The 55,795-nt window shown below is 60.4% G+C and carries 60 protein-coding genes; 31 read left to right on the top strand and 29 right to left on the bottom strand.

Annotated elements, in window-relative coordinates; genetic code table 11:
- Positions 1-452 precede the first annotated feature (452 nt).
- Positions 453-4,682 carry a strawberry notch-like NTP hydrolase domain-containing protein gene (locus ACSYDV_RS22235; RefSeq protein WP_438326266.1) on the top strand — a complete coding sequence of 1,410 codons (4,230 nt, stop codon included), beginning with the start codon at positions 453-455 and terminating at the stop codon, positions 4,680-4,682.
- 61 nt (positions 4,683-4,743) lie between these two features.
- Here the strand turns inward: ACSYDV_RS22235 and ACSYDV_RS22230 are convergent, their stop codons facing one another.
- A complete protein-coding gene (locus ACSYDV_RS22230) occupies positions 4,744-5,376 on the bottom strand; it encodes a hypothetical protein (protein ID WP_438326265.1) in 633 nt (210 codons plus the stop codon).
- Positions 5,377-5,593: 217 nt separating this feature from the next.
- On the opposite strand from ACSYDV_RS22230, the gene ACSYDV_RS22225 reads away from it, so the two are divergent.
- The 10 genes from ACSYDV_RS22225 to ACSYDV_RS22180 all read left to right on the top strand — a co-directional run bounded on the left by ACSYDV_RS22225 (position 5,594) and on the right by ACSYDV_RS22180 (position 13,003).
- A complete protein-coding gene (locus ACSYDV_RS22225; RefSeq protein WP_438326264.1) occupies positions 5,594-6,055 on the top strand; it encodes a Ros/MucR family transcriptional regulator in 462 nt (153 codons plus the stop codon).
- 480 nt (positions 6,056-6,535) lie between these two features.
- Positions 6,536-8,596 carry a ParB/RepB/Spo0J family partition protein gene (locus ACSYDV_RS22220; RefSeq protein WP_438326263.1) on the top strand — a complete coding sequence of 687 codons (2,061 nt, stop codon included), beginning with the start codon at positions 6,536-6,538 and terminating at the stop codon, positions 8,594-8,596.
- A 95-nt stretch (positions 8,597-8,691) separates the two neighbouring features.
- Positions 8,692-9,243, top strand: coding sequence for a hypothetical protein (locus ACSYDV_RS22215; protein ID WP_438326262.1), 552 nt, complete (start codon positions 8,692-8,694; stop codon positions 9,241-9,243).
- The gene (locus ACSYDV_RS22210) at positions 9,240-10,133 is read left to right on the top strand and encodes an ArdC family protein (protein ID WP_438326261.1); all 894 of its coding nucleotides are present in this window, start codon (positions 9,240-9,242) and stop codon (positions 10,131-10,133) included. Before ACSYDV_RS22215 ends, ACSYDV_RS22210 begins: the two co-directional genes overlap by 4 nt.
- A gap of 3 nt (positions 10,134-10,136) precedes the next feature.
- Positions 10,137-10,691, top strand: coding sequence for a hypothetical protein (locus tag ACSYDV_RS22205; protein ID WP_438326260.1), 555 nt, complete (start codon positions 10,137-10,139; stop codon positions 10,689-10,691).
- A complete protein-coding gene (locus tag ACSYDV_RS22200) occupies positions 10,688-10,942 on the top strand; it encodes a DUF5983 family protein (RefSeq protein WP_438326259.1) in 255 nt (84 codons plus the stop codon). Before ACSYDV_RS22205 ends, ACSYDV_RS22200 begins: the two co-directional genes overlap by 4 nt.
- A 5-nt stretch (positions 10,943-10,947) precedes the next feature.
- On the top strand, positions 10,948-11,310 hold the full coding sequence (locus tag ACSYDV_RS22195) for a DUF3768 domain-containing protein (RefSeq protein ID WP_438326258.1): 363 nt from the start codon (positions 10,948-10,950) through the stop codon (positions 11,308-11,310).
- A gap of 71 nt (positions 11,311-11,381) precedes the next feature.
- Entirely contained in the window at positions 11,382-11,585 is a 204-nt protein-coding gene (locus ACSYDV_RS22190; RefSeq protein ID WP_438326257.1) for a hypothetical protein, read from the top strand.
- Between the two features lie 101 nt (positions 11,586-11,686).
- Positions 11,687-12,631, top strand: coding sequence for a hypothetical protein (locus ACSYDV_RS22185; protein WP_438326256.1), 945 nt, complete (start codon positions 11,687-11,689; stop codon positions 12,629-12,631).
- Between the two features lie 99 nt (positions 12,632-12,730).
- Complete coding sequence (locus tag ACSYDV_RS22180) at positions 12,731-13,003, top strand: Thoeris anti-defense Tad2 family protein (RefSeq protein ID WP_438326255.1); 273 nt, start codon at positions 12,731-12,733, stop codon at positions 13,001-13,003.
- Here ACSYDV_RS22180 and ACSYDV_RS22175 read toward each other — a convergent pair.
- From ACSYDV_RS22175 to ACSYDV_RS22135, 9 genes are all read right to left on the bottom strand, one after another.
- Positions 12,978-13,520, bottom strand: coding sequence for a hypothetical protein (locus tag ACSYDV_RS22175; protein ID WP_438326254.1), 543 nt, complete (start codon positions 13,518-13,520; stop codon positions 12,978-12,980). The genes ACSYDV_RS22180 and ACSYDV_RS22175 overlap by 26 nt on opposite strands.
- A gap of 17 nt (positions 13,521-13,537) precedes the next feature.
- Positions 13,538-14,875 carry a DUF1173 domain-containing protein gene (locus tag ACSYDV_RS22170; RefSeq protein ID WP_438326253.1) on the bottom strand — a complete coding sequence of 446 codons (1,338 nt, stop codon included), beginning with the start codon at positions 14,873-14,875 and terminating at the stop codon, positions 13,538-13,540.
- On the bottom strand, positions 14,770-15,270 hold the full coding sequence (locus tag ACSYDV_RS22165) for a hypothetical protein (RefSeq protein WP_438326252.1): 501 nt from the start codon (positions 15,268-15,270) through the stop codon (positions 14,770-14,772). Before ACSYDV_RS22165 ends, ACSYDV_RS22170 begins: the two co-directional genes overlap by 106 nt.
- A 121-nt stretch (positions 15,271-15,391) precedes the next feature.
- Complete coding sequence (locus ACSYDV_RS22160) at positions 15,392-15,955, bottom strand: recombinase family protein (protein WP_438326251.1); 564 nt, start codon at positions 15,953-15,955, stop codon at positions 15,392-15,394.
- Positions 15,952-16,317 carry a hypothetical protein gene (locus ACSYDV_RS22155; RefSeq protein WP_438326250.1) on the bottom strand — a complete coding sequence of 122 codons (366 nt, stop codon included), beginning with the start codon at positions 16,315-16,317 and terminating at the stop codon, positions 15,952-15,954. Before ACSYDV_RS22155 ends, ACSYDV_RS22160 begins: the two co-directional genes overlap by 4 nt.
- A gap of 282 nt (positions 16,318-16,599) precedes the next feature.
- Positions 16,600-16,899, bottom strand: a complete 300-nt coding sequence (locus ACSYDV_RS22150) for a sigma factor-like helix-turn-helix DNA-binding protein (RefSeq protein WP_438326249.1) — start codon at positions 16,897-16,899, stop codon at positions 16,600-16,602.
- Positions 16,896-17,405 carry a hypothetical protein gene (locus ACSYDV_RS22145; protein ID WP_438326248.1) on the bottom strand — a complete coding sequence of 170 codons (510 nt, stop codon included), beginning with the start codon at positions 17,403-17,405 and terminating at the stop codon, positions 16,896-16,898. Before ACSYDV_RS22145 ends, ACSYDV_RS22150 begins: the two co-directional genes overlap by 4 nt.
- Before the next feature lie 137 nt (positions 17,406-17,542).
- A complete protein-coding gene (locus tag ACSYDV_RS22140) occupies positions 17,543-17,830 on the bottom strand; it encodes a sigma factor-like helix-turn-helix DNA-binding protein (protein ID WP_438326247.1) in 288 nt (95 codons plus the stop codon).
- Positions 17,827-18,630, bottom strand: a complete 804-nt coding sequence (locus tag ACSYDV_RS22135) for a hypothetical protein (protein WP_438326246.1) — start codon at positions 18,628-18,630, stop codon at positions 17,827-17,829. The genes ACSYDV_RS22140 and ACSYDV_RS22135 overlap by 4 nt, the downstream gene beginning before the upstream one ends.
- Before the next feature lie 647 nt (positions 18,631-19,277).
- Between ACSYDV_RS22135 and ACSYDV_RS22130 the strand changes: the two genes are divergently transcribed.
- From ACSYDV_RS22130 to ACSYDV_RS22085, 10 genes are all read left to right on the top strand, one after another.
- Positions 19,278-19,772, top strand: coding sequence for a DUF736 domain-containing protein (locus tag ACSYDV_RS22130; protein WP_438326245.1), 495 nt, complete (start codon positions 19,278-19,280; stop codon positions 19,770-19,772).
- 113 nt (positions 19,773-19,885) lie between these two features.
- Positions 19,886-20,854 carry an SLOG family protein gene (locus ACSYDV_RS22125; RefSeq protein ID WP_438326244.1) on the top strand — a complete coding sequence of 323 codons (969 nt, stop codon included), beginning with the start codon at positions 19,886-19,888 and terminating at the stop codon, positions 20,852-20,854.
- A gap of 26 nt (positions 20,855-20,880) precedes the next feature.
- Positions 20,881-21,474 carry a hypothetical protein gene (locus tag ACSYDV_RS22120; protein ID WP_438326243.1) on the top strand — a complete coding sequence of 198 codons (594 nt, stop codon included), beginning with the start codon at positions 20,881-20,883 and terminating at the stop codon, positions 21,472-21,474.
- Entirely contained in the window at positions 21,471-22,085 is a 615-nt protein-coding gene (locus ACSYDV_RS22115) for a hypothetical protein (protein WP_438326242.1), read from the top strand. Before ACSYDV_RS22120 ends, ACSYDV_RS22115 begins: the two co-directional genes overlap by 4 nt.
- A 98-nt stretch (positions 22,086-22,183) precedes the next feature.
- The gene (locus ACSYDV_RS22110; RefSeq protein WP_438326241.1) at positions 22,184-22,444 is read left to right on the top strand and encodes a hypothetical protein; all 261 of its coding nucleotides are present in this window, start codon (positions 22,184-22,186) and stop codon (positions 22,442-22,444) included.
- Between the two features lie 157 nt (positions 22,445-22,601).
- Positions 22,602-22,913, top strand: a complete 312-nt coding sequence (locus ACSYDV_RS22105) for a type II toxin-antitoxin system Phd/YefM family antitoxin (protein WP_438326295.1) — start codon at positions 22,602-22,604, stop codon at positions 22,911-22,913.
- Positions 22,840-23,307, top strand: coding sequence for a type II toxin-antitoxin system PemK/MazF family toxin (locus ACSYDV_RS22100; protein WP_438326240.1), 468 nt, complete (start codon positions 22,840-22,842; stop codon positions 23,305-23,307). Before ACSYDV_RS22105 ends, ACSYDV_RS22100 begins: the two co-directional genes overlap by 74 nt.
- A 439-nt stretch (positions 23,308-23,746) precedes the next feature.
- Positions 23,747-24,106, top strand: coding sequence for a single-stranded DNA-binding protein (locus ACSYDV_RS22095; protein ID WP_438326239.1), 360 nt, complete (start codon positions 23,747-23,749; stop codon positions 24,104-24,106).
- Between the two features lie 52 nt (positions 24,107-24,158).
- Positions 24,159-24,299 (top strand): hypothetical protein, encoded by a 141-nt coding sequence (locus ACSYDV_RS22090; RefSeq protein ID WP_438326238.1) that lies wholly within the window; start codon positions 24,159-24,161, stop codon positions 24,297-24,299.
- A gap of 450 nt (positions 24,300-24,749) precedes the next feature.
- Positions 24,750-24,980: a hypothetical protein gene (locus ACSYDV_RS22085; RefSeq protein WP_438326237.1), complete on the top strand. Its 231-nt coding sequence runs from the start codon at positions 24,750-24,752 to the stop codon at positions 24,978-24,980.
- 221 nt (positions 24,981-25,201) lie between these two features.
- Here the strand turns inward: ACSYDV_RS22085 and ACSYDV_RS22080 are convergent, their stop codons facing one another.
- Both ACSYDV_RS22080 and ACSYDV_RS22075 read right to left on the bottom strand, forming a co-directional pair.
- Positions 25,202-25,462, bottom strand: coding sequence for a hypothetical protein (locus ACSYDV_RS22080; protein WP_438326236.1), 261 nt, complete (start codon positions 25,460-25,462; stop codon positions 25,202-25,204).
- Positions 25,440-25,874 (bottom strand): hypothetical protein, encoded by a 435-nt coding sequence (locus ACSYDV_RS22075; RefSeq protein ID WP_438326235.1) that lies wholly within the window; start codon positions 25,872-25,874, stop codon positions 25,440-25,442. Before ACSYDV_RS22075 ends, ACSYDV_RS22080 begins: the two co-directional genes overlap by 23 nt.
- Before the next feature lie 422 nt (positions 25,875-26,296).
- Between ACSYDV_RS22075 and ACSYDV_RS22070 the strand changes: the two genes are divergently transcribed.
- From ACSYDV_RS22070 to ACSYDV_RS22025, 10 genes are all read left to right on the top strand, one after another.
- Positions 26,297-26,581 carry a ribbon-helix-helix domain-containing protein gene (locus ACSYDV_RS22070; RefSeq protein ID WP_438326234.1) on the top strand — a complete coding sequence of 95 codons (285 nt, stop codon included), beginning with the start codon at positions 26,297-26,299 and terminating at the stop codon, positions 26,579-26,581.
- Positions 26,571-28,961: a type IV secretion system DNA-binding domain-containing protein gene (locus tag ACSYDV_RS22065; RefSeq protein WP_438326233.1), complete on the top strand. Its 2,391-nt coding sequence runs from the start codon at positions 26,571-26,573 to the stop codon at positions 28,959-28,961. The genes ACSYDV_RS22070 and ACSYDV_RS22065 overlap by 11 nt, the downstream gene beginning before the upstream one ends.
- 253 nt (positions 28,962-29,214) lie before the next feature.
- Entirely contained in the window at positions 29,215-29,901 is a 687-nt protein-coding gene (locus tag ACSYDV_RS22060; RefSeq protein ID WP_438326232.1) for a hypothetical protein, read from the top strand.
- Positions 29,898-33,146 (top strand): MobF family relaxase, encoded by a 3,249-nt coding sequence (gene mobF / locus ACSYDV_RS22055; protein ID WP_438326231.1) that lies wholly within the window; start codon positions 29,898-29,900, stop codon positions 33,144-33,146. Before ACSYDV_RS22060 ends, mobF begins: the two co-directional genes overlap by 4 nt.
- 32 nt (positions 33,147-33,178) lie before the next feature.
- Positions 33,179-33,535 carry a hypothetical protein gene (locus tag ACSYDV_RS22050; protein ID WP_438326230.1) on the top strand — a complete coding sequence of 119 codons (357 nt, stop codon included), beginning with the start codon at positions 33,179-33,181 and terminating at the stop codon, positions 33,533-33,535.
- Positions 33,529-33,993 carry a thermonuclease family protein gene (locus ACSYDV_RS22045; protein ID WP_438326229.1) on the top strand — a complete coding sequence of 155 codons (465 nt, stop codon included), beginning with the start codon at positions 33,529-33,531 and terminating at the stop codon, positions 33,991-33,993. The genes ACSYDV_RS22050 and ACSYDV_RS22045 overlap by 7 nt, the downstream gene beginning before the upstream one ends.
- A 25-nt stretch (positions 33,994-34,018) precedes the next feature.
- Entirely contained in the window at positions 34,019-34,741 is a 723-nt protein-coding gene (locus ACSYDV_RS22040; RefSeq protein ID WP_438326228.1) for a hypothetical protein, read from the top strand.
- Between the two features lie 247 nt (positions 34,742-34,988).
- Positions 34,989-35,423, top strand: coding sequence for a hypothetical protein (locus tag ACSYDV_RS22035; RefSeq protein WP_438326227.1), 435 nt, complete (start codon positions 34,989-34,991; stop codon positions 35,421-35,423).
- Between the two features lie 292 nt (positions 35,424-35,715).
- Positions 35,716-36,291 carry a hypothetical protein gene (locus tag ACSYDV_RS22030; protein WP_438326226.1) on the top strand — a complete coding sequence of 192 codons (576 nt, stop codon included), beginning with the start codon at positions 35,716-35,718 and terminating at the stop codon, positions 36,289-36,291.
- A gap of 161 nt (positions 36,292-36,452) precedes the next feature.
- Positions 36,453-36,716, top strand: a complete 264-nt coding sequence (locus tag ACSYDV_RS22025; protein ID WP_438326225.1) for a hypothetical protein — start codon at positions 36,453-36,455, stop codon at positions 36,714-36,716.
- Between the two features lie 35 nt (positions 36,717-36,751).
- On the opposite strand, the gene ACSYDV_RS22020 is transcribed toward ACSYDV_RS22025, so the two are convergent.
- From ACSYDV_RS22020 to ACSYDV_RS21940, 17 genes are all read right to left on the bottom strand, one after another.
- Complete coding sequence (locus tag ACSYDV_RS22020; protein ID WP_438326224.1) at positions 36,752-39,976, bottom strand: conjugal transfer protein TraG N-terminal domain-containing protein; 3,225 nt, start codon at positions 39,974-39,976, stop codon at positions 36,752-36,754.
- A 24-nt stretch (positions 39,977-40,000) separates the two neighbouring features.
- Entirely contained in the window at positions 40,001-41,449 is a 1,449-nt protein-coding gene (locus ACSYDV_RS22015; RefSeq protein WP_438326223.1) for a conjugal transfer protein TraH, read from the bottom strand.
- Entirely contained in the window at positions 41,449-42,306 is an 858-nt protein-coding gene (locus tag ACSYDV_RS22010) for a conjugal transfer protein TraF (RefSeq protein ID WP_438326222.1), read from the bottom strand. Before ACSYDV_RS22010 ends, ACSYDV_RS22015 begins: the two co-directional genes overlap by 1 nt.
- Positions 42,287-42,688, bottom strand: coding sequence for a hypothetical protein (locus ACSYDV_RS22005; protein WP_438326221.1), 402 nt, complete (start codon positions 42,686-42,688; stop codon positions 42,287-42,289). The genes ACSYDV_RS22010 and ACSYDV_RS22005 overlap by 20 nt, the downstream gene beginning before the upstream one ends.
- A gap of 33 nt (positions 42,689-42,721) precedes the next feature.
- Entirely contained in the window at positions 42,722-43,123 is a 402-nt protein-coding gene (locus ACSYDV_RS22000; RefSeq protein ID WP_438326220.1) for a hypothetical protein, read from the bottom strand.
- A gap of 4 nt (positions 43,124-43,127) precedes the next feature.
- Positions 43,128-46,277, bottom strand: a complete 3,150-nt coding sequence (gene traN / locus ACSYDV_RS21995; RefSeq protein ID WP_438326219.1) for a conjugal transfer protein TraN — start codon at positions 46,275-46,277, stop codon at positions 43,128-43,130.
- Positions 46,274-47,059 (bottom strand): type-F conjugative transfer system pilin assembly protein TrbC, encoded by a 786-nt coding sequence (gene trbC / locus ACSYDV_RS21990; RefSeq protein WP_438326218.1) that lies wholly within the window; start codon positions 47,057-47,059, stop codon positions 46,274-46,276. Before trbC ends, traN begins: the two co-directional genes overlap by 4 nt.
- Positions 47,029-48,051, bottom strand: coding sequence for a conjugal transfer pilus assembly protein TraU (gene traU / locus ACSYDV_RS21985; protein WP_438326294.1), 1,023 nt, complete (start codon positions 48,049-48,051; stop codon positions 47,029-47,031). Before traU ends, trbC begins: the two co-directional genes overlap by 31 nt.
- A 32-nt stretch (positions 48,052-48,083) precedes the next feature.
- Positions 48,084-48,731 carry a type-F conjugative transfer system protein TraW gene (traW, locus tag ACSYDV_RS21980; protein ID WP_438326217.1) on the bottom strand — a complete coding sequence of 216 codons (648 nt, stop codon included), beginning with the start codon at positions 48,729-48,731 and terminating at the stop codon, positions 48,084-48,086.
- Positions 48,716-49,303: a S26 family signal peptidase gene (locus ACSYDV_RS21975; RefSeq protein ID WP_438326293.1), complete on the bottom strand. Its 588-nt coding sequence runs from the start codon at positions 49,301-49,303 to the stop codon at positions 48,716-48,718. The genes traW and ACSYDV_RS21975 overlap by 16 nt, the downstream gene beginning before the upstream one ends.
- Positions 49,269-49,856 (bottom strand): TrbI F-type domain-containing protein, encoded by a 588-nt coding sequence (locus ACSYDV_RS21970; RefSeq protein ID WP_438326216.1) that lies wholly within the window; start codon positions 49,854-49,856, stop codon positions 49,269-49,271. The genes ACSYDV_RS21975 and ACSYDV_RS21970 overlap by 35 nt, the downstream gene beginning before the upstream one ends.
- Complete coding sequence (locus ACSYDV_RS21965) at positions 49,849-50,217, bottom strand: hypothetical protein (protein ID WP_438326215.1); 369 nt, start codon at positions 50,215-50,217, stop codon at positions 49,849-49,851. Before ACSYDV_RS21965 ends, ACSYDV_RS21970 begins: the two co-directional genes overlap by 8 nt.
- Entirely contained in the window at positions 50,214-52,790 is a 2,577-nt protein-coding gene (gene traC / locus ACSYDV_RS21960; protein WP_438326214.1) for a type IV secretion system protein TraC, read from the bottom strand. The genes ACSYDV_RS21965 and traC overlap by 4 nt, the downstream gene beginning before the upstream one ends.
- Complete coding sequence (locus tag ACSYDV_RS21955) at positions 52,790-53,428, bottom strand: hypothetical protein (protein ID WP_438326213.1); 639 nt, start codon at positions 53,426-53,428, stop codon at positions 52,790-52,792. Before ACSYDV_RS21955 ends, traC begins: the two co-directional genes overlap by 1 nt.
- A 4-nt stretch (positions 53,429-53,432) precedes the next feature.
- On the bottom strand, positions 53,433-53,687 hold the full coding sequence (locus tag ACSYDV_RS21950) for a hypothetical protein (protein WP_438326212.1): 255 nt from the start codon (positions 53,685-53,687) through the stop codon (positions 53,433-53,435).
- Positions 53,687-54,511 carry a DsbC family protein gene (locus ACSYDV_RS21945; protein WP_438326211.1) on the bottom strand — a complete coding sequence of 275 codons (825 nt, stop codon included), beginning with the start codon at positions 54,509-54,511 and terminating at the stop codon, positions 53,687-53,689. The genes ACSYDV_RS21950 and ACSYDV_RS21945 overlap by 1 nt, the downstream gene beginning before the upstream one ends.
- Before the next feature lie 14 nt (positions 54,512-54,525).
- A partial coding sequence (locus ACSYDV_RS21940) for a TrbI/VirB10 family protein (RefSeq protein ID WP_438326210.1) occupies positions 54,526-55,795 on the bottom strand: 1,270 nt, incomplete at its 5' end.

Genomic DNA, 55,795 nt, shown 5'->3' with positions numbered 1-55,795 from the left:
ATACTAAACGACCGATGCGTGTCCCAACCCAACCCCCGAACGCTCACATAATTGACGTCGGGAACAGTTCAAAGCCCCCGAGCTCTCGCCCAAGATTGTGTTTCTAGCCTCGACAGGCGCTCACCATCCTAAAATCGAGCAGAGTCAAAGCGATCGGGATGCAAATTCCGACGCATTCACAGTGTCCCCCGATTCCTCACATAATCCCCCGAATGCTCAGCCGAAAGCCCCCGGCTCCTCATATGGAAGCCCCCATCGCCTCGCAGAGACGCCCCCATGTCCTCATATGAAGGACATGCAAAGCACTGAGTCTAAACCACTTTTCTCACCTGAATCTTAGAAACTTGAATCTTAGAAGCCTCCCGCGCTGCGCTTGGGCGTTTTTATGAGAGGAGATAAAGGGGGGGGAGGGACTTTCCGGACCGAACTGGTCCGAAAGAAAGGATCCTCCCATGCTCACCGATACGGACCAGGCGCCCGATACCGCGGCGCGCCTGATCAATGCCGCACGCTCGATCGCCACGCAGCTCAATGATGACAGGGCAGTTCGAAGGGGGCTTATCAATGAGGTAATGACCGCGGCGTTCGGCGCCAAATCAGCCGATGGCGCTTGGACCCAACGTGACAGTTTCGTAATGACCGAAATCGCGGCGATCATCGCTGGGCGAAATGCAAGGCTTCCCGATCAGCCGACGGCGATCATCGACCAGCTCGCGAAACTCGAAAAAGCCTTCCCGACACAAACCGTCCGCAGCGAAGAACAAATCGCTCATCAGCATTTCTCGACCCCGCTGGATCTCGCCTGGCTGGTGAACCACCTCGCCATTATCGGATCCGAAGACATGGTTCTCGAACCAAGCGCTGGCATCGGGATGCTCGCGCAATGGGCGGGGCGGGGGAAAATGCTTCAGCTCAACGAGCTCGACCCGGTCCGCGCCGCAGTTCTTCGACATCTCTTCCCCGAAAACAGCGTTACCTCCTTCAACGCCGCTCAGATCAACCAGCACATCTCTGCGCGGCCCAGTGTCGTAATCATGAACCCTCCCTTCGCCCGCAATGCAGCCGGCGCTGAAGATCCTTTCGCGGCACATCGGCATTTCGTCTCTGCTCTCGCTGCCCTGCAGCACAGTGGCCGCATCGTCGCGATCATGCCCGACAGCTTCAACCCGGGCGGCAAACATGGGTCCCTATTTGACCGTGCGATTTCAGGCGCCACCGTTCGTCTGATGCTCCGACTGGACAAGGGCTTTGCAGGGAAGGGGACTTCCGTCGCGGTACGGATCATCGTTGCAGACAAGGGACCCGCTGGCCAACGGCCGCCGTCGACCATAAACCGGGCATCGGTGAGCGAGCTACTCGAAGCCATCCGCGAAGTGCCGCAGCGAGCAATCGTTCGTCCCGACCCCCTGCCGCCCACGCGCCCCCGGACGATGAAACCCGGTTCGCTATTTGGCGCATTCCGAACGGCCCCGGCCAAATCGTTTCCCCGAGCAGAACGGCCGCTGCCGAGCTTCGAAATTGCCACCGTCGATTATCGGATCCACGATCCCGTCGCCGCGGCCCATGACGAAGCAGCGCTCTACGTACCATGGCGCAGTCAGCGGCTCGAATTCGACAAGCCCTCCGACCACCCAAGTCCGCTTGTCGAGTCAGCAGCAATGGCGGCCGTCGCGCTGCCGGCGCCGAGCTATCGGCCACAGCTTCCCAAGCGCGTTCTCGACGACAAGATATTGAGCGCGGCCCAGCTCGAGACGATCGTCCATGCACTCGCCGCAACGGAAATCGACCTCCCGGGCCGCTATCGATTGCCGGAAAAGGGCCTTGCCCTGATCCCACACCCTGAGGGTCAATCCTATCGGCAGGGCTTTTTCCTTGGCGACGGAACCGGGGCAGGGAAGGGCCGTCAGCTCGCCGGGATCGCAATGGATCAATGGCTGCGCGGAAAACGACGTCACCTCTGGCTAAGCGATAGCAGTGCGTTGATCGAAGACGCGCGGCGGGACTGGCAGGCTCTCGGTGGCACACCACTCGACATCCAACCGCTCGGCCGAGTCCGCGCCGGAATCGAGATCGGCGATTCCATATTATTCGCGTCTTACGCCACCCTACGAAGCGAAGCCCGCGGCGATCGGCGTGTCGATCAGATCCTCGCCTGGCTCACCGACGAATTCGACGGGCTGATCCTGTTCGACGAAGCGCACGCCATGGGCGGAGTTGCAGGCGGGGAAGGGCGGTTCGGCGCGACATTGGGATCGCAGCAGGGCATCGCGGGGGTTGAGCTCCAGAACAGGTTGCCGCGCGCCCGTGTCATCTATGCGTCCGCCACTGGCGCATCCGACATCAACAATCTGGCCTATGCAACCAGGCTTGGTCTTTGGGGCGAAGGCACGGCCTTCGTCGACCGGGAAGCCTTCACGGCGCGAATCCGCGACGGGGGCGTCGCGGCCATGGAGCTGGTCGCGCGCGAAATGAAGGCCATGGGTGTCTATACCGCGCGTGCGCTCTCCTACGCCGGCGTCGAGTATGACATTCTCGAGCATCAGCTGACGACTTCGCAGATCGCAGATTTCGACACCTATGCAGACGCCTGGGCTATCATCCACCGGAATATGGAGGAGGCGCTTGCAGCCGCCGGCGTCGTCGATCGCCTGACCGGGGCTACGCTCAACGGACAGGCTCTATCTGCAGCGCGATCGCGCTTCGAAAGTGCCAAACAGCGATTCTTTTCGGCGCTTCTGCTCGCCATGAAACTCCCAAGTCTTCTGCCCGCGATCGACGATGCGCTCCGAGCGGAACAGAGCGCCGTCATCCAGCTCGTGACGACCAGCGAAGCATTGCTGTCGCGCCGCCTCGCCGACCTCGATCCTGCCGATCGCGCGGAGCTGGCGCTCGACCTCTCGCCTCGCGAGCTCGTCATGGATTATCTCGAGGCGGCGTTTCCAACCCGGGCCATGGAAATTGTCAGCGACGACGAGGGCAATGAACGCTCGCGTCCGCAATCCGATGCCGACGGAAATCCGGTCCACAGCGAGGAAGCATTGCAGATCCGCGCCGACACGCTCGAGCTGCTCGGGGCCATGCCGCCGATCGCACCTGCCCTCGATGCCGTCATTGAACGATTTGGTACCGACGCCGTAGCTGAGGTGACCGGGCGGACCAAACGTCTCGTCCGTTTGCCCGATGGCGGCCAGAAACTGCAATCGCGCTCGCCTTCCGCCTGCATGGCCGATGCGGAAGCCTTCATGAACGGCGCCAAACGCATTCTCGTATTTTCCGATGCCGGCGGAACGGGCCGATCCTATCATGCCAGCCTGGACCACCAAAATCAGCAGCGCCGGGTCCATTTCCTCCTCGAACCGGGCTGGCGCGCCGATCGCGCTGTGCAAGGGCTCGGCCGCACCAACCGGACCAACCAGGCGCAGCCGCCGATCTTCCGTCCGGTGACGACCGATTGCCGCGGCGAACGCCGGTTCATCTCGACGATCGCGCGCCGCCTCGATGCGCTTGGGGCGCTGACCCGGGGGCAACGTCAGACCGGCGGTCAAAACCTCTTCGACCCGATGGACAATCTGGAAAGCCACTATGCCAAGGATGCGTTGCTGACTTGGTACAGGTTGCTCCATCACGGCAAACTGACCAGCGTCCGCTTTGAGGATTTTTGCCACCGGACCGGTCTTCGCCTCGAATATGAGGGCGAGCTGGTGGAAAAGCTGCCGCCGATCCAGCGGTGGCTGAACCGCATCCTGGCATTGCCAATCGCGATCCAGAACGCGATCTTCGACGAATATCTCGGCCTTGTCGAAACCCGCATCGATGCCGCGAAAAAGGCTGGCACCTTCGATTCCGGTGTCGAGACGATCCGCGCCGACAAATTGACGATCGTCGATGAGATCATCCTTCGACCTGGTGCCGATACGTCGACGTCGACCAGACTCCTCACCGTCGAGGCCGGATGGCAGCGCGAGATCAAGTCACTGGCCGATGTTTCAGAACTGGCTGATCGCTTCGGTCACCGGGCAACACGCCTTCGGAATGCACGCTCCGGCAAAGTTGCGCTGCAGACGCCGGCGCGGACCCGCCTGACCGACACTGGCGAAGCGGTTGCGACATGGCAGCTCCACCGTCCTGGCCATCATCAGTATATCACCGCTGGCGACCTCGAGGAGAGCATGTGGGAGCCCGTCGATGCCGCGACCTTCAGGCATTGCTGGACGGATGAGTGTGAAGACCTGAGCCAGAATCCGAACCGCGAGCGCTTTTTTCTCGCGACGGGCCGTCTACTCCCAATCTGGAATCTGCTCGGCGATGATCCCGCGGTCCGCCGCCTCGTGACGGCCGACGGCCGCGCATTGCTGGGCCGTATTGTTCCGCACGGCGACGTAAACGCGTTGCTCGGCAAACTCGGCATTTCCGGTGCAATCAATCTCGCGCCCGCCGAAATTGTCGCTGCGGTATGGGAAGGCAAGCTGGTCGCGATCGGCGGAAACACTGGTCTCACGCTTCAGCGCCGGCGCGTCAACGGCGAGGCGCGTCTCGAGCTGACAGGATTCGATCCACGATCCTTGCCGGGATTGAAGGCCAAGGGCTGCTTTACAGAGATAATTCAATTTCGGACGAGGGTCTTTATTCCTGTGTCCCGTGCGGAAGAGGTTCTAGCGGAAATCGCGCGGGACGTCCCGTAGATTTGCCAACATATAGCGATGTCGCAGTTCCTACGACCGAACACTCACAACCCCTGTCAGGCTAGTTAGGATCGTCCTTCGAGCCACGCGCATAACAAATGCGCAGTTGCTCCGCGTCCAACCCGCTGCCTGCAATGCCAAAGCCGGGGCGACAAAATGACGGCTTAGAAATTGCATCAACGCCAGCTTGTATTCTCACACACGCGTCTGCTGAGAACCCTACGCAGTAGTCTTCTGGGCGCGGCTGGCTGGCGCGCGCACTTGCGGTGGAATCCAATCGCCGTCGTTCCTGTATCAGAGCTTGACGTTTAGGCTCACCAATTGCGCAAGCGGTTGCAGCAACGACCCCAAGCACTGATCGTGGAGGTGCGTCACGCAGATAACCAATGCTATTCAGGTCTTCATATTGCCCCCGGCATGTAAAATGTATTCTCCTTAATCTATTCAGATCAAGGTTGCTTCCGGGCGAAAATGTATAAATTGATGCAATAACTCCAACCGGCACCGCCGGTTCGATTGATGCGGTATCGAGTTTGGTGATTTCGCCTGTGTCGGACTCGAAACGCTTCCAAACGGGTTTATCGAGATTTCCGCAGCCACCGTGACTCACCGCGATGGGGTCACAACGATCGATGAGTTTCGTCAATCCCGGGTTTGCGGCACTCGTGCCAAGCATCAGCAATAAAGAAAACATGGCCCCTCCATTTATATCGAATGGAGAAAAAGCTGGCGCTACGCAACCCGCCTATCCGCCACCACCCCTTACCGGTCAACGGCAACGGATTGCCATGAAATCCGGCAGAACATGGATTGCTGTATCCGCGCGGAATGAAGATAATGCTTGCGTCGTGACCGCTCAATCAGGATTGAGTGCGCGCGGGGCACAATTCTAACGTCAGGATCAATATTCGATGAACGATATTCCCCAGGACAATGCAGAACTGCTTACCCTGACTGCCGATATTGTCGCGGCGCATGTGAGCAACAACAGCGTTGCGATTTCAGACCTGTCGATCCTTATCAACAATGTTCATGGGGCGCTTTCGGGCCTCTCGACACCTGTTGAGGCGCCTGAAGAAAAGCCGGTGCCAGCCGTGTCGATCCGTTCTTCGGTGAAACCCGACTACATTGTGTGTCTGGAAGACGGCAAGAAGCTCAAAATGCTTCGGCGTCATCTGATGACCCACTATGGACAGACCCCGGACGACTATCGCGCGAAATGGGGCCTGCCTGCCGATTACCCCATGGTGGCGCCTGACTATGCCGAACGGCGCCGGGTATTGGCGAAAGAAATCGGGCTCGGAACGAAGGGGCGTGGCGGCGGCCGAAAGCCCGCCCGCGGCGCTACCAAAGCGGCGGCCAAACGGGCCTGATCACCAATCTGGCTGGCGAGGCGGCCGATGACGCTGCCTCGCTACCACGTCTTGCCATTCGGCTTCATCACGTGGCCCAAATTCGATGGTCGGCAAATCTGTCGTCTCAGTCACCTCCACAGGTCGACGTCGACACACGCTGCAGCGCATATGCTCAACAACATCGCCGGGGCGATTGTCCCAACGGTGCAGCGCGAACCAACGCCACAATACGCCGCCGTCGACGACGCCGCGATGATCGCAAAATCCGCAACGCACTGCCACGTTTGAGCGGTTTCGCCTTATCTCTTCGAGAGTTTGAAAGCTTCCAGCCACAGATCCGCCATAGGATCATAGCGCTCCCGCGCAATGTCTCGCGTCCCGCGTGGGCCTGTCGCGCCGTCGGCGCGCCAAGGTAGAGGGGAAGGGGGGAGCGAGGGGGCGAGGCCCCCTGGGAGTTAAGCCCATGAAACGGGTCTCGGTTGATACCGGAGATTCATCATGCAGAACATGCAGAACCAGACAGTTCCCTACAACAAACTCCGCCTCTCGCCGGCCAATGCGCGAAAGTCGTTTACGCAAGCTGGTATCGACGCGCTCGCCGGTTCGATCGACACATACGGCCTCCTGCAGCCCCTCATCGTCAGCCCGGCCACCGACAAAAAAACGATCTTGGATGTCCACGCTGGCGGCCGACGCTGGAGGGCGATCGGCAAGCTCATTGAAAACGGCAAACTACCAAAGAATTTTCCAGTCGACGTGCGTGTGTGTAATGACGAAAAGGCCGCTCTCGCTGAAGAAATCAGTTTGGCGGAAAACCTCATCCGCGAGGATATGTCGCCCGCCGATGAATCCCGGGGCTACCGCGCCGCCCTGGCCAAGGGCGAAACCGAGGAAGACGTCGCGCGCCGTATGGGTGTCACCGTTCGTCACGTTAAGGGACGGCTTCGTCTGGCTGACCTCGCCGGACCGATTTTTGAAGCTCTTGCTGAAGGAAAAATCACGCTCGACGTCGCCATGGCATATGGCAGCACGTCCGATCGCGACGCGCAGCTCGCCGCCTGGAACAATTTCAATGGCAACTGGCAGGGGGACCAACCGCACACGATCCGGCGTTATCTCACTGACAGCGCGGTCGGGGCTACCAGCGCAATTGCGTTACTCGTTGGTGAAACGGATTATCTCGCCGCGGGTGGGCGTGTTGAACGCGACCTGTTCGCCGCTGATGGTGAAGGCCAATGGCTTGATCGGCCGATTGCCGAAGGGCTCGCCCGGGCGAAACTCGAAGAAGCCGCTGGTGCCATCATGGAACTCGGAACACTCGGATGGGTTCGTGTCGTTCTCGCTCAGCATGTTCCCCATAGTGAGACCGAAGGCCTCCACGAATATCAGATTCGGCGTGGTGAACTCAGCGATGACGATCAGGCGCGCATGGCGGCGATCGAAGAGCGCCTGCAGGTGATCGAGGAAGAAATCGAAAATGCAACCGATCAGGATGTGGTGTTGCGTCTCGAGGCCGAGAATGAAGCTCTCGATTCCGAACACACCGAGATCGACAAACGCAGCTATGCGATTCCCGAAGACGAACGGCCCAATGTTGGCACTTTTCTTGTGCTCGGCGGCGACGGGACGCCGAAACCATCGCACCGCTACTATTCGACGACCGCCCAAAAGCGCGAAAAGAAATCGACGGCTGTGGCCGAGGATGGTGCCGAACCTCGCTCAATCGAAGATGTCTTTCCCCGATCGCTCGAGGAGCAGCTCGCCAAGGATCGACGCGACATTTTGGCACTGCACATCGCACAAGATCCCGGCCTCGCGCTCGACCTCACCATCTTTCGCCTGGCGCGGAAATTCACCGGACACGCCGCCTACAACGACACCGGCGTGATGGTGACCATCGGTGAGCTGTTCGACCCCGCCGGTTTCAACGCTGCGCCGCCAACACCAGCGCAAGTCAGCCTTGAGGCGCTCCGCTCGGGCCTTCCGTGTGACTGGGCCGGGCTCGACAACAGCTTCGACGCCTTCTTGGCATTCCGCGAACTGGACGAAGCCGATAAGGCCGCCTGGCTCGCCTTTGCCGTCAGCCGAAGCCTTCAGGCGAGCCTGTCCACCGGCGATCGGGCCAACAGCTTTCAGACCGAGCTAGGCGCGCTGCTCGAGATCGAGACCGCCGAATATTGGCGGCCGAGCGCGGAATCCTTCTTCGACAAAATTCGCAAACCGCAGATCCTGTCGATCCTTGGCAAGCTCGATCCGGAACTTCCGGGGCGCTACGCGAGCGAGAAGAAGACGGCGCTGTCGTCCGCCGCGGCCAAACTCTGCGCCGGCGAGACGATCACCACGCCCGAGGTAAAAGCGCGGGCGCTGAGCTGGATCCCGGACACAATGGCGTTTCGTGCGGCAGATACGCCTGTGGGGCCCGATGCGCCGCCGATCGACGACGATAACGGCGAGGACATGCCTCCGATCGACGATGAAGGTCATCAGGATGACCAAGAAGTGGATCCCGGCGTGAACGACGCGAGCGAGGATTCCGATGTCATGGCGGCCGCCGCCTGACAAATGTGGCGCGGAAGCAAGGGTCTCGGCTTCCAGTCGGAAACCTGCCTCCGCGCTATTCCCTTCATCTCAGAAAATCCAATGGAGTCAATCCGATGGCTGATCGCGTATCCGCGTCCATCATCATTGGCGGTCGCGTGTCCCCCGATGATTTCGTTACTCTGTGTCGGCTGATTGCCAATGAGGATCTCCGTATCGAAGTGGACGGCGAACCGTTCACACCGGAGTTTCGCGTGGAAGGCGAGCCCCTGCAGCTCTTTGACCACCAGGCGATCGGCGGTCATTTCCCCGTCCTCGAGCTTTGGTGCATCCGGCACGGACTTCCCTATTCGCGGTGGTGTGCCGGTTACACCGGATCGTGGCTGCCCGAACGCGAGGTATTCACGGGGGAAGACGACGTTGCGACCTATCCCGCAAACGAAAATGGCGCGACCGTCGCAACCCGGGAGATCCTCGACCAACACGATAGCGTCGAGTCCCTTCGCGCATGGTTCGCCGCGGCGGACTTCCAGATCCCTCCGTTGGAAATAGCGATCGACGACGTGCTCGCCGCCGAAAATGCACCGCGCCTTCGCGCGGACGAGGAGGGGAGCGGGAATGGGGAGGGCGAGCCGAGCTCGCAGCTTCAGAAGGGATATTCCGCATGAAACCTCGCCACGACATCTATCAGACCATAACCGCTGAGTTGGCCGCCGCCATCAATGCCGGCGCCGGCGAGTGGCGTATGCCTTGGCACCATAATGGTGGCTCGATCATGCGGCCCGCCAGTGCCGTCGGCCGCGCATACTCCGGCATCAATCGTCTCATGCTTTGGGCCTCCGCTGAGGCACACGGTTTCCAATCCGGCACGTGGGCCACCTACCGGCAATGGGCTGAGACCGGCGCGCAGGTCCGCCGCGGTGAAACCGGAACGCATGTCATTCTCTGGAAACGACAAGAGCGTGACGAGCCCGGTTCCGCCGACGGGGAAAGCGACGATCGCGGCACACGCTTCTTTGCCCGAAGCTTTGTCGTTTTCAACCAATCGCAGGTCGACGGTTCGCCCGAGCGCGCTACGTACAGCCCGAGGCCCATCGCCGAAACCGTGGCTGAAGCGAAAGCCTATCTCGAAGGCGTAGGTGTCGCGGTCGAATATGGGCCATGGGACGCATGTTATCGCCCCGACCGGGACAGGGTATACATGCCCGACCGCGAAGCCTTCGACACGGATGAAGACTTTGTGTCCACCCTGGGTCACGAAATTGTCCATGCTACCGGGAGCGCGCACCGCCTCGCGCGCGAGACGCTGCGCGATTATTCCAAGGATCGTGCCATTCGCGCTCGCGAGGAACTCGTCGCCGAGATCGGCGCCAGCTTTCTCATGGCCGATCTTGGCTTGGCATATTCTCCGCGACCCGATCATGCCGCCTATGTGGCGAGCTGGCTGATGGCGCTCGGCAACGATACACGCGCGATCTTTAGAGCGGCCGCCGCCGCGCAGGCTGCCACCGACTGGATCCATGCTCACGCCGCATCCGCACTGCCGATGGCGGCCTGACCGATGGACCCGCTTGCGCCCCGGACCCACCGGCTGCTCATCCTCGCCTGCTCTGCGACGAAACGTCAGGATCACGGCTATATCCCCGCCATCGATCGATACAACGGACCGCTTTGGCAGACGGCCCGTTGCTGTCCGATCGACAGATCCATCCTCAAGGTTGCCGTGTTGTCCGCCCGTTATGGTTTCATCGACGCCCGCTCGCCGATCGAAAACTACGATACTCGTCTGACGAACACGCTCGCGGACCGAATGATTGACGGCGGAATTTCGATGCGGTGGCCAAGGCCGCCCTCACCGCGGAAACCCGACATCTATGGCAATTACGCCACCTGCGAGATGGTGTCGCTGACCAGTCATGGCGAACATCCCTTCACAGAGATCGCCGTCGCCGGGGGCCACATCTATCTGAGGGTCATGCGCAGCTTCGTGGCCGAGTTTCGAGGCCGCGGATTTGTATCCTCGGATGCCCCCATTTCGGAAATCAACGGGCCGATTGGAATCATGCGCCGAGATCTACGCGCGTGGATCGAGCATCCGGAAGGAGACCTTCCATGATCGAATCGATGTTGGTGCTATCCACCGGAAATCTCACCTTCGAGACCTGCAATCGCTGGATGAAGCAGGCCGACCATGCCGTCTTCGAAAAGGGCGAATATGGCTGGTTTGTCTATGTTGGCGAGCCCGGCGATGAACTCCCAGCGGACCTTCTCGCCTGCATGAGCCTCGCACGCCAGCGGCATTGTTGCTGGATCATGTTCGACCGCGATGCTCCGGCTTCCGCCGAGCTCCCAGTCTACGATTGGTGACGGCTATGCACACCGACGAAAACACGACCTCGCGCACAGCGACGATCGCGCGAATGAACGATGATGCACGGCTTGGCCTCGATCGCCGCGCACGCATCACGTTCACCCGCAATTGCCTCGAGACCTGCAGCCCGACGCCGGAAACGCACCCCGCGATAGTCCAGGCTCAATTGCTGAAGGCTTTTCGCCACTGCGAATTCGCAGCCGACAGCCCCGAGCATGACTTCGCCTCAATCCTCTATCAGGGCCGCAAAGTCTGGCTGAAGATCGATTATTACGACCTCGCCTGCGAATATGGTTCGGAGGATCCGGCAAACGCCGCAATCACGACGCGCGTAATCACGATCATGTTGCCGGAAGACTATTGATCGTCGCCCCCCAACTGCTTCGCGCGTCCTCCACAGACCCACCACATCCGTCCAGCTTGAAGGGCAATGCCATGCGGACCCTCGCTACATTTGAAAATGCGTACCGCCTCGCAGTGACGCTTTCCGACATAAACGGCGCGCCGTTCGTGATCGTTGCCACCAGCAACATTCGGCAACCTCACCGGGTGGAGCGCGCTGCCGGGCAGCCCAACGCGATCGCCTTCATCACGACGGCTGACGCGCAGCTCGGGATCAGCCCGGCGCTGGCTTCCTAACGAACTCAGCACAGGTCAAAACGATGTTTTGTGCCCAGCGTCGCCCGATCGAGGGCGCCCCTGTCGTCGTCGCATTCGGTGCCGGCGTCGATTCAACCGCGATGTTGCTCGAGATGGTCGCGCAGGGACGCCGGATCGATCTCGTCCTGTTCGCCGACACAGGAGCAGAAAAGCCCGAAACCTATGCGTATCGCGACCTCATATTCCGCTGGCTTCGCGCCCACGGAATTCGGTGCGAGACAGTCAGATACGAGCCGCGGCGATTCAAGCACTGGCCTCCGTACCGAACGCTCGATGAAAACTGCTTCACCAACGGCACGCTGCCGTCGATCAGTTTCGGCCGTCACAGTTGTTCGCAAAAATGGAAGATCGAGCCTCAGGATCGCTTCGTGCAAAGCTGGGAACCTGCCCTCGAATGGTGGGCCCGCGGTGGAAAGGTGACGAAGTGCATCGGCTACGACGCCGGCGATCGCGACAGCAAACGATACGCCCATGCTGAAGGGCATTTGGATCCGCGATACCACTACGAATATCCCTTGCGCGAATGGGGATGGGATCGTGCAGCGTGCGAAGCACGGATCCTCGCCGAAGGGCTTCCCCTTCCGGTCAAAAGCGCGTGCTACATGTGCGGCGCAGCCAAGCCATGGGAAATTCGTGGCCTGCCGATTTTCCAGCTGCGCCGGATCGTCTTGATGGAAGCTCGCGCGAAACCGCGCCTTCGCAACGTCGAGGGCCTCTGGCGCAAATCCGTGAAGGGGCGAAATGGCGCCGAACGCCGTCCAGGAGCGATGACTGACTTCATCCGCGATGAACGGCTACTGCCGCCGGATGAGATTGATGCGATCATTGCCATGTCGCCGGCGGCCTTGCTCCGCTTCCAAGATGCCGAAGGCCAATTCTCCCTCGACAAGCGCGCCGAGCTTTCCGCCTGGCTCAAATGGTTCGACGCGAACGACATGCGAATGTTCGACACGCCAATAGGACCTAGATTCTATGCTGGCATACTGGAGCCGCCGGTCGGCCGCCCAATATGCGACGCGGCATAATGTCATCATTGGGGCAACAAGCCTGCTCACGGGGACTCTTGGCCGAAGTCCTTGTTTCGCATATGATTCCGCTGCGGGGGCGCAATTGGGGAGCAGAACATGGACTTCCGTGAAGCACTCGACGAAATCGAGAATGGCGCCCGAGTTCGACGCGAAGGCTGGCATAAAGGCCGCCGGTGGATTGCACGCCAAGAGAAGGACGGGTTTGCCGAATATGTGATGGCACACGTCCAGGACGATCAGACGATCGAATGGCCGCTCGCGATGGGACGAGCGGATTGGTGCGCCACCGACTGGATCATTGTAAATGATAGCAGCGCTGACAGCCTTGCGCCGCCGGCAGTCGCTACACCAGAATCCCCTGCTTCTTAAGAAACACCGTAAAAGGCTCCGGGAGCTTGCCGTCGCTACGCGCCATCAAATAGGCAGTCATGGCATGAGCTAACGCGCCCTCCGGATCAAAATCGCCTTCGTCCATGGTTGCCAGTGGATCTTGGTCTGCGTGCTTCAGGAAATTATACGGCTTGAAGATATAGTCGAGATAAGCCCGGACCTCCTTTTTCGGCGTAACGATTACGATATCCGCCGTGGACTTTACCACTCCCGCTTCGATCCCCCGCACGACGGAATCAACGATCTCGTCAACAGACTCGGCCTCTGGCATCCCAGTCGGCAGTCCCTGAAGCTTCGCTTGAGCCGCTCGAAGCACACTGTCCTTCAACAACTGGGCGACATAGTCGTCTCCGCCCGTTCCCACCAATTCACGCAGCAGGCTCAGCGCCGACGATGCGACGACATGAATTGCGAGCGGATCGTCTTTCCGATCGATCATCTCGATCGCATTTTGAATCAACCGCTCCGCGGCCGTCATCTTGTCAACGATTGCCATTGTGTCCCCTCGATCGCTCAATGAGCCGTCGACGTGCCCCCGACGACAATGGATTGTGCGGCACCCTGCGCGGCCTGAAGGCGATCGCCGGGCCGCCATGTCATATGCTGGACGCCTTGCGTCTTCATCAGCTGCGCCAAGGCTTCATCATAGCGCGGCTCGGGAAGATTATGCGCGAGATACACCGCGGTCGCCTCAGTGCCGGTGTCGGTCAGCGTCAAGCTCGCGATCGGCATCTCGAGGCCGAGATTGACGCGCATCCCCTTCACGAAATGTCGCAGGTCTTCCACCGCGTGCGTGACCAGCGAACGCTCTTCCAGTCCTTCATATGGAAGCCACTCGCGCGTCACCGGCATCACCGACATCTCGAAGATTTGTGCGAGCCCCGAGGCTCCCATGGCAAAACTCGCCGCGATCATAAGATGACCATCCCGGTCATCCGAGCGCCACAACTCCTCTTCGGCCGCAAACCGCTTGTGAAAACGGCGCGCCATGTCCGCATCCATCAGGAACGGGAAATTCGGCAGATGTTTGATCAGGATTTTTTCGCCGAAGCGCGCAGTCTCGATTGAACGGACCTCGCCAATCAGCAGCATGATGTGGTCCGGCGTCGACCTAGCCAAAGCAAGCTCGGCATGTTGACGGCCGACTATCCCATCCTTGTCATCGAGCCGGAATGTCTCCGGGATGAAAAGCCGCGGCGCCAACGAATCTCCGCGCACCTTGCAGCCGAGCGCCGCGTTGAGCAGCTGTCGGCGCACTATGTACCAGTTCCGCTTTCCCGCCATGCGCGGATGCCAATGGGTGAGCTGCGCCCGATCCCATAGGAAATGCAGCAGACCGCGCATGGTGAGGCGCTGCCCCGTCGCTTTCACGTCGGGCTTGTCGTTCGTAAACGACGCCGGCGCCGCGCGCGCGGGCCCCTTCGACAGCGGAAACCCGAATTTCAGCGTGGTCACGCCATTGTCGATATCGTCGACGATCGCGCTGCCGAGGACCTGGCCAAGCCCGGTCAAATGATCCGGTGCCTCATAATGATCGCAATTCGGCGCATGTCGCGGGCCCGTCCCGGGCCACCGTGACAAGACATGGCCGCCGTGGCGATGCGCGATATACAGATCGAGCTCGATATCGCGCCGGCACAGACAGCGGACAGCCTGCTTCAACGTATAGGCCCGCGCCACCATCTCATCGAAACCATGCTCGCCTGCGGCAATCTCCCGGTCGATCACATAGTAGCGCTGCATCGTCAGTCCTCCTGAAGCAACTTCGCCGGCAGAAACGGCGCCCAATGCTCCCCGAGCTCGAAGCGTGCGTCGAACTTCGCGCGCGGGCCTTCCGGGCTCGACGTCCAATAGGGATTGTCCGACTTCGACGGCACCAGCCCGCGGCGGCTCGCTTCGACCCACAAACTGGCGCGCGCCGCCATCAGCTTCTCCAGCTCGCTGAAGCAGGTCGCCACAGCCAGCGGATCGCGACCTGCGACCGAGTACCAAAGGCAACGCTGATAGTCGTCCCCGTCACGTTCGAGGATCTCGGCAAGCCTGCGCTTGCCATCGTCCTCGCCGCGAACGATCCGGTTAACGGCCTCGCAAAGCTCCAGGACAGCGCGGAAACCGGCGATCGCATCGATGCCGATGCTCGCGCCGGCAAGCGCGCGCGCCTCCCATGTCTGGCTATCATCGTCGCGAACGTCGTAAAGCGCCCCGTCGATGTCGATACCTTCAAGCCACTGATCAGTGAAACCCATGAAACACTCCTCTAATAAGAGTCGAACATAAATCGAACATCGGCAATTTTTCAAGAGTCTGCATGAAGATTTACATGAAATATTTGGACGCAAATTTCATAGCGATTGTCAATCTGGGCCATCACGATGCTTCCGCCTTCAGCCGCTTGTGAACAGCCTGTCGGCTAACACCCAACAACTTTGCGGCACCGGCAATGGAAAGCGGCGGTTCCGCGGTCATCAGCCTTCGAGCCGTCGACCATTGTTCATCGCTGATTGTCGGCGGGCGACCTCGCTGCCTTGTCGCGCCAGCGGGCGCAGCAAGTGCAGCGATGTTCCGTTCGGCCATCACATCCCGTTCGAACCGAACGAATGCGTCCACCATATTGAAAAACATCTGCCCCGTCGGCCTGACTGTCTCGATCTCCTCGCTCAACGAACGGAATGCGAGCTGGCGACGACCAAACAGCTGCAGCTCGATCATGAGCGTGCTCAACGACCGCGAAAGGCGATCGAGCCGCCAGACGATGATTTCATCGCCGGCGTTCGCCGACCGGACCATCTCATCATAGGCAGGCTTGATGACCGCGGCCCCTGACACACCGTCGTCCTGATAAATGCGATCGACGCCAGCAGTGCGCAGCGCATCGATTTGCAATGCAAGCGTTGACTCTTCTGTGCTGATGCGGGCGTATCCCAGCTTCACACGACTTCTTCGCGTTGCATTGCTTCGATGCGCCCGGTCAGGATATCGCGAGCGCGTGTCAAATCCTCTTGTGAGAATGCCTTCGCTGCGACGGCATTCGTGGCAAAGCCTTTCTGAAAATCGACGCAATCCAGTCCGACACTCATCCACAACCGGATTTCGGACTCCTCACCGTGCGAGCGGCGAAACTCGATCGTAGACTGGGCGAACAAGTCGCCAACGGATGCCCAAAGGCTGTTGTGGATATTCTCCCGAAGATCGCGGCATTCGCGAGGGGTCATCTTTGCGGGAATAAGATCCATAACCGTATCGATCATTGCATCCCATTCGAACTCGCTGCCTGCGTCGTTTTCATCAGACATTTCAGCCAACTCCTGTCATGCTCGCCTGCGACGACAATATCAAAACCGGAGTGGGCGTCAACTTAATAGAGTTTCAATTGAATAAGTTGACGCGCCTCCCGCGGCGTCAATGGTCATAGGCGACAGCAAGCGGCCCAGTCCGGCTATCCGATCCCAGTCGCAACCGAGCCCGATATGATTGAGACACCACCCATCCTCCAACCACTGGTCAAACAAATGGGCCGTGACGCAGAGCGGGCTGACGATTCCGGCATGACAGAGGAACGGCCAGATCGTGCGAATTTAGCCGGGAGTTTCTCGAAACTCGTCGCATATGAGGGTCATCGAATAGATTGCGTCACCGATGCACAGCTCAACAGTTCGGGTATCTACGCCCGCACGCGTCGCGATCTCGGCATAGGATAGGTCGTCGACACAATGCAGAAGGAAGGCCGAACGCGCGAGCGGCCAAACGAGTTGATTGGCGAGTCTTAATTGGTCCCCGATCTCCGCGTCGGGGCCGAGTTTTCTCGCATATTGGGGATAGCGCTTCAAACGCACGTGCAGCCAATAGGCGCGCGCGATGCGGTGGTGCCACCTCATTGCAGCGCCGCCTTTGCCTCGGCGCCAGCCAGATGCGATAGCACCGCCGCCAACAAACGCGACACCGTAAATCGGACCTCGTCGGCGTCGATCGTCCCGAGCTCGCGCGAGTCGACGGCCACCGGCGGTCGCCAACGTCCGTATGGAGACAGCAACGGCATCAGCCGAGCAAAAATCTCGGAGTGAAACTGCAAGCCGCCGGCATTTGCCAAGAAGAATGCTTTGCTCACGTTTTGCCCGACATTGCGGCGACAGTCATCGTCAGACCATCCGGTCGACACAAGGCACGCCGTCAAGGCCAGCTGCGACACAATGCCCACTTGATACAGGAAATCAGCGGGACGCGCGAAATTTGCTGTCGGGAAGAACTCTCGCGCGTTTTGCAGACGCCACATTGCCTCCTCTCTCGCTTCGCTGTCGCGACTTCCTCCCAGGGTGAACGGGGCGCGCGCACTGACGATCCCCGAGCCAAGCAACAATCCGCTTACGAGCGTTCGACGTTCCATTCCGCATCCTCCATGATTTGCGCTGCACGCGCGCATGGAGAAGTTCAGGTCAGTCCAGGCGAAATCACCCCCTGAAAATCTCATACTCGAATAAATGGGGGGTAACATCTCCGCAGTTACCCTTCGGATCGAGCCGTTCACTCAAACTCCTGCCGAACCATTCTGACCGACCAAAGCGCGTCGGCCACACATCGTTCGACGGTCGCAACGTCGACGTCGACCGCGATCGCGATCACTCCATAGGGAAGCTCATCGACGCGGTGCATCAGAAACACACGCCGAGCGAAGGGCCATAATAGATCCATCGCCAGATCGAGTTGATCGAGGATCGGCGGGTCCGAACCGAGCTGGCGAGCATAATGGGGATAGCGCTTCGCGCGGATCCAGCGCCAATAGGCTCGCGACAAACGATGATGCCATTTCATCGCGCGCGCGCCTCGATGCGTCCGCCGGCGAGCCGGCGCCGCACGACATTAAGCAATTCTTCCAACGTCGCCGACACGCGAAGCGGGTCGATCGTTCCGATTGTCGGCAGATCGGCAGCAAACGGACCTCGCCATTGCCCATATGGAGAGAGCAATTGCGCCAGTTGAACCATGTCGAACTGACGATGATTCAATCCGGCAAGGTTCGCGATCGCCAGTCCCTTGTCGACAAACAGACCGATCCGCTGCCTGCACCAGTCATCCGATGCGCCGCGCTCGAGCAGATAGGCTCCAATCCCGAGCTGCGCCACGATCCCCGCCTGGTAGAGGAGATCGCGTGGATCTCGATAGAGCCCCGCGGCTAAACCACGGTAGAACTCCTCAGCTCGCTCGAAGCGATCGGCGCCGCGGCCCTGCAGGGCGTGCCCCCAATCGCTCACGTTATCGTCGATCGGCAATATGCCGGTCAGCAAAAGTCCACCGCCGGCGCGCACAAGGCCCCGGCGTGACAAGCTCGTTGTCACGATCATAGTCTTTATCCTGCTGTTGTTTGGCCGCCGCTGGCATGGGCCTCGAACGACCGAGGCGGATAAAATCAGATTTTGCGCGGGCGCGATATACCAAGAAAGGGGGGTGGTGTGCCACACAGGCAACACGGCTTCGCCGACGCCTCGCTGACGCGGAAATGTCGGAAATCCGGCGAAAACGGTCTGATTCGATGCGGCGGAGCTGATTGGTCGTGATTTTTGGAATGGTGCCAGATTGAGGGGGCCACCGCCCAGCACCTTGCTGGTCGGCAACCTGCTCTATTCGCTAAGGCCCCGATCTTCGATCGCGGCCCAAGCTCACCGAGCCCCTTTGGGTCTCGGCCCTGCGGGTGACGATCAGGGGCAAAGCGATATGGTCGATCGCCGACCGGCGACCGCCGTCATTCTCTTCGGCCGCGCCACGCTGTTCGCGTGTCGCGGCGCCGGTGTGCGCGCATACCTTTCCCTCTCCCTTCTACGCCGCCTTTCAGGCTCCCGGCGTCGCATCCGGCGGCACGCGGGGACGCGCCCTACGGGCGCTCAAGCAGAAAACCGGCCCTTCGGGCCTACGGTTTCCACCGCTACGCGGCGGAGCCTCCGTTTTTCAGCTTGCCCCGCGCTATCCCCCGTCTGCTTCTTGGGGCCTGCGACGGCGGCTCCGAAGGGGATGGAAAGGTGGGGCAGGGCATCGCTTCCCCCGACCATGATGGATCCGGTCCTGGTCGGACCGGGCTTCTTTGTCGGCCGCGCTACCGCACGGCATTTTGATGCTCCGGCTCACCAAAGAGGATCGGAATTTCGTCAAGAAAACAATGCGATAGACCAGATTTGACACGACCGCTATTAAGTAAGGGTCAAGACGGAAACGCCGGTTTGACAATAACTAAGCGGGCATTGCCCTAATATCTGGAGTGAAAGTCATGGCGAATATTGGTTACATCAACAAAACCGACGAAGGTGGCTTGGTCGGCAAGATCGATACGTTGGCCTTTTCGGCTACCATCGGTTTGCGCCGCTTCATGAGCGACAATCCCAAAGCACCGAAGTACGACGTTATGGCGCTGACCCCCACCCGCACTTGGGTGAAAATCGGCGCGCTGTTCGAGCAGTCGATCCGGTCGAGCGGTGAAAGCTTCTATCAGGGCCGCATCGACGATCCGAGCATGAGCCGCCCGATGGATATTGCGCTCTTCGCCAAGGAAGAAGGCGGATACGACATTGCTTGGACCCGCCGCCGCGCGCGGCAGGACGCCCCCGACAGCGGCGAACCGGCAGTGCCCCCGATGGACGACGCCGCACCCGAAGCACCGAGCGGCGGCCTTGGTGACAGCACCGCACCCGACGCGCCCCAGGGCGGCAAGGGCAAGGGCGCAGCAGGGAAGGGGGGTGAAACCGCCGACAAGCAGACTGCCTGAACGAAGGAGGCCGGGAGAGGGTCTAGCTCTTCCGGCCTCTCACGGCTGAACATTGGTCAATGTCCGCTTCGATGCTTATCCATTTTCCGAAGCGGCGAACAGGAATTTTCAACATGGCCCGCTTTGATAGCTTCACCGATCTTGCCGAACATTACGCCAGCCTCACCAGCGCCGATGCCTTCGCGGGCGCATTCACCAGCGAAATTACCGCCAGCCAGCTTTCCATCCACGACGAACCGACCGCCGACGATTTACCCGACGCCGACGCGGCGCGGATCGTTGCCGCGCACGTCACCGGCGAGATTTTCAACCTCTTTGCCGACACCCGCCTTGCTGCCATTGCGCCGCGCATCGCATGGGGGATCGTCAACAGCTTCCACAAGGTCGCACAGCAACTTTCCCGGCAGGAGGACGACGCCGCGCGCGAGCTGGGCGAGCTGGCCCGCATTATGGACCCTTCAGAAATTCACGCGGTGAAGGTCGAAGAAGCGCAGCGCCTTTGCCAGTCGTTACACGAAGCCATCGCGGCGATCGAGGCGATGCGCGACCATGCCGCCGAAGTCTATCGCGTCGAAAACGGCCACCCATGGTCGGCCACCACGGGAAGCCGGACAAGCCGCGCCTTGACCGCCTCGCAGATCGATGCCCGCGACTTCCTTGCAGCCCGCGCCGCCGAGAAGCGCGAGGCCCATGCCCCGAGCGGCCCCGTGGTCGTCTTGTCGGGCGGACAGGATTGGACCGAGCATCAAGCAATCTGGGATCGTCTCGACGTGATCAAGAGCCGCATTCCTGCCATGACGCTTGTCACCACGGCGCAGCACAAGGGCGCGGATGCAATCGGCGCAGCATGGGCCGCAGCGCGCGGAGTGCCGCTTGTCGCCTTCCGGCTCAATCGCCAGCTTGGCAACCGCGCTGGTTTTGAGCGCAACCGCTCACTGGTCCGGTTGCTTCCCGTTGAAGCCGTCATTTGCGAAGGCAGCGGGCTTCAGATCAATCTCGCGCAGGGCCTTCGCGCCGCTGGCGTTCCGCTCACCATCTTCAAACATGAGGATTTTGCGATCCGCGATCAGGCTTACGCCTGATCGCATTTCGTCGGAGGGATCAGCCCATGAGGTTCACCCCACACCAAGGCATTTATGCCTATGAGCGGACCAACCGGAAATTGAAGGCGGCAGAGCGCCGCCTTCGTCTCGACAGGGAAAAATTCCCGCTCTTCGCCGAAGAAATCGGCGAGAGCCAACCGACGCCGGAGGAATTGCTGGATGCGCGGGCGCGATCATTCGTCACCAACCAGCAAGACAACAGGGATCGGGCGGCCCGGAACTGGTGGAAGGCAAGGGCAGAGCTTCGCGCGATTCCGGAACCGGATCGCAGCGCCTTCGTACGCTATTGGAATCGGTGCAAATGCCCCGGCAATGCCACCTATCTTTTGACCTACATGAACATGTTCCGGGATGGCCGCCTGATTGTTCATGAAGGAGAGGTCAAAGCGCGGGCGGATGTAGAATGGGAACGCGACCGTAAGGCGAAGATCGCGGCCATGACCGACGCGGAACTCGACGTGATGATTCAGACGCACATCAGCCCCTTATTCGCCGAATGGGGGCGCGAGGAGCGTAGGCGGCGCGCGACGGGGGAAGAATGTCCGAAACCGGGTCGCGCCCGCACCGCAAAGCGGCGCGGGCGGGGAGGGCGGCGATGACCCATGCGCCCGACCTCGACGCCATGTCGCCCGAAGAATTTGCGGCCCACCTCGACCAGCTTGACCGGGCCGAGAAGCCCCAGACGCCCGAACAGATTTGGCGCGCGGCTTACCGAGAGGAACAGCGGCGCAAACGCATCCTTGGCTATCAGCCCGATCTATTTGGCGGCGATGCCGTCACCCATTTTCGGAGAAACCGTGCCGCGCCGGATTTTGAGCGCCCCCCGATTGAAGACCTCGCCGCCAAACTTGCGCGTATCGAGGGGGACCGGCTCGCGACATTCGGACCTCCCCGAGAAGATCGGGCCGCCTTTCTGAACGACGCGGAGAGGGCGGCGGTTATCAGCGGCGCCGCCAACTGGCTTTATGTCAGCCAGCGCGTTCGCATCATCGACGGACCGGGGCCGGTTGATCCGCAATATGGCCCTTATCGATTTATTGGCCGAGAGGGTGTCGTCTGGCGCCTCTGTTCGTCCGTGTTCGCAGACCATTGCCGCGTCTTTCTCGATCCGGTCGGGGCAGAACGTGCCGAGAAGATCGTCTTTATAGAAATCCGGGACATCGAGCCGCTTGCGTCTTCCGCCAGCTCGCCACCGATGCCGCCCGGATAATCGCACCGCCGCCGGTCCTGACGGCCCGACGGCGGCAAATTTGGACGCATGATGAAATGATCGTGCTAGGATTCGAACCTTGAGCAAGAGGATACCCCATGCCGAAGCCGCAATCCCCCGTTGAAAACCCGCCGAACGATGTGGAGTGCATTGCGCTCGTCAAACCCGGCTCGACGCTCGCGCGACATTGGAACTTCGCGAAGCCGACGTTCGGCATCTACGAATATAATAAGGCTTTCGATAAGCATTCGCTCAGGTTTGGAGATGGCAGCTGGCAGGATTTGATGGTCGCGATGTTTCCCGACGTGATCCTGCTGCAAGATGACGGCACCGATCTGGTTGAACGGTTGTTCGACTGACTGGCGCCGGCAATGGGCCCCGGCGTAGAGGGCCACGCCCTCATGCCAGGGCCCAGCCCGCTAATCGCGGGCAGGGGGTTGATTTCTCACATTCCGTAGATTACGTATAGTGCAGATTCTCAGGTAATGGAATTGACAGGTAGTTGCAAACTTGGCCGTGAAGGCCGGGTGCACTGACCAGGTAACGATCGATGAGGGAATCATGGAGCTACCAATCGAGAAAGTCACTTCCAGCGAAGTGTCGAAGCGCTTCGGCTTCTACTATGATGAGGCCATGACGCACGCGATCGCGGTCGAGCGCAACGGCGCCGCGCGCGTCGTCATGCTGCCAGCGTCCGAGTATGAACGCCTCGCACGCCTCGACCACATCGCTGTCACGCCCGAGGAATTGAGTGATGAAGCCACCCGCAGCCTCCGGACCGCAGAAGCGCGGCCCGAAGCAATCCGCCTCAACGAGCTCATGGACTGAGCCCCAACCCACCGATGTCATCAGCTATGTCTACCTCTGGCGTGCCGAGAAAGAGCGCGGGCTGGAGGATGGACGAAAGACAAGGCCTTGCCTTGTCTTGAGCACCTATAAGGCCCGGGGCCAGCTCAGGGTCATCACCGCACCCATCACGACGAGGAATTACGATTCCGGCTTCACCGTTCCGATCCCGCCCCGGGTGACAGCCCATCTCGGACTGGACGATCGCTCCCGGGTTGTGTGGAACGACCTCAATGAATTTGCATGGGTCGGTCCCGATGTCCGAGGTACAGCGGACGGTAGTCCCTTCATCGGGATCATGCCGGAAGCTCTTTGGCGCCGTGTCATCGACAATGTGATCAAATTCCGGATCGACCCCAGCCACCGCTCGGAATAGCGAACCGAAATGCAGTGCCACGGCCCGGCGCCTCGCATTGGCGGGGGCCGGGAGTGGTACGGCACCGCATAGCTCGATCGCGAACCCACGCCCAACGCTCGTGCGGCAACGGATCGATTCCGGCATCGCCCATCTGTGGTTCGGTTCGTCCGGGGATCCGGCGGAGCGGCGCGTGATCATCATGGGTCGCCATGGTGCGCGAGGCGTCCAATGCGAAAGCCGAGTTGCTGCCCATCTCCTTGGGCCGTCTCGTTGCTGTCTGACGCACGTAGGCAGCTCGCCCGCCTTTTGCGGGACGGGCCTTCGGCCCTCAAGCAGAAAACCGGCGCTGCGCGCCTACGGTTTCCACTACGTGGACCCTCCGTTTTTCAGCTTGCCCGCGGCGAACGGCCGCCTCCTCGAAGTGCGTCAGCAACGACACCACCCAAGGAGATACATCATGCAGAACATCGCTGAATTTCGCATCCTCGGCCGCGTCGGCAAAGTCGACGCCAAAGAGAAAGTCACCCACATCGACATCGCCAGCAACTACCCCCGCAAGGACGGCGACAGCTGGAAGGACGACACGCACTGGAACCGCGTAACCTTCTTCGGCAAGCTGAACGAACGGGCCGCAAAGATCGGCAAGGGCGACCTGGTCCACATCACCGGACGCGTCCGCCAGAACAGCTACGAAGCTGAAGGCACTCGCCACTACACGGTCGATCTCATCGCAGACCGGATGGCCACCATCATCAAGAACGGTGGTGCACCCGCAGATCGTGACGACGACGACCAGGACGACAACGTCCCCTTCTGATCATCCCGGGGGCGGTCTCGGCCGCCCCTTCAGCCTCCACAGGAGACGCATCATGGAACCCGACATCTACGAAGCGTTTAGCTCATTCGCCCACAGCGACGACCAGTTCGAACTCAATTTCGACGACCCCGACGAGCAGCCGATGTTCGAATTCGACGGGAACATTCCAACAGGAACAACCGCCACGCATTGACCTCGACGACCATCATCGAAACTCCCAAGCGAGGGCCAGAGATTTCTGGCCCTTTCGCTTTGCACTTCGAGCGCTTCTGGCGGCCTCGCTCACGGAGGGGCTGTGCCCGCTTGTTCGCATCGCCGACGGTCTGTTCAGGAGCGCCAGTTCTGACGTTTGAGGTTAGCGGCGATCGGCCTCGCTTGTTGCATCGCGTTGCTCGCAACCTGCGCATCGCCAATCGCTTTCCTGCGACATCGCGTTCGACCGTAGGGGTATTCATCTGTTGTTGAAGACCTAGCGTGGAGCCGCGCCACCGTCCCCGTCAAGGATGAGCGGTCCCCCCAATTTTTCCTTCGGAAAAATCGGCACCCCCGCTCCCCGCTTCGCGGCGGCTTCGCCGTCCTTGACCGGAACGGCGTCGCAGCTCCCCCGGAACATCCGTCATCGACAAGATCATGGAGGACAATCATGGAACTCGCAATCACTGCACGCATCGCTCATCTCGAAAGCATGGAACGGTCAATCAGCCGTCAAATCGATCGCACTGAATATTTCGCAGATATGATCGACTGGCACGCCATGACGATCGAAGATTGTCGCCTGATCTCGATGCAGGAAGAGTATCTCGCCGAGACACTGGCGGAAACTGCAATGGAGCTCGACTTCCGTTACGAGCAGATTTGCAGGGCGCCGCACTAAGCGCCCAACGGAACCGCTGCCCGATGGGCGGCGGTTCCTTTAGTCGTCACCAATGTGAGAGCCAGAGCGATCCTGCTCGCTTGCCGCCTGGCTACGCCGGCGGCCCGCGCATCGCAGGTCATCGCTGACAGACAATCTCCAGACAGAAAGACCAATGCACGACCGCCCGATCGCCTCGCTTGTCGCTTGCTTCGCGCGCGAGCTGCGCATCGCCGACGACCTCAAAGCGACCCGAGTTTCTCCGCAACCTTCGTCGCGCCATGTTTCTCAATCGCCTTCGAAATGGCCGTCGCTTCGCTCCGGTCCATCCGGGCGATCTTCACCTTCGCAAGCGCGGCGAGCAAGACGTCACGCCCCGCATCGCGCTCTGCTTCGAGTGCACGGCGTTCCGCTTCTGCTATCTCTGAAAGCTCCGCCTCGAGGGCTACCCGCCTCGCTGTGATAGCTTCCAGATTGCCCTCAATCTTCTTCGCCCTTGGCATAATGTCGTCCCTTCTGATCTATCGTACCTGAAGCCATAGCTATCATGACGCGGGTGAAATTCCAGTACGATATAGGAACGGTCACAAACTCAACCACAATCCATTCAGCTACCCAGCGATGTACCCGATAGGGTTCCGGCTTGATCGCCCCTGGCGACAAAATGCATTGCGTTTTGGGCGCGCTACGCCAGCGTTTTGGGTTCGCGCTTCGCACTCCCAAAACGCAATGCGTTTTTTCGCGATTGCTCCCACAGGTGTCACAATCGATCAGCATCCGCAGGCACGGATGATCTTCGTGGGGTTCCTTTTCTGGAACCTGATCGGTCTCGTTCCACCGAACGATAACGATTAGATCGCCGGGACCATTTGGCCCGGCACTCTTGCCAATGTCAGTCGATGCAATTCGCATCATACTGCCGTCCTATTGGAAGCCCGGCAGGGACACAAAGTGCCCCGGCCTTGGCAAGCTGACGGGCTATGCCCGAATTCCAGCTCGAATAGCAGAATGAGAAAACCACTTCGGGTATATCTCATTCTGAGATGCACACGGTATGCGGTAAACCGCAAAGCCGTTGCCCTGCAACTGACTGAAAAAGCACGCGAAAAGCGGGGTGCAAATTGCACCATAAAGGGTGCAATTTGAACCCGCCAAAGGGTGCATTTCGCACCCCGGAAAAGGCGCGGATTTCCGCCGAAAACCTGTGCTTGCCGGGGTGCAACTTGCACCATTTCCCGCGCGGAAAGGGGCGCGCCTTGACGATTCTGCCGCGTGCTGGTAACCAGCATTCGCCTTTCGCAAGAACCCACCACCCATCCCTACCGAGGGAGAGTGGTTTGGAATTTCATCGTCGTTCCGTGGCGCTTTCGCCGGAGACCTGGTCGTCTCTGGCCAAGGTCGCGCAGCTTGAGGGCATCACGACATCAGAGTTGGTTCGGCGCGTCCTCAACCGCTTTTTGGTTGACCACGACCGCCCGCAGTTCAACCCGGAGCGCATGGCAATCATCTGCGAATTCACGCAGCTCGTTGCCGACGAATGGGTGAAGAAGCACGCACCCGATCGGCGGGATGAATTCCTTTCGGTTGTCGACCAGCGCATGGATCGCCACCATGTCCGATAAGCCCAATCGCCCGCGTCATCCCCGTGCTTGGTCGAGCCACGGCGAGGCCAATCGGAACAGCGGAAACTTCACCCGCGGCTCCCAGTTAATCGGACATCAGTTCTCAATGTGGTGGCGCGGGGCTCGTGTTCCGCTCTTGGTCTGGATCGGATTGTTGCTCGGCTTTGCGTGGCTCAAGCTGACCCTGATCCTCGACGATTATGAGTTTCAAATGCTCGGAACCAAGGCGCTTGCTGCGTTCTGGAACTTCGTTGGCTTCGACGAGATGAAGCGTGCCAATGTGACGTTGCGCGACGGGAGCATTTACCAGACGTACATGGGTTACGTTCCCTTCATTCCCGACGTTCAGATCGCATGGGCGAAGCTCATGAACGCATTTTGGGGCAGCCTGATCTTCTCCAGCATTGGGGCGGGCGCGTTCGCATGGTGGTTCATCCCATGGGCGCGCGAACGGGGTGTATCGATCCTTGCCGATCACCATGAACGCGGGGTCGAAATCGTCGACTATGACGTTCTGAAGATGATGCTCGATCGGCATAACCTAGATCGCGTTCGGGAACGCGCCAAGGAAGCGTTCCCGGATTTGACGCTCGCACAGGTCGAAGCGCTTCCCCTCGCGCAGAGGAAAGCGGCAGGCGTTATCTTGCCATACACGATTGCTACGTTGCCCTTTCCATATGGGTTCGAACAGAGCCACGTCATGCTCACCGGTACAACCGGTACGGGCAAAACGACACTCATACGACAGGTCGTAGCGCAGGCGATCGAGCGCGGCGATCGGTGCGTCCTCTTCGACCTGACCGGGCACTATATGGAAGCCTTCTATAATCCGGAACGCGACTTCGTTTTGAACCTCAACGATGCGCGCTGTGAGTCCTGGTCGTTGTTCAATGACTGTCACTCACGAAGCGAGCTCGTGACCGCCGCCACCGCCCTCATTCCCGCTGACCATGGCTCAGATGGCGGCTTCTGGGAGAAGGCTGCGCGAACCCTGTTCGTTGAGATGTGCGACAATTTGAGGAAGAGTGGACGCGGCACGAACAAGCATCTGTGCGACCAGCTTATGCAGGCGAGCCTCAAGAAGATCTACGCTGAGCTGATGGGTACGGTGGCCGAGCCGCTGGTCTCGCCAGACGCAGCGAAGATGGCGCAGTCGATCCGTGCGGTGCTCAATGCTAACGCCGAGTCCATCCGTTTCTTGCCCGATGGCGGCGAACCCTTTTCGATCAAAGACTGGATCAAGCGGGACAATGGGGAGGCATCGATCCTTTTCATAACCGCCCAATACGCGCACCTCGATATGTCGCGTTCGCTCCTCACATTGTGGATGAACATCGCGATCAACACGATCATGACGCTCAAGCACACTCGGCAGCTTCGTACCTGGTTTATCTTCGACGAACTCGCCGCGCTTCATCAGCTTCCTGCTCTTGAGAGAGGCTTGCAAACGGCGCGCAGCTTCGGCGGAGCTTTCCTTCTTGGCCTCCACAATTTTGCAGGTCTTCGCAACACATACGGCGACGACGGGGCTCAGAACATCATCAGTCTGACGAACACGAACGTCATCCTGCGAGTGAAAGAACGTGAGACGGCGGAAGAGTGTTCACGGCTGATTGGGTTCCGCAAGGTACGCACGATGGACGAGTCCTATAGCTATGGCGCGCATCAGACTCGCGACGCTTCCACCATCTCGCCGACAACCAAGGAAGAGGCGCTGGTGATCGCGGACGACATCACCAGTCTCCCCAATCTCAACGCCTATATTCGTTTCCCTGAAAAGTTTCCGTCGACGTTGGTATCGTTTCCCTATGTTGGGTTTCCGTCCATTGCAGAGGGTTTCATCGAAGCCGACCCGCCACCGGATTTCGCACCCGTCGATGAGGATGAGGACGAAGGTACGGGCGAAGAAGGGGGCGGACAGGATATCGCTGCCGACCGCCCAGAGCCCGGCGTTGAATCCGAGACGGAGCGTCAGGACCGTCGCGAGATTTCCGACCTGCAGGATGGCCGGGCGGTCCGTGCGCGCGACGTGATCGACGTCAGTCGGTCGCAGCTGGAGGCGCGGATAGCAGCACAGGGAGAAACGCAGAAGCCGGCGGGCATCGCGTCACTTGCCAAGCGTTCGATCGACGACGATCCGCCCCGGGGCGTCGCACCTCGCAACACCTCTACTGGTAGCAGCGGTCAGCAGGATGCGCTGGCGAACAAGGAGCAGCTGCGCGGACCGAAGGATCCGACCGAAGAGAAGAGTGGCGAATTGGCGCGCCGTGAATCCCGTATGGATTTCGGCGATACCGATCATCGCCGCGCCGGCGGCGCCGAGCTCGGCGCCGATGGCATGGCGCGCGGCAGCGACGATCTCGGCATGGACATGGATTGACGTGCCGTGAGCTTCAGGCGCCTTCCGTTCAGTCCCCAATGCCCCGGCATGGCCGCTTGGCGGACGAGGGTTGCCGCTGACGCTGCGAAAGGCATTTTGGTCGAACACAACAGGTTCCGGCACGCCCCGCACAAGGATAGGCGGCGCAAGATAGCACTGCTTCAGCCTTATCAATGCGATCGCTGCGGGAAGTGGCACCTTGGCGATCCCGTACCCGGGTGGAAGCAATTGTGATGGCGAAGGGCGTGGGGCGATGATCAGCTTCTTCCATATGGAAGTGCTCGAGCAGATCGAAGCGCGGATCCTTGAGCATCATTCGGCTGGGCGAACGATCCACTGGCTCGGCGGTGGCGCTGACGCGCTCGGACTTTCCGCCCTCGATCGCGACGCCGCGGTGGCTGCCGTGTTCACACCTGCCGTCGAGATCAAGCGGCAAGGTGTTAGGGCTGGCGGAACGATTGCTGGAATGTCTTTGCTGTTCTCGCCGCCGTTCGATCTCGCATATGTTCGTGATAGCAAAAATGCCCGCGCGACACGCGCCGCCCATATTGCCTCCGCGCGGGTTGCACTTCGGCACCTCGAAAGCTGGACAATGGTTCGCGATGTAGCTGGCGCCTCGCTCCGCCCGAGTGGTCTCATTTACGCCCTCTGCGTCGCAGACGATGCCTTCATCCTCGACATGATGGTGCTTGGTTGGGGAGTCGGGCCGGGAATGCGCTGGGGCTTGGTCGATGGCTGGACGCTGGCAGCAAAGCTCGGAACGGCCGAAGACATATATGCCAGCGAGCTCGAAGACAGGCTTGCGAGCCAAGGTCTAAAACTCACCTGGACGGGTCCGTCGCATGCCGATCTGAAACCCATGGCGTGGCGCGAGCGCCGAGCCCGGTGGGCGCTGGCTCAGTACGGCCGCAAGAATTTCTGGCAGGCTGAAGCGTCATGACCGTCTCGATCGGCAAGGTTCATTCGGCAGGCGGCGCAGCGGCCTATTTCGCATCCGACAACTATTACACGGCTGAGCAATCCGAAGCCGCGTCAGCATGGGCGGGAGAAGGCGCAAGCGATCTCGGGCTTTCCGGGACGGTGGACACGGCAACCTTCGAGCGAATTTTGAGCGGAGAATTGCCCGACGGAAAGCAAATAGGCGACGCCGAGACCCGCGACAGCGGTCGTGATTTCACATTCTCAATGCCTAAGTCGGCTTCGCTCCTCGCTCTCGTTTCCGGAGACAAACGGATCCTCGCCGCGCACATGGCTGCGGTCAAACAGACGATGACCTGGGCAGAGAAGAATTTGGCTGAAGCCCGGGTTCATGTCGACGGCAAGGACGTTGCGGTCCGAACCGGAAATCTCGTCTATGCGCTGTTCCCGCACGATACGAGCCGCGCTACGGATCCGCAGAGCCACATCCACGCCGTGATCGCCAATCTGACGAGACTGCCCGAGCGGTTTCGCAATCCCGATCAGGTTGATCAGAAGACAGGCGAAGTCACGAGCGACGACGGGTGGCGCGCGTGGCACAACGGCGCGATGTATAAGGCCAGCGCGGTGCTGAGCTCGATGGCGAACGCCATATTGCGCGAAAAGCTCGAGGGGCTGGGCTACAAGACAGAAGTGACCGGCAAGCACGGCGCTTTCGAGGTTCTCGGCCCCAATGGTGAGCGCATAAATAAAGAGGCCCTCGACGGCTTCTCGAAACGCGGGAACGACATCAAGGCTAAGGCGGAAGAACTCGGTGTGCATAGTCCCGAGGGCCGAAGAGCAATCACGCAGCGCACTCGCGATCCGAAGATGGACGCCGGCGATCGCGGCGAGCTCGCGGAGCGGTGGCGTGCTGAAGCGCGGGACTACCAATATAACGGCGACAAGATCTACGCGATGGCACTCTCCCGATCGCAGGAGCGAAGCTCGCCGATCGAGCGCGGCATATTGGCCGTCAGCACGGCGATCCGCGAAAGCCGGGACCGGCTCATTGATTACTTGCGGAGTCCTGAGGATCCGCTTGTCGATTCCGGTCTCGCGAAGCTCACTCGCACGCCACCGACAGTGCGCGCCCAATATGCAACGGCGAGCGCCATCCGCATTCTCAGCGAGCGCGAAGCGGTTTTCAAGACGGGCGATGTCATCAAGACCGCCGTCGATCTTGGTCTCAAGGGTGTAACTCCCGAGCGCGTCGAGAAGCGAATTGCAGAACTGGTCGAGAAAGGGGAAGTGGTACCAGAAACTTCGCAGCGGCTGGACAAGGCCGTCGACATGATCACCACGCGCGAGGCCATCAACCAGGAACGACGGATCCTGAAGGCAATGGATACGGGGGCCGGCGAAGCGCGGCCCCTCATGACGGCCGATGTCGCGGCCACGCGCCTGGCCGAGCTGGCAGCCCCGCGCGAGCTCAATCATCAGCAGCTCGCCGCCGGGATCCAGATCGTGTCGTCGCCGGATCGCATTGTTCTCGTCCAGGGCCGTGCCGGCGCCGGTAAGTCGACGATGCTGCAGCCAATCGCCAAAGCGGAAGCGATCGACGCCACGGCAAGGATGCTCAGCGCTGAAGGCAAAGATGCGCTCTTGCTGACGGCTGACTTCAAAGGTGACGCAAAAGCCCTCGCATTCCAGAACAAGATGGTCGCTGATCTCAAGAGCGATACCGGTCTCGAGGCGATGACGACGCACGCCTTTATATTTCGGAATGAGAAGTTCCTGAACGGGGAAGGGTCGGCTGAAGCGTTCGCAGCCCGGAAGGCCGAACTCGCGGGCGTCTATCTCATCCTCGACGAAGGTTCGATGATCTCGAACGAGCAAATGGACAAGTTGACCGCGATCGCGAACCTCATGGAAGTCGGCCGTCTCGCCATCATCGGTGACCGGAAGCAGCTTAATCCCATCGACGCTGGGAAGAGCTTTTCGCTGATGCAGGCCCGGGCAATTCAAGACCAACTTCCCGTCAGCGAAGTCAACATCAACATGCGGCAGAAAACCGAGGAGATGCGGCTTGTTGCTGATCTCGCCGACGCCGGAAACGTCCGCGGTGCAATTGCCGTCCTTGGCAATCGCGTGGTCGAATCCGACGATCGTATTGGCGACGCCGCGAATGCGTGGCTCGCACTCTCGGCCGACCAGCGCGAAAAGACCACGTTGCTCCCGTCCAGCCGCGACGGCCGAGCGGAGGCAAACCAGATCATTCAGGACGGGCTGAAGGCGGAAGGGACGCTGCAGGGCGAGGGCAGAGCGTTCAATGTGCGGGAAACCGTCCAGCTCACCCGTGAGGAATATAGATACGCCCGCAATTGGCGGCAGGCACAGTTCCTCGAGGTCGGGAGCCGCGACAATGGACTTGGGCTTGCGAAGGGCGATTATCGAATTGCTCGCATATTCGACAACGGCAAAGTCGATCTCGTCGACATGCGCGGGAAGAAGCATCGCGTCGAGCCCATCAAGATTGACCCCACGGGCAAGCTCAATCGGCTGAAACTCAGCAACGAGAAGCGCATCGAGGTTCATGAGGGCGAACGGATCCGCTGGACCGATAGTGACAAACGGGATGGTCGCGGGATGATCAACGCGACGATCGCCAGCGTTGAAAAGGTGACGGCAGAAGGCATCACGGTGAAACTGGCGAGTGGCGAGGTCCGCGAGTTGCCGAATGGTGACAAGATGCTGAAGCGTATGGATCTCGCCTATGCCATCAACACCCATATGGCCCAGGGCATCACCAACGAGACGGTTTTCTCCGTCATGGGCGCCCGTGAAACGAATCTGTCCAACGCGCGCGCGTTTCTGGTCAACCATACGCGTCAGCAGAATGATGTTCGGCTGTTTACCGACGACAAAGCAAAGCTCGTCACTCAGCTTGAGAACAACAGAGGCGACAAGAGTTCCGCGCTCGAGGCCATTGGCGAGCTCGCCGTCGAGAAGATACTTTCTGGAAAAGGGAAAGACTTTTCCCCAGCGGCGCCCCCCGACCTCGACAAGCCGTCTGGAACCAGCGACCTTGATCGAAAGCTTGACCTAAGCGGGCTGGCGGACCTCGATGTCCGTGGCTCCGAGCCGAAAACAGAAAGCAAGGCGACGGACCTCTCTAGCCCCGACCCCTCGCCAGACAAGGATAGCGGCAAAACTCCGTCGTCGCCGGCGGCGCCAACACCGCGCGAGGAACCCCAGCTCGATAAATCGAAAGGGCTCGAGCTATGATAACCGCGCATCAAAGAGGACGAGGACGCGCCATGCGAGCAATCATATCGAGCGCATTGGCCGCGCCGATCGCGCTCAACCGAAAAATCGCGGCAATGTCATTATCGACAGCACGATTCATTACCCGCACTGGATCCAGCCGCGTCGAATCGGTTTTTTGGGTTGTCGGCGCATCAACGGCGGCGTTTGGCGCTGCGATCATCATCGCATCCAAACTAGGCGACGTCGCCGGCATCCTTACCTTGCAGCGCTGGCGATCGACGGCCGAGGTGATGGAGCTCGGCGGCGATCTGCTCGCCCTTTACTTGGTCGGGCACATATTCCTTGGCCTGGTGAAAGCGGTCCGCGAAGAAATACGTTGGATACGGCGTGGAGGGGACCGGTGGTGAATGCACTTATATTCGGTCACGCCGGCGCAATTCTGCTCATCCTGGCTGGCGGCGAGATGATGACTTCCCCGACGGCCGCCCGTCCGCTCTCGCTTGAGGCCGGGACCTGCAGTGCGATCGACGGTGACACGCTCCGCTGCGGTCGGGAACGTGTACGACTGCTCGGCATAGATGCGGCCGAGAGGTCAGGTCACTGCCGGCAGGGGCGCGTTTGCGCGCCGGGCGATCCAGAGGCGCAGCGCGCAGCGCTTCAGCGCCGAATGCAGACTCGCATCACCATCATGCCCGTCAAACGGGACCGATATGGGCGCATGGTCGCAATCATTCATTCTGCCGCCGGCACCAACCTCAGCTGCGCGATGTTGCAGGCAGGAGCAAGCTATGTCGCCCGCTGGGACGATCGGCAAGCCATCCGGCGCAGCTGCTCGAGCACCGTGCGCCAAGCCAACCACCTTTGAGACCCGAACGATCGAGGAGAATAATATGAGGACGATGACAAAAGCACTAGGCGCTGCCGGCATCGCCGGCGCATTAGCCATGACGCCGATCGCAGCCGTGGCGCAAGACAGCAGCCGGACGACGGAACTTTACCACATCTTCGATTTCAAAACCCCGATGAAGCGCGCGGAGATGATCCGAATCCTTCAGGACGGGATAAACCCGAACATCTCGAAATCGAACACCGTGACGCCGATCGTTATGGGCCCTGCGCCGGAAAAGCCCGGGCGGTTCACACTGGTCAATCCATTCGAGAACAGCCCCTATGCAGGGTTTGTTTCGACTTCCCAGCTATCGACTATCAAGCAGGCGCGCTGCGATGGAGCCGTCTGGATCAGCTCGGCCGTCAGGAAGGTTAGAGGATCTCAGCAGCTGATGATTACGATGTGCCTGTTCCCCTATGTTGAGGGGTATCAGCTGGACGTCTACGCGATCGACATCAAGGAGAAGGGCGGTGGCCTCGATGCTCGACTGGGCAGGGCGCTTGGGCAGGCGATCGTTGGGAACAGCGACAATTGGACGAACAAGACAATCCTCGATGTCGTGCGCTATGTACGGTCGACGGCAGGCGCAACTGTCACTTACGTTGAAGGGCAACCCGAATTTACCGGGACGCCATGGGAAGACGGCATCCAGCTCGCGCCATCCGCGGCCGATAAGAACACCGTCGACACGGCGCCGGCGCCGTCTGCGGCGCAATCTAACTAGACGGAACGTAGCCCCTTAAGCAGGGGCGCGAAAACCGCTTTCAGAATGAACGAAGGCACCTCGTCGCCGGGGTGCGTTAGATGCGTTTTGGCGCGTCAATACCGAGACAAGCGATCTTCACTCCAATTCCGAGCATCGTGCCGCCGACGGCATCTACAGGACGTTAGCGTCTACCGATCCACGGAGATGATGTATTTTTAGCGTTTTGGCACGTAAGTAGGCAGCGAAGTCAAGGGAGGGGTGGCCGATGTTTGGACGGAAGAAGCATGAGGAAAATAGTCCGGAAGACTTGAAGCAACGCATCACGGCACAACATGCCGATTTGTGGGAAGCATTCGAAAACGCCCGCATTTTCCCGCTTCGACAAGCCCTGCTTGGGCAGTTTTCCGAAGTGCTGACACAGCGCGTCATCGAAGGCGGTTGGGAACCAGGGCCGATGCGTGACGCTTACTTGGATTGCGAGCGCGCATGGGTAAGCGAGCTACCGACACTCAAAATGGAATTGCTCGATTTTCGTGATATCGGCGACTGGCTGGACCTTGCCGAGAAGATTGGCATACGCGGTGAAATGCTGGATTGGTTCGACAAGCAATTTGACGGAGCGACGGCTTCTCTGCGCTATGGCGGCGCTCAACGGATCGGTGCCCTAATTTTGACCTTCGATACAAAGACCGGCGAATGAACGATAAGGTTAGGATCGCGCTGATAGCGGCTGCGGCAGCCGTGGGCGTCGCGTGGATCGTCATGCACTACTCGCCCTATCAGACGTGCGTCCGCGCCAAGGCAGCGCGCATTGAGGCAGACGTTGCCGAAATGCGGGAACGATACAAGGCAGTCGAACCAGTCTCTAATCAGGTCGTGCCGGGACTCGAAGACGTGCCATCGGCCTCACCATCTGCGGAAGAGACGGCAGTCGAAGCGAAACGGACAGCGGAGATTATGTGTGCTGGTGGAGAGCCGTGAGAGGGAATGAAATGAAGATCGCATTGGCTATCGTCGCGGCAGTGGTATCGCAGCCAGCGATTGCACAAACCGCTGAACCAAAGTGGCAAGCAAACGAAATCGATGAAGAACGATACGGAATGCACTTCCGCACCGGAACGACACCGAGCGGAAGTCCCTATCGCTACGCCAGCGATGGTAGCGGATATGTGCTGAAGCCTGGTGCGGAATTGACCGGGGAGGGCTGGTCGGTGAAATGCGAGATCGATCCGATCACCGATGCCAACACATGTAGCCTGACCGCTCGCAACCTGTTCCTGTATATGGGCAGCGCAACGACGGTGCAAAGCGTCTGCATTATGGGGCACGACTTTCCGGGGCGACGCGGGGCCATTCGAGTTGACAAAAATGCGCCATTTACAACTTCGGAAGGCGGCTGCGTTTCGTCTCCGGTGTTGTTGAAGCAAATGATGACGGGGACCAAGGCTGCGGTGCGTTCGGTGAAATGGCCGAACGATTATGATGTTGATGCCACCGTAGAGATTGGACCTCTTCAAGAGGCACTATCGTTAGTGCTCTATCTCAAGCGGAACCTTGGTAACTTCTGATCAGTCGTTTTCCTGACTGGTCGCGCTGACCGATACCGTGCCGGGCTTCGCATTGAAGTTTCGGATTAGCCTGCGGATCAGAATCATCCTTCTTCGTGAACATACAGGAACCTTGCTGTTGCCGGGTGTTTCCTGTATGTTCACGCCTGAAGGATTGTGTCATGACTGATCAGTACCAGCCATTCAACGACGATTTCGATCGCCAGTTCATTGACTCGACGCATCCATTGTATGTGTCGCCGGCATCCACTGTGCCCGTTGGCAATAGCTCCATCCGTGGTGATGAATTCGATCCGGCAGCTCAGACCATAATCCAGCAGAGCGGAAGCGCAGAGCTCGGTCCAGTTGGCAAGGCGCTGACTTACTCGTTTTGCGGCCTAATTCTTGCTTACTTTGCGATGGGCCTCTTCTTCGGCGCCCATTAAGAGCAGCCTGTGGCGGAATCGCCACAGGCTGCTTCTTAGCGCTTACGGCCGCGGCCGCCTCGAGGCTTTGGATCATGCTCGATGTGTAGGTGATTGTTCGCCGGATTGTCCCTAAATGTCTCGAAATTAACGTCGTAGTCGGGGCCGAGCCGCTCACGCACATCGCTCGCCCACTGACGGCCCTTTGTCACACTTATATCGTTTCCTCGAAGATCGAGGCCCTTCCCTTCGGGATGCAGGCTGCCCCGCGTATGCTGACTGTCCCTTGCAGACGTTACCACACGCTGGGGCAATCCGAGCGCATGTGCTGAAGCAGCGGCCGCTGTTAGAGCCGGCGCCATGCTTGAATCCATTGAACTCAAGTTCGCTCCGGACTTTATATCGAGACCAGCGGCGGATGCTACGCCACCGAGGTTGACACGATGACCACCAAGCGGTGCTTCTGCCGCGCCATCGAGCCCAATCGCCTTGAGAGCCCCAGCGACAAATGGCATTGTTCGCGTCACCCAAGCATCATTGCGCGCTTCCGCAGTCGCACCCAGACTTTCCGCCTGGCGTCGATCCCCGAGCAACGTCGCTCTCATGCCCTGATTGTAATCTTCAAGACGCGCCGCGCTGCCATCCAGGCGGCCGCTCACGTTGTCTTCAAGGCCAACGTCTCGTGCAGAGCCCGAAACATCGACCGATGGCCCGCGAGCAGCGATTTCCTGCATACCGGCAGCGCCGATCGCTCGAACTTCGTCGGCCGTTGAGAACGACGGTCCGGAGATCGTCGCCGCCGGCGCGTCGGGAACGACACCGAGATCGCGGTGCATCTGCTCGACGCGATCATCCATGAACTGCTTCACCAAGGCATCCTGGGTAATGGCTTGGGTCGGAGTCATATTGATGAGACCGGGATGATAGCTCTGATCGAGATGACGGTTCTGGGGATCCATCATAGCAGTTTGAGCATAGCGCACGAAGTCTTGGCTAAGGTTCTTGTTGAGCGCGTAGCCGTCCCGCTCGAACTGCGAGAATTCGTTCGACCAGCGCTGATACTGGTCTTCGGCGCGCGAGGCTTCATTGCTGAGACTTTGCGAATGACGAAGGTCCTGGGACACTTCCTGCCCAAGGCCGCGGACTTGGCTGTCCGTCGATGATGTCGTGGCACGATAGAAGCTCTCGCGCGCTTGGCGAGCCGCCTCCGAACTGGACTCCCTTTCGAGCCACTGGAGAGCGTCCGTGTTGCTAGTTTGCGAGGACACGCCTTGCTCGGTATTTCGAGTGTCGCTCGACTTGCCGTTGACCCCGCCCCTGAGGCTGGCTTGTGCAGAAAGTGGCCCTCCTCCCCCGCTGAGCGTTCCACTTCCATCAATGCCGGCACTGCCGGTTAGGACCGTATCTCTGGCTAGCCGATCCGCTTCGCTCTTCGTCATGCCAAACTGAGTTTGAAGTGTATTCGACCAGCTCGATGACAGATCCTGGACCTGCGCGATCGACGACTGCAGCGAGCGACCCTCTTCGGTAGTGGCGCTGGCCGACGTCTGCGCGGTGTCAAACAATCGCGCCGATTCCGTGCGGGTCGCTGCCCAGCTATCGTTCGCGGCGACTCGCTTTTGGTCGACCACGCTCGAACCTTGGCTGAGACCCTTTTGCAGCTGAGACCCGAAATCTTTGTTGGCCGAGATACCGAACCCGAGGTTCGAAATACCCTGGCTCGTGTCATAGGCGAACGTGCCGTCCTCATTGTAGCGCGTGAACGCGCCGTCGCTCGAGCGCTGCTGGATCGTGCCGGCGCCGGTGTTGAAACTCGGCGCCGTAGAATATTGGTCGCGGTTCAGCGTGTTGATCTGCCGATTCATCAGCGAGGCGTTGCCATAAGCATAGTTGCCGGTGGTGGCTTCGGCGGCCGCCTGTTCCGCCGCATTCTGGCTTGGCGACAGAAAGCTCGCTGAATGTGATGCGATCGCCATCGCGCCCTTGGCCATGCCTGCCGCGATGAACGGAACCGACATGATCATGTAACCGGCGAGCGCGCCGACGTCCTGGTTCAAGGCCGAGATACCGGAGAAGTTGGCGGCTGTGAGGCCACCATTGGCGCCCCACGACGCCAAGGAATCTTGCCAGCGCGACATGAAAATCATGTTCAGGATAACGAACAGCGGACCCCACGCAGCGAGATAGAAGAAGCCAGTGATATAGCCTTTGGCGACCGTCATGCCGTTGGTCGGAAGCAACATCAGCAGGAACAGGATCGGGAACAGCGAATAGAAGACGACCGTCAGCACGATGTTCAGCAACGGAACCCACTTCATCGCACCGCCGGCGATCGTCGAATAGGTGTTGCGGGTCTGGATGTCCGCGCGCGTCTGAGCGAAAGCGTCGATCGCGCCTTGCGCGGAACCGCTCGCAAAGCCGTCACGCGCCTCTGACAAAGCATTGATGAACATTGCCTGCCTGACGAGCTGACCGCTGCTCGAGGCCATCCCTGCCGCGCCCATTCCATTCATGTCATTGTTAAGCCGGGCGGTCGCCTGTGCAGCGGGAATTCCGGGGAAGAACTGGGCGGCAATTTTTGGAGCGGCAACCGCATAGTAGCTGTTCCAGCCAGCGCTGATGAACGAATAGGCAGTCTGGCAAGTGATGATCCCCGACGTGCCGTCAGGGTAAATGTACTGCTGCGAAAGAGCCACGGACCCCGGTCCCATCGCGGTCAAGAGATCGGACGATTTCAGAATGTCGTCGTATGTCTTGCGGCCGAGAAGGATGTCATAAAAGACGCACTGCTTGAAATGCTCGTTGAGATTGGTCGCATAGACCGGATCGTCGATGCGGAGGCCCTGCGTCGCGTCGAGCAGCTTTGCGCCATAGATCATGCCCCCTGTCGAATAGTTCAGGACCTGAGGCATTGCGAACACGGTCTCGGCCGCGCGCGTGAGATAATCCCCGATCTGGCTTGTGAAACCGGCAATTAGGCCGAGGCCGACGGGAACATTATCGACCACCGCGGCAGTCACGCCGGGATTGGTTCGATCCGTGACCTTGACCGAAATGGTCGGCACCATGACCACCATATACATCAGCGTCGCCTGCATGAACCACTTGAGCAAGGCTCGCGGATCCATGTTCCAAGCGGTGACGAGAAGCGCCCATGTGAATGCCATCACCATCACGACTCGAATGAGGCCCCGGTATCCACCGGAGCCCGCCCACGACGCAACCGCGTTGAAGACGTTGACGAGATATTCGCCGCCGCCGACCGTGAAGACCTCGATCATCGCACGCGCTCCTTCAGCCCGAAATCAGGGCCGCAAACCTTGCGCCGAAAGGGCGCGGGAAAAATTGAGAGAGGCAGCCATGCCGGGAGCCATCCGAGTCTGCAGGGTGCTTTCGATCATCATCGCGCGATCGACGATCTCGAAGGTCCGCGTGACCCGCTGATTAACCGTGCTTTCACGCTCGAACAGCCGCTGGCGAACGCGCGCGAGCTGCTCATTGAACTGACGCAGGTTTTCCGCGTCGGCCTGATTGCTATTATTCGACTGCCCCGCCGCAACCTGGTCGAGCATCCGCTGAACAATCGAGTTGAGGAGATCGATCGCCGTCACTTCCGCGAGCGAGTTGAGCTCGCCCGGCGACAGGTTGAAGCCAGAAGCGGCCTGAACGGCGACGACCTTGTATAGCGGGATGCTGGCGACCCCGAGAAGGTTCTTCTCTTCGGTGGTCAGCGCGCCGTTCGTCCGCACCTTGTCGCTCATCGACTGGATCAGGGCCGCGACACGCGGACGCAGCGCCGTACCGCCCAGCGCCGGGATCGTGCGCCTACCGGGGCCAAGGCACTTGTCGGTTTCGTCACATCCCAAGACGTCGATGGGCTTGTCGCCGTCGAGCAGCGCATCGAGGATCGCAGGATCGCCCTCGCCGCGATAAATGATGGGGAGCGGATCATTGTCGGACGGACGCTTGCCGACGACGATCGTGCCAGTCAGTGTCATCACGAGCTCGCGCATCTGACGGTCGGCACTTTCGAGGGGCGATTGCTTGATCATGTCCCAGGCATAGTTTTTCGGCCCGGGTGTCATCGCCGCCAGCGCCGCGTCTGTGTTCGAATTGATCGTCGAGGATCGCTCGCCGCCGTTTCCGCAACCGCGCCGCGACTTCGCCCAATCAGAGAAGCGACCCGCTGACGTCCCGATCGACTGGCAGATGCGATCCTCGGCGGCGTCGACCCTGGGCCACACGGCGCCGACGGCCGCCGCGGCGGACTCGCAGCTCTGCATGTTGAACTGGTTCACCTTATTGGCGATGTCCTGCATCTGATCGATGACACCGCCAATTTGCGGGCTGATGCTGTCGATCGCGAGCTTGAATGCGAAGCCGATCGCATTGTTGGCGATCGCTTTCAGGTTCGCGACGAACTCCGACATGTTGATGAACGAGAAGGAGCCGGTGAAGATGTCGATGCCGCCGCAACCCGCCCGAACCTTCGGGAGCTGGATATTGGCGGGATAGACACTCTTTTGCGGGAAACGTGCCCACACCGACCCCAGCGAATAGTAGCCAGCGGACTGTCCCTGATAGGCAGTCGCGCCAGTGGCGTTCGCGGAGGCGCCCATGTCGTTGAAGAACTCGCTCATCTCATCACCGACGCCGGCGTGCGCCGGCGCAGCTGCAACTGAGAGGGAGATCACGCCGATTCCAATGCGCGACACCGCGACGCGGATCCGCGCTACGAACGTAAGTTCAGCCATCAGAAGTCACTCCCCGCCTTGGTGCTTGTGAGCGTGAAAATTCGCTCGGTGATCTCGTCGGCCGACAAGATGCCCGTGCCGATCGGGATCGGGCGCTTGCGAACGGTGTCGTATAGAACGAGGGCCGGCGTGGCCTTGGAGCTCAGACCCATCTTGGCGTGCTGGCCGACATCGACGACGTAATTGGGGAAAACGCGATTGGGGCCACCGTCCATGGACACAGCGACGACGTTGAAGCCACTGCCGTCGGCGAGCGACCTCAGGATAGGCGCGAATATGTCGCAAGCCCCGCAACTCTGCGCGTAGAAATAGAATATCCCGTAGCGCTTCGAGAGGTTGCGGAGCGCAAACTCCTGCTCGGCCTTGCGGTTGTCGATCCACGCACGCTTCGCGAGCGTCGTCACCGGACGCTGAAGCGTATAATCGAGATCGGGGTTTTGCCACATCGAGCGCTGCCACACATCGGAGAACATCGATGCGCGATCGAGCTGTTCGCGCTGGAAGCGGATATAGGCAGTGACGTTTTCTTCGGAGGGCTCCAGGATCGCCCGCGCCTTCAGCTCGTCCAGTTCCTTGGAGATCGAGGCTAGACGTTCGCTAGCTGCTGTTGCGCTCGGCGCCGGCGTCTTCTTTTCGGAAGGTCGTGGTTTGGGCTTCTCGCAATAGAACCAGGTTCCGAGCTTGCGATCCCCGCAATAGAAATCTCCGGAGGGTGCCTCGCTGTCGTCGGCCGATCGGTCATTGGGAGATGATGCCGATTCGGCCGACTCTGGTTGCGGTTGCGCGTATAGCGGCAAGCCGGCTGCGACCAAGCCGGCGCCGATGAGCGCGAGCGAACTACGGATCGCCTTCCTCATTTTGCTCCTCCATGTTGGAAATGCCGCTTTTCAGCGACCACAAGACCGCTTTCGTGAGCGGCGATTTGTGCATCTCGACAACTGCGCGTCCGAGCGGCGTGGTTTGAACAAACCCTTCCTCGTTGAACGCGACCCAGTCCTTGTCGATCAACGGCTTGATCGTGTCGGAGAGCTCTACCGGATTGATACCATACCATTCCTGCATCGAGAGCATGACCTCTTCGACTGCAACGGGGATATCGGCGCTCGCACGCATCAGAATGCCGAGCTGTAAACTGCTCACCTCGGGCCAGTGCCCAGGGGCCATGATGTACCGCTCGATGCCCGCGATGTGAGCTTTCTGCTCCTCGGGGCTCAAGCGGTCGAATTCTTCCTTCTCCATGCGCGGCATCTCCCTTGCTGGCCAGGCAGACGGTCATCTGTCCGGCCTCCTTTTAGCCATGCTGACCCAGTCAGCAGAGACGTCGGCTAGCCTGAACGAGCCGCCGATGCGCGCCAAAATTTCACGGCCCGTCGCAGTTGCGTGTAGCTTCATATTGTCGTCGTCCCACGCCAGCCATTTTTTCCCGACCAAGCCGTCGACCAGCTCGGCAAGGTCGAGCATGGTCAGCGGGGGAGAAAAAAACTCATCAACCAAATACTTGATCTCATCCGCCTCGAGCGGCGTATCGCCGCCGCAAAGTTTCAGAACCGTCCATTCGTGAATCATCACGCCCGGAAAATCCGAACGCTCCGCCACGGCCGCGCGCAGCGACCGCGGTGGATTATTTGCCGGCGTCGGGTCGATCGCGGCCCTGATCGGCGTGGAGTCGGTCATCCTGTCAATTCCCTCCCGGTCCATTTTGCCTATAATAAGCATCGATCTTTGCCTGAATCTCGCTGGCCATCTGAGCCTCTTCCGGGAGCTTCACGGCTTCGAGGAAGTCCGCGTAGATGTCCGAGAAATCCATCTTGCTCATGTCGAGGCGCGAAAATTCATCGATCGTGAAGCCCGCGCACTGCTCTTCCTTGGGCTTGCCCCACGGCTTGTCGATTTGCGGGCGGCCCTGTTCCTGAAGGATCCGCGTGAGCTTCGATTCAAAGCAGCAATAGGCCTTGCGCTTCGTCTGGCAGACCCCGAGGAAGCTCGACGAACAATAGCTCCCGATCGACACGCACAACCCGAGCCGGTCCTTCACATCGAGCTGCTTTTCCTCGTTCGAACAGAGAAACGTCGTCAGGAACTGCGTCGCGATACCCGCGAGGACGGCGGGGCCACCACTCAGCCCGGCCCAAGCGGCCGCGGCCGCTACACCACCGCTGAAGAGACCCGACACCTTGCCGGCACAGCAATTGACCAAACCAAACACCGGCTTGTGGCATGTTTCGCGCGTCCCTTTGAACAGGCCGAGCGTGTCCGGATCAAATTCCTTGCCGACCTGGTCGATCGCGCCGAGCGCGACGAGCGCATCCTTGAACTCGTTGGAAGCCTCATCCTCGATCTGGCTGCAGCTCCCGTTGATGCAATACACCGACCCACCACAAACATATTCCTTCACGTCGGTCGGAGTTGAATTCGGGATCGGGCATTTGAAGGTGCGTTCCATGACCTTGCACGGCCCGTTCGGCTCTTCATCCAGACAGGTGTCGCGCTGATGGCTGCACTTCGGATTGGCCTCGAGCTCGGCGCACTCACTCTGGCCGGCGCTTTCACCGTAGCAGGTTCCGTTCTGCTCGGTTGTCCCCTGCGGGCAAACCATGGTGACCGTCGCAGGCTGCGACAGAGTCAGTGAACACGTCGTGCCCGAAAGGGTGTAATTCGCGGGACAGCTATAATTGGGCTGTGCCGGATAGGTCTTGGTGCATGTCGTACCCGACAATGTGAATTCGGCAGGGCAGCTATAATTCGGGGTCGCGGGCTGCGTCTCGGTTTTGCTGCACATATTGCCGTCGAGGCTGTAACCCACAGGGCAGGAGAAGATCGGTGTCGCCGGCTGCGAGAGCACCGACTTGCACTTGTCGCCCTGAACTTTCCAGCCTGCCGGGCAACTATATGTAACGTCGGCAGGCTGCGCGAGGTCGATCGTGCAGACAGAGCCCGCAAGACTACCGCCGTTCGGGCAGCTGTAGGTGACGGTCGCGCTGGTCTCATCGGTGCGCGAGCAGGTCGTTCCCGAGAGGTTGAAACCAGTGGGGCAGTAATAGACCGGTGACGCCGACGTCGACGTGACGATCGTGCAGGTCGTTCCATTCAGCACACCGCCGCTGGGGCAGGTATGCGTGACGGTCGCGGGCAAAGTGCTACTCGTGTTACAAACATTGCCAGCCAGCGTGCCGCCGCTCGGGCAGCTATATGTTACCGAGGCCGGGCTGGAAGAGCTCGTTTGGCATGTGGTTCCGTTCAAAGTACCGCCATTCGGGCAGCTATAAGACACGGTGCCAGGGGTGACGTTCACCCACGTACACATCGACCCTTCGACGATGGTGCCACCCGGGCAGGTGTAATTGACCCTTGGATGGAAGAAGCACTTCCGCCCTGAATATCCTTGAGCGACCCCTTCCTTGTAGAAGCCAATCCAGCCCGTCGGGCAGGTGCTGCCGGTTTTCGCGAAACCGCAATAAGGCTTACCCTCGAAGGTATAGAGAGTATCCATGAGCGCCGTGACGGGGCACTGATAGACCGGCGTACCCGGCGTCTGATTCGCCGTCTCGCAATTGGTGCCGTTGACCGTCCCGCCGCTGGGGCAGCTATAACTGGCCGTCGCCGCATAGCTGCCCGAGGTGACACATTCGGTCCCCTGCAGCGTACCGCCATTGGGGCAGCTATAATTCGGCGTGGCGCCATAGCTGCCGGTCGCCGTGCAACTTGTTCCCACAAGCGTATAGCCTGACGGGCAGCTGTAATTGGGGACCGCGCTGTATGTCCCTGTCTGCGTGCACGTCGTGCCGGAAAGGTCATAGCCCGCCGGACAGGTGAAGTAGACGTCAGCCGGTTGCGAGAGCGTCCGCGAGCAAGTGGTGCCAGTCAGGTTATAGCCATTGGGGCAGCTATAGCTTGCAGTCGCCGCATAGGTCGATTTCGACCGGCACGTTGTCCCCTCCAAAACATATCCTGACGGGCAGTTATAGTTCGGGGTCGCTGATTGCTGGATCGTGCGAACGCAGCGATCACCTTCGAGCATATAGTCTGCCGGGCAGCTATATCCGGTGATGATCGCTGGCTCGGTCGTCGTGCGCGTGCAGGTCGTGCCCTGCAGGCTGAAGCCCGGGGGACAGCTGTAGCTCGACACGGCCGCGGGCTGGGTAACGACACAAGTCGTCCCCTGCAGAACGCCGCCATCCGGACAAGTGTAAGTCACATCCGCCGGCTGTGTGAGCGTCTTGGTGCAAGTCCGCCCGACGAGCGTATATCCATCCGGGCAGCTAAGTTCTTCAACGCGCTCCGGGGTAGTTACGGTTACACCGACGTCACAAGTCGCGTCATAATAGTCCTGCTTTTCGCCGACTTTGACCTCTTCGCAGGTGCCCGGGGTATTGGAGATATTTTCGCCGAGCTCCGAGCTCGAAGCGTTGTCGTTGATCTCCTGACCCTTCTGGCGAATGTCCTCGAGCCAAGCTGGATCGACCTGCGACCGGTTGGCGTCGCCGCCCATCATCACCTGCCAGGCTTCGTTCCCGACGGCGCTGCCGCCCGCCGAATTCAACGCCCCGTCGTCGCTACCGAACAGATTCGACAAATCGTCGGGTGCAGTCGCGTAGCCAGGGATGACGTCCGAATTGACTTGCTGGTCGGGGATCGAGGCGGCGCCTTCTTTCCCCGATTTGGCAAATGCTTCGCCGTCTTTGCCCGCCGCGGTGATTTCTCCCGAGGCCGGCGCCGTCTGGGCGAGGGCAGTCAGGGGGGCCGCAAGCGACAGCGATATTGCCGCACCTATGCCGACAGCACATCGGGTCCAACGCTGCACGTCGCCGAAAAGCAGGATATCGCTCATATGCCCCGGCCTCCCTTCAACCGCGCAAGCGCCTGGCCAGCGATCGGCGCGCCCGGGCCCCGCCCGTCGACAAATGTCTCCAGCGCGTATTCAAGCGGCACATTTCCGCTCATGCGATCAAAGGGCGGCACAGAGGTCCGACAATTGAACCCATCGCAAAGCTCGAACTCGGAAGTCACGACGACGATCGCCGGCACTGCCGTCACGTCGAAAGCGCGAAACAGCCGAGGATCGATGCCGATGCTGCCGTAGGCGTCTTCATTGTCGACGACCTTCATAATGCCCTGCTGGAAGGCTTTCATGGAGTTGCCCGGGAAGCCGTTAAAGACGACCGTGCCGCCGGCCTTCGCCGTGTCGCGAATGAGCTTCTTCAGACTCTGCTCGGGCATCGACAAGGACGCAAAGACGATGAGCTGGGGTGCGCCCTTATCGCTCGCCTCGAGATCATTCGACGCCTGCAGCATCTGATCGAAATCGATTGGCCCGGCAGGCCCGCCACCGAGGATCCCTTTGTTATCGCGAAGATTGCGGTTCCCGCCATCAGCGGCGGCCTTCGCATCCTCCCGCATCTCTTCCCCGCGTCGGGCCACCTCGCGGACGAGCGCTTCCGCATCCGGGTCGGCAGCTTCGCCGCGGCTCAGCACCGCTTGAAGATCCAGCCCGTCGACAGTTTGTGCCAGCACCGCGACGCCGCCGACCACGCTGATGGCGGCGGCGGCCGCCAAGACCTTGGCCTTGCGAGACCAATTGTTCAAAGGACGCAGCAATTTCGCTTCCTCCACACAAGATATCCCATGTCTTCACCGACAGCGGGATAGGTGTTGCCGGATCCCGGCTTCATGTCGGAGGCGCCGATCGGCGGACAGGCCCAACGGCCTTTGACCATCGGCGAGGGCACGGTGGCCTGAAAGCGGTACTGCTGCTTGCGCATGATCGGCATGATATATTTGCCGCACAGCCCCTTCTTGCCCATGGTCCCCCAAGCGATGCCCTGGCGATGCAATTTGAAAGCGAAGCGCGAAAGCGCGAGCCGGCTGGACTGAACATGGCCGATATGCTCGGAGATGTTCCCGTTCATCGGGTACATCGATCCGAGGCAGCCGGCGCACCAGAAGAGCGGATCGAGCGGGAGCTTCAGAGTTGCCGCACCGCAATCGGCCGAACAGGCGGTCTGCGCCAACGGATTGGCGAACAAGGCAACTTCGGGATTGATGAGCGCGGTCAGCGCATCATCCTGCCAAAGCGGGTCGATTTCGGTGACATAAGCGATATCGAACGAGGACTGCTCGAGGCAAGCAACGTCAGTCAGGATCTCCATCCAGTAGAGCAAGGGATAGACATACCAATGGACGTGCCACTTCGCGCCGCGATCATGGCCGTCCACGCTATCGGCAGCGCGGCCGTGCCCGATATTGAATCCCGGGGAAATTTTCTTGCCGCCGAGGCTGGCGAAGCACCACGGCTTCATGGTCACGTCGGCAAGGCGAACCGGCTCCCAAAAGCCCATGGCGACACCGATCCGCGGCAGGGGCGACCCGCAGGCGCAAATTGGAAGGTCGGGGTTTTCGGTGTCTGGCCGATTGGACGGCATGATCTTGAGCCCCCCGACCGAAAGCGGGAAGAGGCATGACCAGCAAACATCGGTGACCGGATTCACGAACTTGCCCGTGCATTTGCCGGGCGTCCCCTCGATTCCGCTACTAATCTGCGCACGCGCGGGCGGAGCCGAGGCCGAGACGGCCATGAGGCCGCAAAAGAGCAACATGAAGGACATGGCACGCCGACCAGCGCGGATGCTGAGAAACCTCATTTTCGGCCAACCCCAAGCGGAACCTCGGAAACGCGCATGGCTTTACCTTCCGGCTCGACGACCGCAGGCACCGCGCGGATACCGAAGCGGCCGACCAAAAAGCCGCCCTGATCGAAATAGAACCGGCGCTGATGTTGTGTCATCGCGTCGAGCGGTGCGCCCTTGATCATGATGAGCTTGGCCGACTGATCGTCGAAACGCCGCAGGGCCCAGTTGACCTGATCCCTGTCATCGCCGTCGATGAATACCAGCTTTTGGCGGATCGCTATGAAATCCATCGGGTTGACCCGCTGGCCCGCGCGCGCGATCGCGTTGCCCTTGTTGTCGTAAATATCCTGCTCAACAACCATCGCCGGATCGAAGATCCAGCTGCGTGCGCGGACAGCCAATGCGATGCCAACTACCGGTCGAGGACGCCGGACGCCCGCTTCCGTGCGCCGCGTGAGTTCGGCATTCATTCGCTCGATCCCACCGCTGGCTTCCAACGTCTTCAGCTTCTGCTCGATCGTGCGGAGAAGATCAGGCTCGGTGATGCGAAAAACCGCGCCTTGCTGGCCATAGTCCTTTGCCGAGGCCAGTGGTGCGAAAGCGCTGCACGCGACCGCCGCAAGGAGAGCCAGGCGCCGCCTCACAGGAGCGACCATTTCGAGACGCCAAGAATCTGCCGCCGGCACACGAACCCGATCGCGGCATAGCGGCTATCGAAGCCATCGGGATGCGGGCTGCCCATGTAATAGCAGCCGTCGGGAATCACTCCGGTCGGCCCGGCTTCCAGCTTCTCCCCTCGCGACGACAGAGGCTTGAGCTTCCCTACAACGCGTTCCGACGGCGCATCGCCGTGCGGGCCAGCCTCCCAGCTCAGGATAACGTCCGACCCACGATGCGAGATTTTGTCGCCCGGCACTCCATAGGCGATCTTGCCGAACGCTGGCGGCTCGGCCCCGAAATGCGCACGGACGAGCGAATTGGACGGCGGCATGAAGAACGCAATTTCGCCGCGCTCCACGCGCTTTCCGCGCTCGAAGAAATAGGCCCAATTGGGCAATGATGGCGTCCGGTTGATGAGGAAGCCGTGGGTTTGCGCAAAATTGTCGAGCGACAACCACGCCGCGGTCCCGGCTACGGCGCAGATTGCAATCAGCGAATTCCGCAAGAACGGAGAGCGCACCCATGCCATTTCGTTACTGGCCTCCGCCGGGAAGCAAGCCTTCACCACTGCCAAAGACCGGTGCGGGCGCTGGCGCCTGCATCGGCTGCGCTGCCGGCGGCAAAGAGGGGGCAAGACCCGGCATCGCCGGAGCGCCCATCACGCCGCCGACGCGGGGCGGAGGATTCCGCTTGATGAACTCGCCGACGGCCGACCGGACCTCAGGGGTGATGTCCGGAACCGACGCCGCCACGACCGCTTCGCTGACGACGATCGTCTCACCGGCAGCGGCCCGATCCTGAAGAGTCTTCTGCATCGCCGACATGAAATGGCGCGTGTCCGCATCGACTTGTTCTGCGCTTACGCCCGACCGCGCTTCCGCCATGATGAAGTCATTGGCCATGCCAGCCAGACTGATTGAAACGATGCGGCGCTCTTTCAGAATCAGCAGCTCGCGCGTTGTCCACCCGCCCCATACAAGAGCGGCGATCAATGCGGTCCCCGTCGCAAGCTGCCCCCAGGTGAAACCAGCGAAGTCGGCCCGGCGCGCCGCCGGCGCAGTAGCATCGGTTGCCGGAACGAGCGGCTCATCGCCGACCTTCAAAACCAGTTGTTCAGTCATTGGAAATTTCCCCCTGATTGGGTGTCTTATCGGCCATCAGCGCGCCGCGCCGGGTGATGCAGAAAAACACGACACAGCCGCCGAAGAGGTACAGAAGGACCTCAGCGAATTCGGAACGACGCAATTCGTCGGCCGCGACATAATGGTTCGAGAGATTTGCCGCCTCGACGAAGAACTGGTCGACGCTGGCGTTCGCCATGAGGACAAACAGGCCTAGGATGAGGCCAGCAGCAGCAAGGCAATTGATCGCCAGCCAGCACGTCACCGAGACCAGCGAATAGGCGAAATCCTGGAGCAGCTTGCGGGGCTGAATATCCACAGCGCGCGAACGGTGCGACAGCGGAGCGGCCGAGGCGCTCATTCCGCTGCCTCCGCATACCCGTCAGTGCGGCCGCCGCGGGGATTCTCTCGACCGGGGAATGCTACCTCCTCGATCGCCTCCGCCATGGTAAGGCCGGCTGCCACCTTACGGTCGATCGAAGCGAAGACCTGCGGGCTCGACGAATAAAGCGTCGACGAATACGGATCGAGCACGAGCCGACCGATCGCGAGCATCTCCGGCCCTTTGATCATCACGTCCGAATACTCGGTGCCGTTGCGCTTCAACGATCGCATCATCGCCTCAACCGCATCGCTCATGTCGAACCGGTTGAGTTTTTTGAAATCTGCGATCGTTTCCGGCTTTTGCTGCAGGATCACAAACCAGTCGCTGTTTTCCAGCGCCGCGATCGACCCTTCAGATTTGTAATAGTCGTTGAGCGACTGAGTTGCGGTGATGAGCGAGGAACCATATTTGCGGCAGGTTCGCGCATAGGTCTCGACGAAATCGGCCATCGAGCCGCCCTTGAGGAGCTGCCAAGCTTCATCGAGCAACAACGCCTTGCGCGTGTTGCGATCCTTGCGCATCGCCTGGGCCGACAGGAACATGATTGCCGCCAACACCACCGACCTAAGCTCTTCGCGAGCGGACAGATCCGACAGTTCGAACACTGTGAGGGACGCCCCGATCTTCAAAGTGGATTGGCCCTTGAAAAAACGGCCGTAAGTGCCGCCATCAGCAAAGGGACGCATCGCGATCGCGAGCGCCTCGCCCTGGACGTGTCCTGTGTCCTTCAGCGACGAAATGACCCCATCGATCGAACCGCGAATGCCGTGCGCTTCCCACTCTGCGTTAACGGCGGCGTCGATGAGACCACGCTCTGTGTCGTCGAGACGATCGATGTGCCTACCCATCTGACCGATGATAGCCTTGAGCATCGCAATGCAATCGAGCCGATAATCCTCGTCCCGCTTTGCTTCTTCTTCGTCGATCATTGAGAAGGGATTGAGGCAGAAACCCGAGCTCATCGTAAACTCGACGAATTCGCCGTTCTGCAGCTTGCTGCTATGTTCGAAGCTTCGGCCGTCATCGATGACGATGACCTTCGCGCCGGCGCCGACCAGCGCCGACGTCATTTCCTGCAGAAATACCGACTTACCTGAACCAGACTTGCCAAAGACGGCCACATTGTGATTGCCGGCGGTGTTCTCAAACGGCGACCAGAAGAATGGCTGACCGCGGCGGCCGAGAAGCAGCATGTGCGGTACTGGACCGCCATTATATTCGCCCTGCAGCGGTGCAATGTTGGCGACCGTGGTCGTCAGCATGGTTCGAAAGCGTTTGAGACGCTCGAAATCCCGCGCGAGACCGTTCGGCATGGTGAGCGGCATAACGGCAAGCAGTCCAGCCATCTGCAAGTAGCGCTCGTCCTGGAGCTCCCATCCAGCCGCCTTATAGACGGCTTTCAGATTGCGCTCGTTCCGGTCGCCATCGCCGTATGGCGAAACGCTCATCACCCCGTAGAAAACGCGTACCAGCTTCTGCCCCTGCCGAAGCTGGTCCTGGACATATTCCCACTCGCGCGACTGATCGCGGACCTGCGGCGTGAATTTGGCGCTCTGAGAATTCGCAAGGCTCGTCGTGCGCATGAACTTGAAGCCCGCCTTGGCAGTCGCCGCCTGCTCGTCGGGGTAGTAGATCGTGAGCAGGGTCGCGATCGGACACGGCATCCGGAGCTTATCGATATACGGATCGCCAATCAGGCGAACCGTGTCCCACGGCGCCCAACGTGGCGGGAGATTTCGGATCGCGTAGCAGCGGAAGTCGAAACGGTCGGGGACGACCTCGCCGATTTCTGGCGTGCCGTCTTGCAGCGCGCCGAGGGCGCGAAACCGTTCGGTCCGCACCAGAATCCGGTTCGGATCGGTGACGATCTCCATATCGCGGCGCACGGCCTGATCGGCAATCGGATCGAAGCGGTTGTAATCCACCACGTCCTCGCCCGAAACTGTGGTCGGCGAGGTCAAGTCATCAATGAGCTTCAAGAGCCCGATCGGATCGAGGATTTGAGACTCCACATCGATCGACCGCAACATCGACGACATGGATTCGCGCAGCGCGATGAGCTCTTCGTCGCTGACCTTCGCGCCTTCCGGCACTCCGAGCGAGATGAAGACGCGATGCGACCGAAGGTGAAAGGGCGCATCCTTCGAAAGGCTCGACCAGACACCTTGCTCGAGATAGTCGGCCCGGTGCTGCGCTATACGCTCATACACTCCACCTGCCATCTGGCGCGGCACAAACCATTGCACCATGCGATCAGCGATCCGGGGGCTCATCCATTGAACGATCTGGATCGAGGTTTTGTCCGGAATACCTTCGGACAGGAACTGAGAGATGATCTCGCTGGTCTGGTCGTCTGCGCCGACCAACGGCGAGATCTCAAGTATGAAGCCGCGCGAGGCGCTATTATAGTAAAGCCCCGTCTTTGGATCGAAACTCCGATAAGGGAGCCAATCGGCGAACATCGGGATCGCGGTCGACGGCAACGCCTTGTCGACCTTGCGCGGGCCGCCCAGCAGATCGCCGAGGAACTTATCGAACCAGCCCGCCATCAGTTGCCATCCGGTGCGGGTTGTCCGCCGAGCCCCGGTGCGGTGACGACCGTATCCCCTTGCGCAGTAGCCGCTATCGCCGCGGCCGTCGCCGCATCGGATGGCGGAACGTCCACGGGCTCGGGCCCCTTTCGCGTTGCAGAAAGCCGGCGTTCGACTTCGGCCCGGAAAACCTCACCGGTTATTGGCTTTGCCGATGTCGGCTGCGAAACACTGGCCAGCTCCGCCGGCGCGGGCGCGCCAGCCGCGAGTTCAACCAGCGACAACCGAGCAGGGATAGCCGCGCCGGGACCAGCCAGCTGACGATCGGCGGAGTGACCTGCAGCAAGCTGGGGCTCGACGTAGACCACCGTTTCATCACGCCAGCGGCCGAAACGATCCGTCCGCGCAGGCAGAACGACTTTGAGCGATGCTGCGGAATGGGCGGCTGGCGCGTTCGCCGCAATCGGCGACGCGGCAGCGCCCGCTGCGGCGCCACCCATCATGGAGGCAATTGCCTGATCGTCGATATTCGAAGTCGGCGAGCAAATGCCATCGGGCGCGCGGCAGATAAAGTTTCCTTTGACGTTTCCGCCCATGGAGGCACAGCCCGTGAGGGCGAGCGCGGCGGGCAGAATTAGAAGCGGTGAAGCACGCATGTCGTCAGCTCCTGTTGCTATTGATGGCAAGGGTGCGGCGGCGCTTCAGGCGAAGGGAGAACAGCGCTTCGCCGCCAAATGTGGCGCCGAGGATCAGCATCATGCAGATCGACAAGGATTTGATCAGCGCAAAGAGCAATGCGTATCGCCCCGCTACACCGAATTCGGTCAATCCGGCGCTGGCGACAAATGCCGCCCCTGCGAGGCCCAGAAAGAAGAGGGCAAAGAGTCCCACTTCTGCGCGATCTATGCGCTCCATCACTTCGCTCCCTTGAGCCAAGTTTCCAGAACAGCACGGGGGCGATAGCCTTCCAGCACAGTGCCGTCGGAGCGCACCAGAACCGGAGTGCCGCTGAAGCCATGTGCGCGCGCGAAATTCTCATTCGCATCGAGGCCGCTCGTGTCGCAGCTCGCCGGGGCAACTTCGGCACCGGCATAGGCCGCGCGAAGCGCGCGGGGCTTATCTTTCGCGCAGTAAACGCGATTGGAGAGATCGCGGGTGCCAAGCGTCGAAATCGGACGCTCGATCACGCGCACGTTCATCTGTTCCAGTTCATTCGCAAGCGCGCGGCAGAACCCGCAATGCAGATCGGTAAAGATCGTCACAGGCGTCCCCGAAGGATTTCCCCACACGATGGCGCCAGTAGCGGGGAGCTTGGACAGGTCGACCTTTTGCGCGGCCGCCGGGGGCGGCGCCGCGCGGCTCGGGCCCGCCGCATTGGCGAGCTGGGGCACTGGCGTTTCTTCTTCCTCGACGCCCGCCTTGGCGGCACCGCCAAGAAGCATATCGGGATTCATCTCGAGCAGCTTCGCCGCCGTCAGATCCTGCCGCGATTCCATATCGTAGACGCGGCCGACGATGAGATAGCGCGCGCTGCCGTCGACGTAGAACAGCGTCTTGCCGGCAACGACTTCACAGAGCCCCGCCACCTTGTCGCAGTCGATCGCCGAGACTTGTGTCTTCGGAAGCCGCGCTTTCAGAAGAGCGGACACTCGGCTCGGCTCGAGACGGTCGGCGGCATAGACGGCGGTTGCCGCGCCGCCAAAAGCCACCATCGCGAGCAATGCTACCTTGAGCTTCATCTTACGCCCTTTCATCAGTTGCGCACGAACGCGCCGTCGAGGAAGACGATCTCAACCTCGACGCCCGTCGGCATTTCAATCACCGGCTGATATTGTTCGGCCCGTTCGATCAGATACTGGGACAGCATGTCGCCAGCCTGGCTCACGCCTTCGCCGATGCCGCCCTTCGCGATATCGCCCGTCGAGAGCTTTTCGCGCTTGCCATCGACAATCGTCGTTGCTCCCGAAAGGAAGCTGGTCGAATTCGCAGAGAAGCCGCGACCGATCCCGCCAACTAGGCCGGCAAAGAATGCCTGCATGGTCAGGCTACCCTCGCGACTGACAACGCGGCCGCGCACGCCGGTCTTGCCGCCGAATGCGATGAAGCCCTTAACTTCGCTCTCCGCATATCGCCCACCGGGCTGGGGGCAGGTCATCTTCGCGAGTTTCACATAGACCTTCTCCGAAGAGAGATCCCCGCGCGCCGCGCCGTTGACGAGACACCCATCGATCCGGGTCGTCAGCACCTTGCCATTCTGCGCAACCGAGCGCGCGGGGCCAACGATGCGCAGCACAACCGGGAGAGGGTCGGATTGCGACTGCACGTTGGATGCTGCATCGACGCCAACGATTACCCGGGCCTTCGCGTAGCTGTTCGCGGGCAGATAATTCGGGCTGTCAGATACGAACATGTTGCCGCCCGTCGGGGCCTTGGCCGCGCCGCCAGTCGACGCCGGCGTCGCCGCAAAGCTGATCACCTTGAGCTCGCGCCGCGATTGAGCTGCAGCGGCCGCCGCACCTGCAACCGCATCATAAGCGGCAGGGCCACCAGCTCCATACATCGCAGTCGGGCCTGCACCGGGTCGGGGCGAAGACTGGGCGGCCGCAAGCTGCTCCTTCAGCGTACGGTTTTCGTCATCATAGGCAGACAGGACACGCGTACCCTCAGAAGCCATATTCTGGTTCTCGGATTTGAGCGCGTCGATCTGTGCCTGCAATTGCTCGAGCTGATCGCCCTGCCCCGACATCCTGCGAATCTGGTTGTCCTGCTGCGTCAGCCGGTTTTCCGACATTGACAGCCATTCTTTCTCGGACAGATTCCGCGCCGCGAGATCATCGGTCGAAACCTTGATGTTCTGCGACGCTATCTCGGTTGCCTGACCCGGCGCATCGGAATTGCCGGTAAAGAACAGCCAGTACCCTGCGCCCGTCAATAACAGGCCGCCAACGCCAAAAAGCAGCATCCGCTGCCTCTTCTCAACGCCTTCGTTCACCGAAAGGCTTGAACCTTCGGGGACGGCGGGG

It is taken from the genome of Sphingopyxis selenitireducens (assembly GCF_051550705.1).
Taxonomy (GTDB): domain Bacteria; phylum Pseudomonadota; class Alphaproteobacteria; order Sphingomonadales; family Sphingomonadaceae; genus Sphingopyxis.
This window is presented reverse-complemented; position numbering and strand designations above follow the sequence as displayed.

What these genes read in the sequence shown, in the direction of transcription:
- ACSYDV_RS22235 (WP_438326266.1), top strand. Translation starts at nt 453, where the DNA reads ATGCTCACCGATACGGACCAGGCGCCCGATACCGCGGCGCGCCTGATC.
- ACSYDV_RS22230 (WP_438326265.1), bottom strand. Translation starts at nt 5,376, where the DNA reads ATGTTTTCTTTATTGCTGATGCTTGGCACGAGTGCCGCAAACCCGGGA.
- ACSYDV_RS22225 (WP_438326264.1), top strand. Translation starts at nt 5,594, where the DNA reads ATGAACGATATTCCCCAGGACAATGCAGAACTGCTTACCCTGACTGCC.
- ACSYDV_RS22220 (WP_438326263.1), top strand. Translation starts at nt 6,536, where the DNA reads ATGCAGAACATGCAGAACCAGACAGTTCCCTACAACAAACTCCGCCTC.
- ACSYDV_RS22215 (WP_438326262.1), top strand. Translation starts at nt 8,692, where the DNA reads ATGGCTGATCGCGTATCCGCGTCCATCATCATTGGCGGTCGCGTGTCC.
- ACSYDV_RS22210 (WP_438326261.1), top strand. Translation starts at nt 9,240, where the DNA reads ATGAAACCTCGCCACGACATCTATCAGACCATAACCGCTGAGTTGGCC.
- ACSYDV_RS22205 (WP_438326260.1), top strand. Translation starts at nt 10,137, where the DNA reads ATGGACCCGCTTGCGCCCCGGACCCACCGGCTGCTCATCCTCGCCTGC.
- ACSYDV_RS22200 (WP_438326259.1), top strand. Translation starts at nt 10,688, where the DNA reads ATGATCGAATCGATGTTGGTGCTATCCACCGGAAATCTCACCTTCGAG.
- ACSYDV_RS22195 (WP_438326258.1), top strand. Translation starts at nt 10,948, where the DNA reads ATGCACACCGACGAAAACACGACCTCGCGCACAGCGACGATCGCGCGA.
- ACSYDV_RS22190 (WP_438326257.1), top strand. Translation starts at nt 11,382, where the DNA reads ATGCGGACCCTCGCTACATTTGAAAATGCGTACCGCCTCGCAGTGACG.
- ACSYDV_RS22185 (WP_438326256.1), top strand. Translation starts at nt 11,687, where the DNA reads ATGTTGCTCGAGATGGTCGCGCAGGGACGCCGGATCGATCTCGTCCTG.
- ACSYDV_RS22180 (WP_438326255.1), top strand. Translation starts at nt 12,731, where the DNA reads ATGGACTTCCGTGAAGCACTCGACGAAATCGAGAATGGCGCCCGAGTT.
- ACSYDV_RS22175 (WP_438326254.1), bottom strand. Translation starts at nt 13,520, where the DNA reads ATGGCAATCGTTGACAAGATGACGGCCGCGGAGCGGTTGATTCAAAAT.
- ACSYDV_RS22165 (WP_438326252.1), bottom strand. Translation starts at nt 15,270, where the DNA reads ATGGGTTTCACTGATCAGTGGCTTGAAGGTATCGACATCGACGGGGCG.
- ACSYDV_RS22155 (WP_438326250.1), bottom strand. Translation starts at nt 16,317, where the DNA reads ATGTCTGATGAAAACGACGCAGGCAGCGAGTTCGAATGGGATGCAATG.
- ACSYDV_RS22150 (WP_438326249.1), bottom strand. Translation starts at nt 16,899, where the DNA reads ATGAGGTGGCACCACCGCATCGCGCGCGCCTATTGGCTGCACGTGCGT.
- ACSYDV_RS22145 (WP_438326248.1), bottom strand. Translation starts at nt 17,405, where the DNA reads ATGGAACGTCGAACGCTCGTAAGCGGATTGTTGCTTGGCTCGGGGATC.
- ACSYDV_RS22140 (WP_438326247.1), bottom strand. Translation starts at nt 17,830, where the DNA reads ATGAAATGGCATCATCGTTTGTCGCGAGCCTATTGGCGCTGGATCCGC.
- ACSYDV_RS22130 (WP_438326245.1), top strand. Translation starts at nt 19,278, where the DNA reads ATGGCGAATATTGGTTACATCAACAAAACCGACGAAGGTGGCTTGGTC.
- ACSYDV_RS22125 (WP_438326244.1), top strand. Translation starts at nt 19,886, where the DNA reads ATGGCCCGCTTTGATAGCTTCACCGATCTTGCCGAACATTACGCCAGC.
- ACSYDV_RS22120 (WP_438326243.1), top strand. Translation starts at nt 20,881, where the DNA reads ATGAGGTTCACCCCACACCAAGGCATTTATGCCTATGAGCGGACCAAC.
- ACSYDV_RS22115 (WP_438326242.1), top strand. Translation starts at nt 21,471, where the DNA reads ATGACCCATGCGCCCGACCTCGACGCCATGTCGCCCGAAGAATTTGCG.
- ACSYDV_RS22110 (WP_438326241.1), top strand. Translation starts at nt 22,184, where the DNA reads ATGCCGAAGCCGCAATCCCCCGTTGAAAACCCGCCGAACGATGTGGAG.
- ACSYDV_RS22100 (WP_438326240.1), top strand. Translation starts at nt 22,840, where the DNA reads ATGAAGCCACCCGCAGCCTCCGGACCGCAGAAGCGCGGCCCGAAGCAA.
- ACSYDV_RS22095 (WP_438326239.1), top strand. Translation starts at nt 23,747, where the DNA reads ATGCAGAACATCGCTGAATTTCGCATCCTCGGCCGCGTCGGCAAAGTC.
- ACSYDV_RS22090 (WP_438326238.1), top strand. Translation starts at nt 24,159, where the DNA reads ATGGAACCCGACATCTACGAAGCGTTTAGCTCATTCGCCCACAGCGAC.
- ACSYDV_RS22085 (WP_438326237.1), top strand. Translation starts at nt 24,750, where the DNA reads ATGGAACTCGCAATCACTGCACGCATCGCTCATCTCGAAAGCATGGAA.
- ACSYDV_RS22080 (WP_438326236.1), bottom strand. Translation starts at nt 25,462, where the DNA reads ATGCCAAGGGCGAAGAAGATTGAGGGCAATCTGGAAGCTATCACAGCG.
- ACSYDV_RS22075 (WP_438326235.1), bottom strand. Translation starts at nt 25,874, where the DNA reads ATGATGCGAATTGCATCGACTGACATTGGCAAGAGTGCCGGGCCAAAT.
- ACSYDV_RS22065 (WP_438326233.1), top strand. Translation starts at nt 26,571, where the DNA reads ATGTCCGATAAGCCCAATCGCCCGCGTCATCCCCGTGCTTGGTCGAGC.
- ACSYDV_RS22060 (WP_438326232.1), top strand. Translation starts at nt 29,215, where the DNA reads ATGATCAGCTTCTTCCATATGGAAGTGCTCGAGCAGATCGAAGCGCGG.
- mobF (WP_438326231.1), top strand. Translation starts at nt 29,898, where the DNA reads ATGACCGTCTCGATCGGCAAGGTTCATTCGGCAGGCGGCGCAGCGGCC.
- ACSYDV_RS22050 (WP_438326230.1), top strand. Translation starts at nt 33,179, where the DNA reads ATGCGAGCAATCATATCGAGCGCATTGGCCGCGCCGATCGCGCTCAAC.
- ACSYDV_RS22040 (WP_438326228.1), top strand. Translation starts at nt 34,019, where the DNA reads ATGAGGACGATGACAAAAGCACTAGGCGCTGCCGGCATCGCCGGCGCA.
- ACSYDV_RS22035 (WP_438326227.1), top strand. Translation starts at nt 34,989, where the DNA reads ATGTTTGGACGGAAGAAGCATGAGGAAAATAGTCCGGAAGACTTGAAG.
- ACSYDV_RS22030 (WP_438326226.1), top strand. Translation starts at nt 35,716, where the DNA reads ATGAAGATCGCATTGGCTATCGTCGCGGCAGTGGTATCGCAGCCAGCG.
- ACSYDV_RS22025 (WP_438326225.1), top strand. Translation starts at nt 36,453, where the DNA reads ATGACTGATCAGTACCAGCCATTCAACGACGATTTCGATCGCCAGTTC.
- ACSYDV_RS22020 (WP_438326224.1), bottom strand. Translation starts at nt 39,976, where the DNA reads ATGATCGAGGTCTTCACGGTCGGCGGCGGCGAATATCTCGTCAACGTC.
- ACSYDV_RS22015 (WP_438326223.1), bottom strand. Translation starts at nt 41,449, where the DNA reads ATGGCTGAACTTACGTTCGTAGCGCGGATCCGCGTCGCGGTGTCGCGC.
- ACSYDV_RS22010 (WP_438326222.1), bottom strand. Translation starts at nt 42,306, where the DNA reads ATGAGGAAGGCGATCCGTAGTTCGCTCGCGCTCATCGGCGCCGGCTTG.
- ACSYDV_RS22005 (WP_438326221.1), bottom strand. Translation starts at nt 42,688, where the DNA reads ATGGAGAAGGAAGAATTCGACCGCTTGAGCCCCGAGGAGCAGAAAGCT.
- ACSYDV_RS22000 (WP_438326220.1), bottom strand. Translation starts at nt 43,123, where the DNA reads ATGACCGACTCCACGCCGATCAGGGCCGCGATCGACCCGACGCCGGCA.
- traN (WP_438326219.1), bottom strand. Translation starts at nt 46,277, where the DNA reads ATGAGCGATATCCTGCTTTTCGGCGACGTGCAGCGTTGGACCCGATGT.
- traU (WP_438326294.1), bottom strand. Translation starts at nt 48,051, where the DNA reads ATGTCCTTCATGTTGCTCTTTTGCGGCCTCATGGCCGTCTCGGCCTCG.
- traW (WP_438326217.1), bottom strand. Translation starts at nt 48,731, where the DNA reads ATGGTCGCTCCTGTGAGGCGGCGCCTGGCTCTCCTTGCGGCGGTCGCG.
- ACSYDV_RS21970 (WP_438326216.1), bottom strand. Translation starts at nt 49,856, where the DNA reads ATGACTGAACAACTGGTTTTGAAGGTCGGCGATGAGCCGCTCGTTCCG.
- ACSYDV_RS21965 (WP_438326215.1), bottom strand. Translation starts at nt 50,217, where the DNA reads ATGAGCGCCTCGGCCGCTCCGCTGTCGCACCGTTCGCGCGCTGTGGAT.
- traC (WP_438326214.1), bottom strand. Translation starts at nt 52,790, where the DNA reads ATGGCGGGCTGGTTCGATAAGTTCCTCGGCGATCTGCTGGGCGGCCCG.
- ACSYDV_RS21955 (WP_438326213.1), bottom strand. Translation starts at nt 53,428, where the DNA reads ATGCGTGCTTCACCGCTTCTAATTCTGCCCGCCGCGCTCGCCCTCACG.
- ACSYDV_RS21950 (WP_438326212.1), bottom strand. Translation starts at nt 53,687, where the DNA reads ATGGAGCGCATAGATCGCGCAGAAGTGGGACTCTTTGCCCTCTTCTTT.
- ACSYDV_RS21945 (WP_438326211.1), bottom strand. Translation starts at nt 54,511, where the DNA reads ATGAAGCTCAAGGTAGCATTGCTCGCGATGGTGGCTTTTGGCGGCGCG.